This window comes from Thalassospira alkalitolerans (genome assembly GCF_002115745.1).
GTDB lineage: Bacteria > Pseudomonadota > Alphaproteobacteria > Rhodospirillales > Thalassospiraceae > Thalassospira > Thalassospira alkalitolerans.
The window spans coordinates 519,043-576,713 of sequence record NZ_JFKB01000001.1 but is presented as its reverse complement, the minus strand read 5'-3'; the positions used below and the strand labels follow the sequence as shown (position 1 = coordinate 576,713).

At 53.2% G+C, this 57,671-nt stretch carries 54 protein-coding genes (2 of these 54 only partly in view); 25 read left to right on the top strand and 29 right to left on the bottom strand.

What is annotated here, in order from left to right; translation table 11 throughout:
* A protein-coding gene (gene fliW / locus TALK_RS02645; protein WP_085615519.1) for a flagellar assembly protein FliW crosses the window boundary here: on the top strand, positions 1-333 show its 3' portion. Its footprint begins 156 nt before the window's first position; only the last 333 of its 489 coding nucleotides appear in the window; the start codon falls outside the window, past its left edge; it ends in the stop codon at positions 331-333.
* A gap of 145 nt (positions 334-478) precedes the next feature.
* Positions 479-1,954, top strand: coding sequence for a DUF4139 domain-containing protein (locus TALK_RS02640; protein ID WP_085615517.1), 1,476 nt, complete (start codon positions 479-481; stop codon positions 1,952-1,954).
* Positions 1,955-1,968: 14 nt separating this feature from the next.
* On the opposite strand, the gene TALK_RS02635 is transcribed toward TALK_RS02640, so the two are convergent.
* On the bottom strand, positions 1,969-2,577 hold the full coding sequence (locus tag TALK_RS02635) for a tetratricopeptide repeat protein (RefSeq protein ID WP_085615515.1): 609 nt from the start codon (positions 2,575-2,577) through the stop codon (positions 1,969-1,971).
* 161 nt (positions 2,578-2,738) lie between these two features.
* Here TALK_RS02635 and TALK_RS02630 point away from each other — a divergent pair, with 161 nt between their 5' ends.
* Positions 2,739-3,314 carry a hypothetical protein gene (locus TALK_RS02630; protein WP_085615513.1) on the top strand — a complete coding sequence of 192 codons (576 nt, stop codon included), beginning with the start codon at positions 2,739-2,741 and terminating at the stop codon, positions 3,312-3,314.
* 42 nt (positions 3,315-3,356) lie between these two features.
* Positions 3,357-4,313, top strand: a complete 957-nt coding sequence (locus TALK_RS02625; protein WP_085615511.1) for a 2-hydroxyacid dehydrogenase — start codon at positions 3,357-3,359, stop codon at positions 4,311-4,313.
* 56 nt (positions 4,314-4,369) lie between these two features.
* Here TALK_RS02625 and TALK_RS02620 read toward each other — a convergent pair whose 3' ends face one another.
* Entirely contained in the window at positions 4,370-6,880 is a 2,511-nt protein-coding gene (locus TALK_RS02620; protein WP_085615509.1) for a PAS domain-containing sensor histidine kinase, read from the bottom strand.
* Positions 6,881-7,257: 377 nt separating this feature from the next.
* Between TALK_RS02620 and TALK_RS02615 the strand changes: the two genes are divergently transcribed.
* From TALK_RS02615 to TALK_RS02605, 3 genes are all read left to right on the top strand, one after another.
* On the top strand, positions 7,258-8,397 hold the full coding sequence (locus TALK_RS02615) for an HD domain-containing protein (RefSeq protein WP_245829636.1): 1,140 nt from the start codon (positions 7,258-7,260) through the stop codon (positions 8,395-8,397).
* Between the two features lie 79 nt (positions 8,398-8,476).
* A complete protein-coding gene (locus TALK_RS02610; protein ID WP_085615505.1) occupies positions 8,477-9,142 on the top strand; it encodes a potassium channel family protein in 666 nt (221 codons plus the stop codon).
* A 3-nt stretch (positions 9,143-9,145) separates the two neighbouring features.
* Positions 9,146-10,489: a TrkH family potassium uptake protein gene (locus TALK_RS02605; protein WP_211274756.1), complete on the top strand. Its 1,344-nt coding sequence runs from the start codon at positions 9,146-9,148 to the stop codon at positions 10,487-10,489.
* A 19-nt stretch (positions 10,490-10,508) separates the two neighbouring features.
* On the opposite strand, the gene TALK_RS02600 is transcribed toward TALK_RS02605, so the two are convergent.
* Entirely contained in the window at positions 10,509-11,051 is a 543-nt protein-coding gene (locus tag TALK_RS02600; RefSeq protein ID WP_211274755.1) for a TetR-like C-terminal domain-containing protein, read from the bottom strand.
* Between the two features lie 136 nt (positions 11,052-11,187).
* On the opposite strand from TALK_RS02600, the gene TALK_RS02595 reads away from it, so the two are divergent.
* Positions 11,188-12,390 carry an MFS transporter gene (locus TALK_RS02595; protein ID WP_085615501.1) on the top strand — a complete coding sequence of 401 codons (1,203 nt, stop codon included), beginning with the start codon at positions 11,188-11,190 and terminating at the stop codon, positions 12,388-12,390.
* A 53-nt stretch (positions 12,391-12,443) separates the two neighbouring features.
* Here the strand turns inward: TALK_RS02595 and TALK_RS02590 are convergent, their stop codons facing one another.
* The 3 genes from TALK_RS02590 to TALK_RS02580 form a co-directional block, all read right to left on the bottom strand.
* Positions 12,444-12,773, bottom strand: coding sequence for a DHCW motif cupin fold protein (locus TALK_RS02590; RefSeq protein ID WP_085615499.1), 330 nt, complete (start codon positions 12,771-12,773; stop codon positions 12,444-12,446).
* 101 nt (positions 12,774-12,874) lie between these two features.
* Positions 12,875-13,360 carry a GNAT family N-acetyltransferase gene (locus tag TALK_RS02585; RefSeq protein WP_085615497.1) on the bottom strand — a complete coding sequence of 162 codons (486 nt, stop codon included), beginning with the start codon at positions 13,358-13,360 and terminating at the stop codon, positions 12,875-12,877.
* Positions 13,361-13,449: 89 nt separating this feature from the next.
* Positions 13,450-13,953: a hypothetical protein gene (locus TALK_RS02580; RefSeq protein WP_139833694.1), complete on the bottom strand. Its 504-nt coding sequence runs from the start codon at positions 13,951-13,953 to the stop codon at positions 13,450-13,452.
* 296 nt (positions 13,954-14,249) lie between these two features.
* Here TALK_RS02580 and TALK_RS02575 point away from each other — a divergent pair, with 296 nt between their 5' ends.
* Positions 14,250-15,185, top strand: a complete 936-nt coding sequence (locus TALK_RS02575; RefSeq protein WP_085615493.1) for a DUF294 nucleotidyltransferase-like domain-containing protein — start codon at positions 14,250-14,252, stop codon at positions 15,183-15,185.
* Positions 15,186-15,189: 4 nt separating this feature from the next.
* On the opposite strand, the gene TALK_RS02570 is transcribed toward TALK_RS02575, so the two are convergent.
* From TALK_RS02570 to TALK_RS02530, 9 genes are all read right to left on the bottom strand, one after another.
* Positions 15,190-15,561, bottom strand: a complete 372-nt coding sequence (locus tag TALK_RS02570) for a 5-carboxymethyl-2-hydroxymuconate Delta-isomerase (protein WP_085615491.1) — start codon at positions 15,559-15,561, stop codon at positions 15,190-15,192.
* 114 nt (positions 15,562-15,675) lie between these two features.
* Positions 15,676-16,971, bottom strand: a complete 1,296-nt coding sequence (gene ahcY, locus TALK_RS02565; protein WP_085615752.1) for an adenosylhomocysteinase — start codon at positions 16,969-16,971, stop codon at positions 15,676-15,678.
* A 241-nt stretch (positions 16,972-17,212) separates the two neighbouring features.
* A complete protein-coding gene (gene ptsP, locus TALK_RS02560) occupies positions 17,213-19,009 on the bottom strand; it encodes a phosphoenolpyruvate--protein phosphotransferase (RefSeq protein ID WP_085615489.1) in 1,797 nt (598 codons plus the stop codon).
* 54 nt (positions 19,010-19,063) lie between these two features.
* Positions 19,064-19,339: an HPr family phosphocarrier protein gene (locus tag TALK_RS02555; protein WP_085615750.1), complete on the bottom strand. Its 276-nt coding sequence runs from the start codon at positions 19,337-19,339 to the stop codon at positions 19,064-19,066.
* Between the two features lie 69 nt (positions 19,340-19,408).
* Complete coding sequence (locus TALK_RS02550; RefSeq protein ID WP_085615487.1) at positions 19,409-19,813, bottom strand: PTS sugar transporter subunit IIA; 405 nt, start codon at positions 19,811-19,813, stop codon at positions 19,409-19,411.
* Positions 19,814-19,831: 18 nt separating this feature from the next.
* Entirely contained in the window at positions 19,832-20,752 is a 921-nt protein-coding gene (rapZ, locus tag TALK_RS02545) for an RNase adapter RapZ (RefSeq protein WP_085615485.1), read from the bottom strand.
* Positions 20,749-21,189, bottom strand: coding sequence for an HPr kinase/phosphorylase (locus TALK_RS02540; protein WP_085615483.1), 441 nt, complete (start codon positions 21,187-21,189; stop codon positions 20,749-20,751). Before TALK_RS02540 ends, rapZ begins: the two co-directional genes overlap by 4 nt.
* A gap of 94 nt (positions 21,190-21,283) precedes the next feature.
* A complete protein-coding gene (locus tag TALK_RS02535; protein ID WP_085615481.1) occupies positions 21,284-22,942 on the bottom strand; it encodes a stimulus-sensing domain-containing protein in 1,659 nt (552 codons plus the stop codon).
* Positions 22,943-23,003: 61 nt separating this feature from the next.
* Entirely contained in the window at positions 23,004-23,720 is a 717-nt protein-coding gene (locus tag TALK_RS02530; protein ID WP_085615748.1) for a response regulator transcription factor, read from the bottom strand.
* Between the two features lie 326 nt (positions 23,721-24,046).
* Between TALK_RS02530 and TALK_RS02525 the strand changes: the two genes are divergently transcribed.
* The 6 genes from TALK_RS02525 (at position 24,047) to TALK_RS02500 (ending at position 32,743) form a co-directional block, all read left to right on the top strand.
* Positions 24,047-25,819, top strand: coding sequence for a sensor histidine kinase (locus tag TALK_RS02525; RefSeq protein ID WP_085615479.1), 1,773 nt, complete (start codon positions 24,047-24,049; stop codon positions 25,817-25,819).
* Positions 25,816-27,219, top strand: coding sequence for a sigma-54-dependent transcriptional regulator (locus TALK_RS02520; protein ID WP_085615477.1), 1,404 nt, complete (start codon positions 25,816-25,818; stop codon positions 27,217-27,219). Before TALK_RS02525 ends, TALK_RS02520 begins: the two co-directional genes overlap by 4 nt.
* A gap of 561 nt (positions 27,220-27,780) precedes the next feature.
* Complete coding sequence (locus tag TALK_RS02515) at positions 27,781-28,746, top strand: TAXI family TRAP transporter solute-binding subunit (RefSeq protein WP_085615475.1); 966 nt, start codon at positions 27,781-27,783, stop codon at positions 28,744-28,746.
* Entirely contained in the window at positions 28,743-29,252 is a 510-nt protein-coding gene (locus tag TALK_RS02510; protein WP_085615473.1) for a DUF1850 domain-containing protein, read from the top strand. The genes TALK_RS02515 and TALK_RS02510 overlap by 4 nt, the downstream gene beginning before the upstream one ends.
* Before the next feature lie 5 nt (positions 29,253-29,257).
* The gene (locus TALK_RS02505; protein ID WP_085615471.1) at positions 29,258-31,270 is read left to right on the top strand and encodes a TRAP transporter permease; all 2,013 of its coding nucleotides are present in this window, start codon (positions 29,258-29,260) and stop codon (positions 31,268-31,270) included.
* Positions 31,271-31,447: 177 nt separating this feature from the next.
* On the top strand, positions 31,448-32,743 hold the full coding sequence (locus TALK_RS02500; protein WP_085615469.1) for an MFS transporter: 1,296 nt from the start codon (positions 31,448-31,450) through the stop codon (positions 32,741-32,743).
* Positions 32,744-32,907: 164 nt separating this feature from the next.
* Here TALK_RS02500 and TALK_RS02495 read toward each other — a convergent pair whose 3' ends face one another.
* Entirely contained in the window at positions 32,908-33,090 is a 183-nt protein-coding gene (locus TALK_RS02495; protein WP_085615467.1) for a hypothetical protein, read from the bottom strand.
* 141 nt (positions 33,091-33,231) lie between these two features.
* On the opposite strand from TALK_RS02495, the gene TALK_RS02490 reads away from it, so the two are divergent.
* Complete coding sequence (locus TALK_RS02490; protein ID WP_085615465.1) at positions 33,232-34,209, top strand: LysR family transcriptional regulator; 978 nt, start codon at positions 33,232-33,234, stop codon at positions 34,207-34,209.
* Between the two features lie 18 nt (positions 34,210-34,227).
* On the opposite strand, the gene TALK_RS02485 is transcribed toward TALK_RS02490, so the two are convergent.
* The 4 genes from TALK_RS02485 to TALK_RS02470 form a co-directional block, all read right to left on the bottom strand.
* Positions 34,228-34,752 (bottom strand): GNAT family N-acetyltransferase, encoded by a 525-nt coding sequence (locus TALK_RS02485; RefSeq protein WP_085615463.1) that lies wholly within the window; start codon positions 34,750-34,752, stop codon positions 34,228-34,230.
* A 38-nt stretch (positions 34,753-34,790) separates the two neighbouring features.
* On the bottom strand, positions 34,791-35,720 hold the full coding sequence (gene fmt / locus TALK_RS02480) for a methionyl-tRNA formyltransferase (protein ID WP_085615461.1): 930 nt from the start codon (positions 35,718-35,720) through the stop codon (positions 34,791-34,793).
* A gap of 185 nt (positions 35,721-35,905) precedes the next feature.
* Positions 35,906-36,424, bottom strand: coding sequence for a peptide deformylase (def, locus tag TALK_RS02475; protein WP_085615459.1), 519 nt, complete (start codon positions 36,422-36,424; stop codon positions 35,906-35,908).
* A gap of 114 nt (positions 36,425-36,538) precedes the next feature.
* A complete protein-coding gene (locus tag TALK_RS02470) occupies positions 36,539-38,080 on the bottom strand; it encodes a DNA recombination protein RmuC (protein WP_085615457.1) in 1,542 nt (513 codons plus the stop codon).
* Positions 38,081-38,608: 528 nt separating this feature from the next.
* Here TALK_RS02470 and acs point away from each other — a divergent pair.
* From acs to TALK_RS02450, 4 genes are all read left to right on the top strand, one after another.
* Positions 38,609-40,552: an acetate--CoA ligase gene (acs, locus tag TALK_RS02465; protein ID WP_085615455.1), complete on the top strand. Its 1,944-nt coding sequence runs from the start codon at positions 38,609-38,611 to the stop codon at positions 40,550-40,552.
* Positions 40,553-40,912: 360 nt separating this feature from the next.
* On the top strand, positions 40,913-42,403 hold the full coding sequence (locus TALK_RS02460; protein WP_085615453.1) for a SulP family inorganic anion transporter: 1,491 nt from the start codon (positions 40,913-40,915) through the stop codon (positions 42,401-42,403).
* Between the two features lie 17 nt (positions 42,404-42,420).
* Positions 42,421-43,275 (top strand): universal stress protein, encoded by an 855-nt coding sequence (locus tag TALK_RS02455; protein ID WP_085615451.1) that lies wholly within the window; start codon positions 42,421-42,423, stop codon positions 43,273-43,275.
* Positions 43,276-43,429: 154 nt separating this feature from the next.
* On the top strand, positions 43,430-44,485 hold the full coding sequence (locus tag TALK_RS02450) for an alpha/beta hydrolase family protein (RefSeq protein ID WP_085615449.1): 1,056 nt from the start codon (positions 43,430-43,432) through the stop codon (positions 44,483-44,485).
* On the opposite strand, the gene TALK_RS02445 is transcribed toward TALK_RS02450, so the two are convergent.
* The 6 genes from TALK_RS02445 to TALK_RS02420 all read right to left on the bottom strand — a co-directional run bounded on the left by TALK_RS02445 (position 44,445) and on the right by TALK_RS02420 (position 50,634).
* Complete coding sequence (locus tag TALK_RS02445; RefSeq protein ID WP_211274754.1) at positions 44,445-45,584, bottom strand: helix-turn-helix domain-containing protein; 1,140 nt, start codon at positions 45,582-45,584, stop codon at positions 44,445-44,447. The two genes, TALK_RS02450 and TALK_RS02445, sit on opposite strands and share 41 nt — an antisense overlap.
* Before the next feature lie 112 nt (positions 45,585-45,696).
* A complete protein-coding gene (locus TALK_RS02440) occupies positions 45,697-46,293 on the bottom strand; it encodes a hypothetical protein (RefSeq protein ID WP_085615445.1) in 597 nt (198 codons plus the stop codon).
* Between the two features lie 116 nt (positions 46,294-46,409).
* Positions 46,410-47,363 carry an Hsp33 family molecular chaperone HslO gene (hslO, locus tag TALK_RS02435; protein ID WP_085615443.1) on the bottom strand — a complete coding sequence of 318 codons (954 nt, stop codon included), beginning with the start codon at positions 47,361-47,363 and terminating at the stop codon, positions 46,410-46,412.
* Between the two features lie 158 nt (positions 47,364-47,521).
* Positions 47,522-48,439 (bottom strand): ornithine carbamoyltransferase, encoded by a 918-nt coding sequence (gene argF, locus TALK_RS02430; RefSeq protein ID WP_085615441.1) that lies wholly within the window; start codon positions 48,437-48,439, stop codon positions 47,522-47,524.
* 11 nt (positions 48,440-48,450) lie between these two features.
* Positions 48,451-49,608 (bottom strand): aspartate aminotransferase family protein, encoded by a 1,158-nt coding sequence (locus tag TALK_RS02425; RefSeq protein WP_085615439.1) that lies wholly within the window; start codon positions 49,606-49,608, stop codon positions 48,451-48,453.
* A 231-nt stretch (positions 49,609-49,839) separates the two neighbouring features.
* A complete protein-coding gene (locus TALK_RS02420; protein ID WP_169714916.1) occupies positions 49,840-50,634 on the bottom strand; it encodes an ABC transporter permease in 795 nt (264 codons plus the stop codon).
* Positions 50,635-50,728: 94 nt separating this feature from the next.
* On the opposite strand from TALK_RS02420, the gene TALK_RS02415 reads away from it, so the two are divergent.
* The 4 genes from TALK_RS02415 to TALK_RS02400 all read left to right on the top strand — a co-directional run bounded on the left by TALK_RS02415 (position 50,729) and on the right by TALK_RS02400 (position 53,108).
* Complete coding sequence (locus tag TALK_RS02415; RefSeq protein ID WP_085615744.1) at positions 50,729-51,439, top strand: regulatory protein RecX; 711 nt, start codon at positions 50,729-50,731, stop codon at positions 51,437-51,439.
* Between the two features lie 60 nt (positions 51,440-51,499).
* Entirely contained in the window at positions 51,500-51,835 is a 336-nt protein-coding gene (gene arsC, locus TALK_RS02410; protein WP_085615437.1) for an arsenate reductase (glutaredoxin), read from the top strand.
* Positions 51,836-52,005: 170 nt separating this feature from the next.
* Positions 52,006-52,383, top strand: coding sequence for a CidA/LrgA family protein (locus TALK_RS02405; protein ID WP_085615436.1), 378 nt, complete (start codon positions 52,006-52,008; stop codon positions 52,381-52,383).
* A complete protein-coding gene (locus TALK_RS02400; RefSeq protein WP_085615434.1) occupies positions 52,383-53,108 on the top strand; it encodes an LrgB family protein in 726 nt (241 codons plus the stop codon). The genes TALK_RS02405 and TALK_RS02400 overlap by 1 nt, the downstream gene beginning before the upstream one ends.
* Before the next feature lie 26 nt (positions 53,109-53,134).
* On the opposite strand, the gene TALK_RS02395 is transcribed toward TALK_RS02400, so the two are convergent.
* The 3 genes from TALK_RS02395 to TALK_RS02385 form a co-directional block, all read right to left on the bottom strand.
* Complete coding sequence (locus tag TALK_RS02395) at positions 53,135-54,838, bottom strand: methyl-accepting chemotaxis protein (protein WP_085615432.1); 1,704 nt, start codon at positions 54,836-54,838, stop codon at positions 53,135-53,137.
* A 304-nt stretch (positions 54,839-55,142) separates the two neighbouring features.
* A complete protein-coding gene (truA, locus tag TALK_RS02390; protein ID WP_085615430.1) occupies positions 55,143-55,889 on the bottom strand; it encodes a tRNA pseudouridine(38-40) synthase TruA in 747 nt (248 codons plus the stop codon).
* 82 nt (positions 55,890-55,971) lie between these two features.
* Positions 55,972-57,192: an argininosuccinate synthase gene (locus TALK_RS02385; protein ID WP_085615428.1), complete on the bottom strand. Its 1,221-nt coding sequence runs from the start codon at positions 57,190-57,192 to the stop codon at positions 55,972-55,974.
* A gap of 233 nt (positions 57,193-57,425) precedes the next feature.
* Between TALK_RS02385 and TALK_RS02380 the strand changes: the two genes are divergently transcribed.
* A protein-coding gene (locus tag TALK_RS02380; RefSeq protein ID WP_085615426.1) for a M48 family metallopeptidase crosses the window boundary here: on the top strand, positions 57,426-57,671 show its start. 471 nt of this gene lie beyond the right edge of the window; the window shows 246 of its 717 coding nt (coding positions 1-246); it begins with the start codon at positions 57,426-57,428; its stop codon lies beyond the right edge, outside the window.

Genomic DNA, 57,671 nt, shown 5'->3' with positions numbered 1-57,671 from the left:
CTCGCCAACTTTCCCGGCGAAAGCAATGGCTCCTTCATCCTGATGCAGAGCCTGACCGAACCCGAACTCGCCTTTATCGTCGCGCCTTACAATATGGAAAGCAACAGCATCAAGGCTGAACACCTTGCCCAGGCTTTTACCATCCATAGCATTGGCAAGGATGACGGCGCGGTTTTGCTGATCGTGACCTTGCACAAACCCGAAGATGGCGGCGATACCAGCATGTCGGTTAATCTGCGTGCGCCGATCATCATCGATACATCACGCCAGACGGCCTATCAGCATTTGCTGCCGGATGCAGGATATTCCTATCATCAGTCGCTGGCCGATTAATCCCGCGACACGGGCATGTCTGAAAATGGACCGGATATTATAAAATCCGGTCCGGCCATGCGCCTGATATGTCCTTGATCCTGCCACTTTTTCGCGTAAAGGTCGTTTTAGAACAATACGCAACAGGTGGTATAAGGGATCCGAGATGTCTTCAGAATTGCGCAGTCGTTTTGCCGTGGCCACACTTTTGGGCGCGGCTGTTTTTGTTGGCCCGTTCATCGATCCGGCACGGGCCCAGTCAAACGATGAAAAAATCGAAGAAACCATCACACTGACCGGTGAAAACCGCAGCAAGATGCAACTGACCATCTATCCGGGCAACCTTGGCATGATTGCCGAACAGCGAAACGCATCAATCCCCAAAGGCTTGAAAACGCTTCGTATTGAAGACCTGCCGCAAACCATCATGGATGACACATTCCTGATGGGCGCCCAGACCGAGGCCAAACTTGTCTGGCATACATTGCGCAATACGGCCAACGGGCCGACAACCATGTATCGTTTGCTACAAGATCAAATCGGCAAAACCATCACGGTGCGGCGCAAAGAAGACGAACTTGTCGAAGGCACTTTGCTATCGATTGATGGTGGTGCGCTGGTCCGCACATTGGATGGCATCGAACAGGTTCCGATTGAACAGATTATCATATCCGACCTGCCCAATGACTTTGCCACCCGCCCGGCGATCGAGGCCACAATCGGCAGCGATAGCGCACTTGACCACGTTTCACTGGCCTATCTTCTTGGCGGTGTTGCTTGGCAAACGGCCTATGCCGGGCGATATGACAGCGACAAAAACGTCCTGAACCTGTCGGCAATGGCGCGCGTCAGCAACCAAACAGGTGCCGCAATCAACAATGCCCAGTTGCGTTTGATCGCCGGTGATCCCAACCGTGTCACACGTGCCCCAATGGCAAAGGCCGCGCGCGGTGAAATACTGATGTCGGCAATGGCGGACACCGCGCCGGGTGGCGGCGGGCTGGATCGTGAAACCATGGAAGGTCTCCATGTTTACGGCCCGTTCGATGATCTTTCGATGCGTAATGGCGATGTTGTAATGCTGCCATTGTTTGCACCACAGGTCTTGCCTGTCACCCGCAAGGTCACCTTTAACGGCAGTGCCAATCTTTACTATGCCGGTCAAAGCGACATTTCCGAATTCGCCCTTCCTGATCTTGAGATCGAAGTCGAAAATGACGGCGGCACTGATCAAAAAAGCCCCTGGCCAGCAGGCACAATTCGCGTATTTGGCCAATCGCAAAGCGGCGTAACCGGTTTTCTTGGCGAAGATAACCTGTCTTTGACGCCCGTCGGGCGCAAAGCAACCATCCGCCTTGGTCAAGCCAGCGAGATTTCCGGCACCCGCAAGGTCACCTCATTTGATCGTAAATCACGCCCGAACATGCCCGATGAAATCAAGGCCAATATGGAATGGGCGATTTCAAATGGCAGTGCGCGCACCGAAACAGTGACCATCCGCGAAAATGTTCCGGGTGACTGGATTGTCACCGGCGAGGACCACAAACACAGCAAACCGCAGCCCGATCTTCTTGTCTGGACGATAGAGGTTCCGGCAGGCAAGGATGTCAAACTGAGCTGGTCTGTGAAAAGCACCCGCTAAAGCATATTTTCCGATCAGGTCTGGTTGCTGTCATAGAATGCCTTTGCAAGTGGCAGCAACAGGACCGGATCGGGATTTTGACCGGTTTGCTGACAAAGTTCGGTGTAAAGACAAATCAGTTTTGCCAGCAAAATAAAGGCATGCTGATTTTTTTTACCTGCAAACACGCCAAGGTTAACAAGCGCCTCGCCACAGGTTTCGCGCGCGATTTGAAATTGCCCGACCCCGCGAAAGGCCAGAACAAGCGCGCCTTGCGAATAGCCAAGATCAAGGCGGGCGGCTTCGTTCTGCCCCGTTGTCTGGCTGCCCAATCGATCCCGGCGCAATTCAACGGCCTGCTTGGCCGCATCAACGGCATCAGCCCATTGCTGTGCATTGATTTCAAGTGCCGCCCGGTTGTTTAAACTATGGGCCATCCCGGCGCGCGCCGCATCCGGGGCAGTTTGCCAATGGGCGGCAAACAAATGATCGGCTTTGTCAAACAGCGAAAGAGCCGCCAAACGCTCGGAATGATCAAGGACGGTAGCCATTTCAAGATACAGACGTGCCAGCGTTAATGAACCGGGTTCCGTCGCTTCAAGGAATGACACGCGCGGCAGATATCCGGCAATTTTATCCGACATGTCTCTTCCCTGTTTTACCTAAATTCAATCACTTCGCGATGACAGAAGATAGACGGGGAAGCACCCCACCTTGTGAAGCAGGGGCATTCGGGGATAAGCTGCGATCCGATCTAAACGGCTTTGCCCTAATCGCCCTTTTTTGTCTGGAACGACCGCCACCAATGACCATGTCGACTGAAACCCTCCGTGCCCTTTATGGCACTTGGCGCATTGCGCGCGGCGATGCCAAGGGCCTCGCCTTTTTTGAATATTCAATTGATGCATTCTGGCGATCTTTTCTTGCCGCATTCATCGTTTTTCCGGCCTTTGCGCTTTTGCGCTGGCACGACCTTGGAAGCGCGCCGGACGATTTCCCCGTCGGGCGCTATATGATCATCGAAACCATCGCCTATGTGATGAAATGGTTCGCCTTTCCGCTTCTGATGCTTCATGTCGCGCCAATGATCGACCGGGCCAATCGGTATATCGCCTTTATCACGGTCTATAACTGGTCAAGCGTCTTGCAGATGGGGGTCTATCTGATCGCACTGTTCCTTGGTGCGGCTTTCCCCGGATTGGGGGCTGGCGGGTTTGTGCTGGTTGCCGTCATCGCGATGCTGGTTTACGGGGTCTATATTGCAAAACTGACACTTGCCGTCCCGGCCGTGACAGCCGGGGCAATTGTCGCGGCTGATTTCCTGTTGTCACTGGTGATAACGACGATTGGCATTCGCTTGGCCCTTGGTCAGCTATTCTGATAAAAAGTCAAATAAATCAAAAACGTCAGGGAGAATATCAAAATGAAACCGGTCCTCGCCATCACCAGACGCCTGCCGGATGCCGTCGAAAAACGCGCGCGCGAAAGCTATGATTTACGCATGCAAGACGGGGATGAACCGCTATCGCGCGATCAAATTCTTGATCTGTGTAAGGACGCGGATGCCGCCCTTGTTTCCGTTGGTGATCCGATTGATGCAGCGTTTTTTGATGCCCTGCCCAAAAAGGTCGGCATTGTTGCGACCTTCTCAGTCGGAACCGATCACATTGATCTTGGCGCTGCCAAAGCCAAAGGCGTCATCATCGGCAATACACCGGGTGTCCTGACCGATGCAACCGCCGATATTGCCTGGCTTTTGATCCTTGGTGCTGCGCGCCGCGCCAGCGAGGGCGAGGCCGAAGTCCGCAATGCGACTTGGTCAAGCTGGCGCCCGACCCATCTGATGGGCACACAGGTCACAGGTAAAAAGCTTGGCATTATCGGCATGGGCCGCATTGGTCAGGCCGTTGCCAAACGTGCGCGTGGTTTTGACATGGACGTTCATTATTTTAATCGCCGCCAATTACCCAAAGATCAGGAATTCGGCGCGACCTATCATTCATCCATCGATGAATTGCTGCCCCATTGTCAGTTCCTGTCACTGCATTGCCCCTCGACGCCGGAAACGCGTGGCATGGTCAACACCGACTTCATCGCCAAATTGCCCAATGGGGCGATTATCGTAAATACCGCACGCGGTGATGTGGTCAATGATGGTGATCTGATTGCCGCTTTGAAATCGGGGAAACTGACCGCTGCCGGACTGGATGTTTTTGCGGGCGAGCCCAATATCGAACCGGCTTATCGTGACCTTCCCAATACCTTCCTGTTACCGCATCTGGGATCGGCGACCGTGGAAACACGCAATGCCATGGGGTTCCGCGCCCTTGATAACATCGATGCCTTTACCCAGGGCAAGGACGTCCCGTTTTGCGTTTAAACAATCGCTAACCGGCCAAATACAAAAGAACAAGGCGCTGTATCTGGCGCCTTGTTCTATTCCAGATCGCTTTCTTCGCCCGCCGGCAAGATACAGGAAATTTCGTGACCATCACGGCTGACCTTGACCCGGCCACCGTGGATTTCAACCACGGCGCGCACCATCGCCATGCCAAGGGCACGTCGCGCCGATGGGCTTTCGCCTTCTCGCAAACCTTCGAATAACATCGGTTGCGGAGTCTCGTCCGACAACGAGATACTGATATCAATATCCTCGCCACGCCGACGCGCCACCACCGAAACTTCGCTGCCTTCCGGGGCTGTGCGCAGGACGTTGGTGACAAGGATAAACAAGGCCTGTTTCAGGCGGCGTTCATCGGCCACCATCCAACCAATATTGCGCGAACAATAAAGCCGAAGTGACACGTTAAGTTCGGCCAGACGCGCCCGGGTTAAGGCTTCGAGCGACCGTAACAACCGCCGTGGATCAACCGTATCGAGTTCAAGGGCGACCTGCCCCGATCCAAGTGTTGCCAGATCGCGCATATCATCAACAAGGGCCAGCATACTTTGGGCCTCGGCCCGAATGGTTTCGACCGATTGCGCGACATTGCCCTGCAAATGCGGGATCAACCGATCCGATTCGCCATTGATATGATCCAGTGGCCGGGTCAATTCGCGCGACACCGTTGAAATGAAGTCCGACTTCATCTGATCCGCCGTGCGAAGCGCCTCGTTGCGATCGCGAAGGGCGCGTTCAACGCGGATGGTATCGGTCACATCGCTATAAGACATCATCACCGCCCCATCGGGCAGTGGCACAATGGCAAAATCGATAATGCTGTTATCTGCACGTTCCAGACGGCCGCTCATCGGTTCATGATTGGTGATGCGCGCAACCATACGGTTTTTGAATTTTTCCCAATCGTCGCGCTCATGCCAGTAATCTCGGGCTTCCTCGATCACTTCGGCAATATGGGGGGCGCCAGACAAGAAAACGTCTTCCAGCCCCCAGATATCGGCAAATCCGTGGTTATAAAGCCGCAAACGACCATCACCACTGATCACGCCAACCGCTTCGTGCAGATTTTCAAGCGTTTCACGCTGAACCGCAATCAGGGTGTTATAGCTGCTTTCAAGGACCAGCTTGTCGGTGACGTCTTCATAGGCAAACATCAACCCGCCAAAGGGATGGGGCGAAATGAACCGCCGCAATGTCATGCCATTGGGCAGATGCATCAGATCTTCTTCAGGTTTCAAAAGATCGGTAAATCGCTGATTTTCGATGCTGCGGAACTGATTAAAATCGGTGACTTCGGGCAACTTGCGTTCATCGCGCATCCGGCGCAGAACATCGTCAAGCGATGGCTCGGCCCATAACCAATCCTCGTCCAGATCCCAAAGTTTGGTAAAGGCGGTATTAAAGAAGATAAGCCGTTTGTCGCCGCCATAAATGGCAATCGCAGTACCAAGGTTTTCCAGTACTTCGGCATGGGCCCGGATGTGGCGCGACAGATCAGATTGCAATTCCTCGGTCGCGGTACAGTCAATGGCAAAGCCGATCAAACCATCCAGATCTTCGGGGGTTTGCGACGGACATTCGGTAATGCGCAAAAGCTTCCGGTCGCCCTTGACCACAATATGATAATCGCGCGTCATGGTTTCGCCGTTGCGCAGCGCTGCTGCGGCAAGTGACTTGCCATGATCGGGGATAACCCCGCTTCCCAGTTCCGCCTGTCGGGAAATGGCATCATCCCTGTCTTCAAGTTCAAGGGCACGCGCATAGGCGACATTGCAATCAATCAAACGCAAATCGCCATCACGGCGCCAAACCGGAAATGGTAAGCTATCGATCAAAAGACGCAGGCCACTGACCTCGTGCTTAAGCAAGGTGAAATCGCCAAACTGGCTTTCACGTTCACGGGTATGACGGGTTTCATCCCGAAACCAAAGGGCATGCGCCAGAACCGGTGAATTTCGATCCTTGCGTGCCATCGTGCCGGTCACATGGAATTTGCGGCCATCAACGGCCATGATCCAAAGTTCAAAGCGTTCATGCGTGGATTTAAGGTTCCGCACACGATCCTTAAGGGCCTTGGCATCATCGTCGCGCAACTGATCGAGTATATCGGGAAACCGCCCGTCTTTTCCCAAAAGGAATGCGCGCTTAAGCGACGGGCTTGCACCCTCGGCAAAGCCTGTCTGGCTCCAATAATAAACCGGGTCGGGTCCGGCATATAACAGATGGGTAAATTGTTCGGTACTGTCGGCCAGCTCGGATTCGTGATCTTCCGCCTCTTCCAAATGGCGACGCATCCGCAACGATAACCGCCATCCAATCCCCCCGGCAATCGCCGCCCCGCCAAGGGCGGCCAGCCCAACCACCAACCAGTCCCGGTTGCTCAGATCGACCAGATTTCCCAAAATGGAATGATCCACAATCGGCGGAACCAGGTCGGGCACGGCTTCGCGCACCGGGGAAAGCTGGAACTTTTCCTGTGCATGCACATCGGCCGCGATGAAAAACGATGTCAGGCCATAGCATCCCACCTGCCACAATCTGGACAAGGAAAATTGGCTTGGCCCCCCCTTTTGGGAACCAATTGGTCCTTTTCCCCTGTGATGATCGGATGCAGGCCGTGTCACGTGTTGTTAACCGTTTGTGTTTATGAGCTATTATTATGGTGAAAACGTCTGCCTTTTACCACTGTTTCACGACGTTTTCCCGATACCCTTACGAATGCCCGTCATCGCGGGAAAATCCGCGATGACATATACCTCAAATCGGGCTATGTCTGCGCTATTGTCGAAACAACATTTACAATGATCTCGTCATTCCAAAAATGAGTCCCAAACCGCAGCTAGACCTTTTTGCACCCCGCGTGGCATCGAAACCAGCCACGCCGCAAAAGGAATCTGCCGCCTCCAAACCGGCGGGACCGGAAATGCGCGACCTTTTCGATACCAGTTTCAGTGCCGATGACATCGCCGAATGGGAATTGCTGTTTCGCGATGCCCCGCAATACAACTATCATTTCAAACGCGCCCAGATCGCATCGGCCTTTGACCGGCCCTTGCATAAAAAGCTGATTGCGTCGCATGCGTTTGAACGCCTGCGCGAAATATCCTTTCTTGGCGCGATTGATTACCTGTTCCATCCCAATGGACGCCCGGCCAATATCCGCCATTCCCGATATGATCACACCATTGGCGTTGCCCTGCTGTCACAGCAATATTGCCGCCTGATGGGGCTTTCGGATGCCGATCGCGACCTTTTGGGGGCCGCGGCCCTGTTGCATGATATTGGCCATGGGCCGTTTTCCCATACGCTGGAACCGGAATTTGCCCGCCGCTTTGACTTAAACCATCATCAACTGACCGAAAAAATCATCACCGGCGAAGTCGAACTTGATCTGTCGGTCAATCATCTTCTGGTCAAACATGGTGTCGATCCGGCCGAAGTCATTGCCCTTCTGTCAAAAAAATCGACCCATCCCCATGCCAGCCTTCTGTCCGGTCCGGTCAATATCGACACACTCGAAGGCATCAGCCGCACCAAAACCTATGTTCATTCGCATTATGTCCATTGCCATCCACGTCTTTTGCTTGAGGCCGCGGTAAAACTTGATGACGAATCGCTTAAACGGCTGGATAAATTCTGGCAGCTTAAAGAAGACATCTATCGCAACTTCATTTTCGGACCGATGTGTTTCGCCACCGATCATCTGTGCCGCGAATTCGTTGTTGAAAACGCCCCGGACTTTGCCGCCAATGATTTCCTGCTGACCGAAAAAGCGTTTTTGCTGCGTCATCCGACCTTCAAGAAATTCCTGTTCAGCCTGAAAAGCCGGATTGAACTTGACGGTGTTGCCGAGGTTATTGATCCAAAAATCAGCGCCGCCCTTATGGATCCCCATGCCACCAAAGTGCCCAAGCGCGAATTCCACATCAATGCCGATGCCGATGTCAAAAGCTTTGCCGATCTTGGCAACCGCTATTACGAGGAAAAAAACTCGTTCCTGCGCCGTGTCGGCAATCTGACCGACCTAGCACAACAGGCTGCTGCGGCAAGCCTGTTTGACTGATATGCTTGCCCGTCGGTCAAGGCAGTAGTCGCCAAAAGTTGCCCCATTCGGTCATCCATCTCAATCAGGAGCCGCCAATATGCCCAAGAAACGTAACCGGACATTCGTCATCATCGGACTTGGAACTGTTGGCAGCACCGTCGCAACCGACCTTGCGCGCAATGGCAATCATGTCATGGGCATCGACATTGATGAAAAACCTGTCGCCGCCCTTTCCGATATCCTGTCCGAAGCCATCATTGCCGACGGCCGGGACGAAGAAGTCCTGCGCGAGGTAGGGGTCGACAAATATGACGTTGCCCTGATCGCGATTGGCGACAATCTGGAAGCCAATCTTCTGTGCACCATGAATGTCAAAATGCTCGGCGTGAAAACCGTCTGGGTCAAGGCGATCAACAAAACCCACCACCGTATCCTGACCAAGCTTGAACCCGACCGGATCATCCTTCCCGAACAGGAAATCGGTCAGCATATTGCCCAAAAACTGCATAACCCAGCCGTGCGCGACTATCTTAGTCTGGGCAACGGCATGCATGTTATCAATATGCTGGTGCCCGATGATTTGGCGGGGAAAACTGTCGAATCACTTGATCTTGCAGCATCCCATGACCTGCGCTGTCTTGGCATTTTGCGCGGAACCGATTTCATTGATTGTCAAACCGGATCGGTCACAATGGCCGAAAATGATAAAATCCTGATCCTGGGTCGCCGCGAAAATCTGCGTGACTTTAGCGACGGCGTCTGACGCATGCAGTTCTATTTTCCAAACCGGCTTGGCAAACCGATCAGGATCCCGCCGCCCCTTTTGCTGGCGATCCTGTATCTGGCCCTGATCATGATCGGGGCGGCAATCCTTTTCCTGCCGGTTTCGGTCACCAAATCCATCACCTTTTCCGATGCCCTGTTCACGGCAACCTCGGCCGTCACGGTCACCGGGCTGGCCGTGGTTGATACCGGATCAAGTTTTACCCTGTTTGGTCAAATTATCATCCTGATCCTGATCCAGCTTGGCGGGCTGGGCCTGATGACCTTTGCCGCCCTTGTCCTATCCGTTCTTGGCCTGCCGATCGGGCTGCGTCATCACAATATCCTGCGCGAAGACCTTAACCAGACATCAATCCATCTGCTTGTTGGCCTGATCAAAACCATCCTGTCGGTTGTGCTGGTCTGCGAACTGATCGGCGGCATCCTGTTATTAACCGTGTTTGTGCCTGATTTCGGCTGGGCAAAGGGAATATGGTTTTCGGTGTTTCATTCAGTATCGGCCTTTAACAACGCAGGCTTTGCCCTGATGCCCGATAGTCTGAGCCGCTGGGCGACCAACCCGATAATCAACTTTACAATCCCGGCACTTCTTCTGATCGGCGGCATCGGGTTCAGTGTCATTTCCGATCTGTCGATCCATCGCGGCTGGCGCCATCTATCCCTGCACAGTAAAATAATGCTGACCGGTACTGCCATTCTGATCGTCTGGTCGGTGACGCTGTTTGCCGCCCTTGAATGGTCCAATCCCGAAACGCTTGGTGCCTTTGACAATCCCTGGGACAAGCTGCAAATCAGCTGGTTTCAAGGTCTGACCACCCGTACCGCCGGATTTAACACCGTCAATATCGCTGCCATCCACGACTCCACCGCATTGATGTTCATTTTGATGATGGTTATCGGGGCCGGCAGCACATCGACCGGCGGCGGGATCAAGGTCACCACATTCATCGTGCTGGTTCTCGCAACCATTGCCTTTTTCAAACGCCATAACCAGTTACGCGCCTTTGGTCGCAGCATCAAACTCGAAGAAATCATGAAGGTACTTGCCCTGACGATGATGTCGATCTTCGTCATCATGAGCAGCATATTCCTGATCACCATTTCCCACGATGGCGATTTTCTCGACCTCGTGTTTGAAGTGACCTCCGCCTTTGGCACGGTTGGGCTTTCACGTGGCACGACCGGGGAACTCGATACCTTGGGCCAGATTGTCATCGGGGTAACGATGTTTATCGGCCGGGTTGGCCCGCTTACACTTGGCTTCTTTCTGGCCCGGCGCATTTCGCCACGGATTTCCTATCCAGCCAGCCAGATCTATCTGGGCTGACCATTCGCGGCAAAGCAGATTACCCCTGCCCAGCTTCGCTGATGCCGGTGGTATGGCGCAACAGGCACCGGTCAACCATGGCGAAAAGCGCATCCGTGGTTGGCGGCTGCCGATCAAACAAAATGCGATAGGTCATCGGCGCAATGATGCCATCAACCAGTTGATCAACCGTGGGGGCTGGTTGCCCGCGTTCTTTTGCACGTTCAACAATTACCGCCAGACGACACCGCGCGATATCTGCACAGCGCATCGTCGTCCCATTATCGCCAGATGCGACAACATCACGCAACATTGCCGTCCCCAGTTCAGAACCGGTTTCATCCAGATAGGCTTCGGCAAACTGTTTAAGATCGGAATCAAGCGACCCCGTATCCACCGGGTCTTCATCGGGTCGCATGCGATCCAGTGCCACATCCGCCAACAAGGACGGCAAATCACCCCAGCGACGGTAAATCGTTGATGGGGTTACACCCGACATCTGGGCGACCATTGGAACTGTAAGGCTGTCGCGGTCATGGGTCGACAAAAGCGCATGAACAGCTTCATGGACTGCTTTTTGCACGCGCGCACTTCGACCGCCGGTTCTTATGCCTTTGTGGACTTTCATAAAACGGACCTTAACACAAATTATTTGCGTTAAGCGAGTTCTTCGCGCAAACTGCATTAAACGCAAATTATTCGCTTTAAGGAGCGCTCCCATGCACGCGCCTTCGCCCCCCGCAACAAACACCCCCGCCAGATGGTTTCTGGCTCTTGTCATTGTCATCTTTACTGCCGCCGCATCCGCCCCGACACCCATGTATCAGCTATATCAGCAAAGCTGGCATTTCTCGGCCTCGATGCTGACGGCTGTCTTTGCGGTCTATGTTCTGACCCTGTTGATTTCTCTGCTTATATTCGGGTCGGCATCTGATTATATCGGCCGCAAACCGGTTATTTTTACGGCCCTTGTGTTTGAAATCGTCGCGATGGTTTTCTTCCTGATCGCCAAAGACGTTCAAACCTTGCTGATCGCCAGAGCCATTCAGGGATTTGCCACCGGCATTGCAACCGCTGTCCTTGGTGCTGCGTTATTTGACAACGATCACCACAAAGGCCCGATCACCAATGCCATCGCCCCACTGCTTGGCTTGGCCAGTGGTGCCGTGATCACAGGCATTCTGGTCGAATACGGGCCATCTCCCCTGCATCTAAGCTATCTCGCCATGCTGTTGGTGATGGTGGTTCTCGCCCTTTTACTTTGGGGATTGCCCGAAACGGCCACACGCCGCCCCGGCATTCTGAAATCGCTGACACCACGGGTCTTCGTCCCCGAAACCGCGCGCGCAACCATGCTCGAAATTGCACCAGCCAATGGCAGCGCATGGGCACTTGGCGGGTTTTATCTGTCCCTTGCGCCATCCGTAATCGCACGCGCAACCGATGCACCATCTTCGCTTGCAGGCGGTTTTGCGGTTGCCTGTCTGATGTTATCCGGGGCGGTTTCCGTTCTGATTGCCCAAAAACGCCAACCGGCTGAAACACTGCTTGCGGGAACTTTCATCCAAACGCTTGGCATTATTGTTTTGGTGCTCGGCATTGGGCTCGGCATGCTTTGGGTCTTTTTGGCGGGGTCAATCTTGGCGGGATTCGGGTTTGGCGCGACCTTTCTTGGATCGATCCGAACTCTTCTGCCACGCGCAGAACCGCACGAGCGCGGCGGCCTGATGGCGGCATTCTATGTGATGTCCTATCTGTCGTTCTGCATTCCGGCCCTTCTGGCGGGCAAACTGGTATCCATCTGGGGCCTTATCAGAACAGCCGAAGGATATGGCATCGCCCTTGTGGCTTTAACCTTTCTGGCGCTGGTTCTGCAAATCCGCAAACGGCAGCAACGAGTCGCCGCCACAGGCAAAGTCTAGCCAAAAGGTATCGGGCGGTCTGGTACAAACCCGAACCGCCCGATAGGCCGTTTTCAGTCGACGACAAACAATGTCGCACCCGGATCGGTCGATGACCGATGCGCCTCGGCGTTATCTGCAACCTGATAACTCATACCGGGTTTAAGGGTAAACACCCGGCCATCTTCAAGTTCCGTCACCAGCTCGCCTTCCAGGCACAACAGGATATGACCCTTTTTGCACCAGTGATCGGCAAGATAGCCCGGCGTATAAGTCACCATACGCACCCGGATCGGCCCGAATTGTTGCGTGCGCCACAACGCCTTTCCGCGATCACCTGAATGCTCGGTCTGGGCAATCGACGACCAGTCGGTTGTCCCGAACGGAAGATTGGAAATTTCCATGGGAAATCTTTCTATGGATATGTGGGGCAGTACCACCCGGAACCGGGCAGCATCGCCCCGACGCTATCGCGTTCACAGACATAGCGTCAATATCGCTGCCATCAAACAACATTGGCCGAACAGGCGAACAAGGCAACCTCTGCTCCGCGCAATTCTGTGGTTCGCTCGAAACGCAGCCCCGCCCGGCAAAGGACTCTTTGTGAAGCGGGATTTGAAGGATGCGCCAAACCAATGACCCGTTGGGCACCCAATGTATCAAAGGCGGCACCCGCAACTTCGGTCGCATAACCGGCCCCCCAGAATGCCGGGTGAACGTGATAGGACAAGTTCAATCCGGTAAAATGTTCAGACACAGTGACACCACCAAATCCAATCAACTCACTATCATTCTCCACAGCCCACCGCCCGAAACCGTGCTGTTCCCAATGCCCGATATCGCGCAGCAGCCGGTTGGTGCATGTCTCCCGATCCTCGGGTGTCGGATCTGGGCGGTGCGCCACCATTTGCGCACGGCCAAACAGGTCGCAAACGAATTCAAGATCAGACAGGTGTGGTTGCCGAAGCAACAGGCGAGCGGTTCTGATCATTATGCGCCCTAACTGAGACTTGAATTTCAAGAAATTCAATCAATAATTGCATATCGATCACCTGTCATCCATTTTCCATGGAATTTGCCTTAACGATTTTCCAAACCGTTTTCTGCGCGTTGCTTGCGAATTTCATCTGCCTTCTCGGTGATCATATTTCGCAACTCGCCCAGTCCGGCACGTTCGGCCGTGATGGTTTGTTCACATTCGGACTTTGCAACATATCCGTTGGGATGTTCGCCATCCCATTCCAGAACGCCCCCGATCATGCCGCCAAGCGCATTGACGTCACCAAAGGCATAACTATTTAACGGCCGACCGACCGTTTCATTCAGGGATGCGAACAATGCCGGGTCCCGATCCGGGGCAAGATCGGGCTTACAGCCCAAAAGCGTGCGAAACCGCAACTGCCCGGTATAGAACCAGAACACGGCATCATCACGTTTGCCATCGTTAAACAGCTTGGCTGCCAGAATATAATAGGCCGATGGATGACGATTTTCGATCCCGTCGCGCAAAACATCCGGGGCCATATCCTTCATTTCCTCGGGCGAGGTCTGATCCGGGGACTGGGCAAGAACAGGTGTCGCCATCAGGCCAAGCAGCGGAATGGCAAGCAGGGTGCGATGAAAATTTTTGATCGGACTTCTCCGTCATCTGGCGTGATTTCCAAACGGGGACATTTTGTGGCAAATGGCCCCGATATTCGATGATTGGCCAAGCCTTGCCCGCTTTTAAGGCCGTTTTACTGGCAACTCATGGCAATTATGTGCCAATTGACCGATCCCGTGCCGATCTATGCATGTTTCGCTTATAAACCCGGTTTTAATCTTTGGGCTTTAGGCCGATACTGGAAACCTTGGGGAATCCAGACGGAACCGGACCAATCTTGTTACCAGCAACCATCACAACCAATCAGAACTATACCGCTGCCCGGCTGGCTGAAATGCGGAACGCACTTTCCGATCAGTTGCATGGCAGCGCCTTTTGCGTGGTTGTGACCGGGTCGTTTGGCCGTCACGAGGCATCGGAACAATCCGATCTGGATTATTTCATCATCGGGCGCGAGGTCGATCGCGATCTGGCCCCGCATCAGGCCGTTTCCGAAATTCTAGAGGGCATGGTCACCAAAAAGGCCGCAATCGATGGTCCGTTTTCGTCTTATGTCCCGGCCGAAGAACTGGTCAACCGCATCGGGCTTGATGGCGATACCAATTCGATTACCACGCGTCGCCTGCTGTTTTTGCTGGAATGCGAATGGCTTTATAATGAAACCGGCAAACGGGCCTTTTTTGACGAATTGATCGCCAACTACGTGACCGAAACCGTCACACGGGAATCGATTGCGCGTTTTCTGGTCAATGACGTCATCCGTTATTACCGCACCATCAGCGTCGATTTCGAAATCAAAACCCGCGAAGGCGATGCCCGCAAGGCATGGGCCCCCCGGCGGCTTAAGCTCGTCTTTTCGCGAAAAATGCTTTATTTTGGCGGTATAATCGCGGCGGCTGAAACCGCTGACCGTGATTACGTTGGGAAACGGGCAAAATTATCGGAACTTTTACAGCTTCCGCCAATTATCCGCGTTCAAACCGTCTTTGGCGATAAAAGCCTGCCCGCACTTGAACTATATGACCGGTTCCTGCGTGAACTCAGCGATCCGGACGTTCGCAAACGGCTTGAAAAGGTCGGCCCGAATGACCGCACCGACAAAGAACTAAGGTCGTTACTTGATGCGGGCAAACAATTCTCGCGCGAGTTGATCAAACTGATGAATGATCGTTACGGCCCCGATCACCCGATCCATGAAGCACTTTTGATGTAATTGATTATCCGCGCGTGGTGACATGCTTGTGATAATTCGCCCGGTCAAGGTCGTGGACTTCGACGGAAAACTGAACCGCATAGTCACCGACCAGATTTTCCAAATGCACCCGCAATGTTTCAAGCGCAATACGCCCAACTTCGTATTTCACATCATCAGAACGCCCGGATAGCAACCGCACATCCAAATGCACCATGCCATGATGCGGCCCGCCATCGGCAATCACGACATTTTCAAGCGGCGACAGACGGGTTTTAAAGCTGGCCGGTTCGGCATCGGCTGCGACAGCAATTTCGCGGTGCAAACTGATTGCCAGTGCCCGCAACTGTTCGACAATCGGCAGATTGGCGGAATATTCGATTTCAATCTGGGGCATGATATTTGTCCTTGTTCCGGATGACGGCCTTTTTAACCTGAACTCGCAAGGCCCCAAACACAAAAAAGCCGGCCCGAACAAACGGACCGGCTTTGATGCAAAGCTCAATACAGCTTAGTAGCGATAGTGATCCGGCTTGAACGGACCAACCTGCGGCACGCTGATGTAATCAGCCTGCTCTTTGCTAAGCTTGGTCAGTTTCACGCCAAGACGGTCAAGATGCAAAGCGGCAACTTTCTCATCAAGGTGTTTCGGCAGGACATAAACCTTGTTTTCGTAGTTCGCAAAGTTCTTCCAAAGCTCGATCTGGGCCAGCACCTGATTGGTAAAGGAAGCCGACATCACAAAGCTCGGATGACCGGTGGCACAACCAAGATTGACCAGACGGCCTTCGGCCAGAACGATCAGACGTTTGCCATCCGGGAAGACAACTTCGTCAACCTGCGGCTTGACGTTTTCCCATTTGAAATTCTTCAGCGAACCGATTTGAATTTCGGAATCGAAGTGACCGATGTTGCACACAATTGCCCGGTCTTTCATCGCACGCATATGGTCGATGGTGATGATGTCGATATTGCCCGTGGTGGTAACAAAGATATCGCCAACCGGTGCGGCGTCTTCCATCGTGGTGACTTCGTAACCTTCCATCGCGGCCTGAAGCGCACAAATCGGATCGATTTCAGTCACAAGAACGCGGGCACCCTGGCTGCGCAGCGATGCAGCCGACCCTTTGCCAACATCCCCAAAACCGGCAACAACACCGATTTTACCGGCAACCATCACGTCGGTTGCGCGTTTGATGCCATCGACCAAGCTTTCGCGGCAACCATAAAGGTTGTCGAATTTCGATTTGGTGACCGAGTCATTGACGTTAATCGCCGGAACCTTAAGCGTGCCTTTTTTCGCCATTTCGTAAAGGCGGTGCACACCGGTGGTGGTTTCTTCGGAAAGACCTTTGATGTCTTCAAGAAGTTCCGGGTATTTTTCGTGGATCAACTGGGTGACGTCACCGCCATCATCAAGAATAAGGTTCGGTTTCCAGCCATTCGGGCCGGTAATGGTCTGTTCGATGCACCACCAGAATTCTTCCTCGGTCTCGCCTTTCCAGGCAAAGACAGGAACGCCGGTAACAGCAATCGCCGCAGCAGCCTGATCCTGGGTCGAGAAGATGTTGCATGACGACCAGCGAACTTCTGCGCCAAGTGCGGTCAGGGTTTCAATCAGAACGGCGGTCTGAATGGTCATGTGCAGGCAACCGATGATACGCGCGCCAGCAAGCGGCTTGGTCGCGCCATATTCTTCGCGCAGCGCCATCAGGCCCGGCATTTCAGTTTCAGCAATCGCGATTTCCTTGCGGCCCCAAGCGGCCAACGAGGTGTCTGCGACCTTGCAATCGGTAAAGTTGGACATGTCGTCTCCAATCAAACAAAAACAGCGCAAGTGCAGACCCATCGATCTTGCAGATACGCCAAAGAATTCTGGTGCGACGGTTTCCCCATCGCGTTGGAAGACATATAAAGATTTCTTTATATGGATTTCAAGTCTTTTCTTCGATGAATTTTCAATACACCAAGGGCCACGCGCAGCATTTCACAGCCGACCTTGACCAAGCGCGTCCGTATTCGATGATTTTGGGTCTATACGTCCGAATTCAAGCAAGATCGTTGAAATCGTCCAGCATCATGGCGATACGCGCCGAATCCCATTGTTCCATCACGCGCGCGGCCTGTTGTTCGGAATTGCGGGTATCAAGGCGGCGCAGACGTTGTTTGACCGGAAGCAAACTGACCGATGACATTGATAAATTGCGCAGGCCAAAGCCAATGAAAAGTGGTGTATAGCGCGGATCACCGGCCATCTCGCCACAGACGCTAATCGGGATATTGCGTTCGCATGACGTTTTGATCACATCGCGGATCAGGCGCAAAACCGATGGATGCAGCGGATCGTAAAGCCCCGCCACCTGATCGTCGGTCCGGTCAATCGCCAATGTATATTGCGTCAGATCGTTGGTCCCGATGGCAAAGAAATCGCTTTCGCGCGCCAAGGCATCAATGGTCAGCGCGGCGGCGGGAATTTCAATCATTGCGCCCAAAGGCGGCAATTCATCGGGAATGGCATGACCTTGCTCACGCAGACGCTTGGCAACAGATTGGTAAATCTGGCGCGCCCGGCTCATTTCATGGACGCTGACCACCATCGGGATCAGAACCCGGACCGGCCCCAGCAAAGATACGCGCAGGATTGCCGCCATTTGGGCTTCAAGCAATTCCGGTTTGCGTAACGACAACCGAATACCGCGCAACCCCAGCGCCGGATTTGGACCAGACCCCATTTCTGCCTGTAGCGCCACCGCAAGCTTTTCCCCGCCAATATCAAGGGTGCGGATCGTCACCGGCTTGCCCTCCATCCGGGTAACGATATCGGCCAATTCGGCGTATTGTTCGTCTTCGTCTGGCAGATAGTCCTTGTTCATAAACATGAACTCGCTGCGCAAAAGCCCGATGCCGGTCGCGCCATTTTCCAATGCCGCCGCCAATTCGATGGGCAATTCGATATTGGCATGCAGATCAATTTCAACGCCATCGCGCGTGGCCGAGGGCACATCGCGCAAACTTGCCAGCTTGGCCCGGGCTGCCAGCCAGTCTTCGCGACGTTGCGTATAATGGGCAAGGTCATCATCGGTCGGGCGCAAGATGGCTTCACCACGCCCCCCGTCGACAATGATCACATCACCGCCCGAAATCCCGCGAATAATATCCGCAGCCCCCAGAATGGCCGGAATACCCAACGAGCGGGCCATAATCGCAGTATGGCCTTCGGCCCCGCCAAGGGCGGTGACAAAGGCAGACACCTGTCCGGGCTGGAACCGGGCCATATCGGCCGGGCTGACTTCTTCGGCAATCAAAATGGTGCCCTTGGCCGCCGTTTCAAATGCGCGGTCGGTTTCACCCAGCAGGCAGCGCATCAGACGCAGGCCAACCTCGCGGATGTCGGATGCGCGCGCGGCAATATATCGATCATCAATACCGGAAAACTGATTGGCGATTTCGTCGATGACTTCACTGACCGCGTGAACCGCATTCATGTTCCGCGTTTTGATCAGTTCCTCGGCCCCGCGCACAAGCCGCGATTGCGTCAGCATATGCACATAGGCATCCATCAGAAAACCAAGTTCTTCTGACGCCGCCCCACCAACATTCGCCGATTGCGATTTCAACCGTTTAAGTTGTTCAATACTTTCGGCAACGCCTTTATGCAGGCGTTCGGTTTCATCAGGGATATTGGCAGGCTGAATTTGTTTGCGACTAACATCAATATATTGCCGGTCCAAAACAAAGGCCCGGCCAATCACAATCCCGCCCGAGGCCCCAAGCCCGGTAATGACCCGGCGGCCGTTTGGCGATTGATCATCGGTTGGAGTCTGATCTTTTGATATAACTTGCAAACCTATTCCGCAGTCGCAGGTATTTCATGCGTGATTGTCTTGGACGTTATGTCTTCATTCTTCGTGGAACTTGGCATCGACAAGTTCGTTCAAGGCATTAATTGCCTTTTTGGCGTCAGATCCGGATGCTTCGATCTCGATTTCCGTGCCGGTCGATGCGGCAAGCATCATCAAACCCATAATCGACACACCCGATACTTCTGTACCGCGATTGCGCACCATGATGCGCGATTCGAATTCGCCCGCCAGTTTAACAAATTTTGCCGCCGCCCGCGCGTGCAATCCACGCTGATTGCTGATGGTGACGATCCGCTTTTCCGTTTGCGCCATTTCTGTCCCCGCCGGTCCGCTTTCAAAGGCCCGGGCCATCCCCGGACCACCCGGCCTTCTATTTTTGTTTTATTCCTCGCCGCTTAACAAGCGCGAGGCCACGTTGATATATTTCCGGCCCGCTTCCTGTGCCGCATTGACCGTTTCGGCCAACGAGCCATCGATGCGCACCGAAGCCAGTTTGATCAACAAAGGTAAATTAACCCCTGCGATAACTTCAACATTGGCCTGTTCCATAATGGAAATGGCCAGATTTGACGGCGTACCGCCAAACATGTCGGTCAAAAGCACAACGCCCTTGCCATCATCAACAGCTTCGACACTGGCGAGGATATCGGCACGGCGTTGTTCCATGTCGTCGTCCGGCCCGATGCAAACGGCGGCGATATTTTCCTGTTCGCCGACAACGTGTTGCAAAGCCGATACGAATTCCTTCGCGAGATCGCCATGGGTGACGAGCACCATCCCGATCATGCAGTCTTCTCCATCAAATCACTCCCCCGATTTCGGTTCATCTGGCTTGTCGCGATGGCTGAGATGAACATCATATCCCAGATCGGCAATCCAGTCGTTTAGCATGCGTGCGATATAAACGGAACGATGCTGACCGCCCGTACAACCGACCGCGATGGTCAGATAACTTTTCCCTTCCTGCGCATAACGCGGCAGGACCGGGCCAATCAGGGCTTTTAACCGATCAAAGAAACCGGCGAAATCCTGATCTTTTTTTATGTAGTCGCCAACCCGGTCATCAAGCCCGGTCAGCAAACGAAGCTCGGGATCATAATGCGGGTTGCGCAGAAAACGAACGTCAAAAACAAGGTCGGCTTCACCAGGCAGCCCCTGACGGAACGAAAAGCTTTTAACAAACACCGCCATGGCATCTTTTTCGCCGATGGCAAATTGATCCTGAAGGATCTTGCGAAGCTCGGTCGCTTTCAAACGCGACGTATCGATAATCATATCTGCTGTCGCGGCAATCGGCGCCATCAGGCGTTTTTCATGTTCAATCGCATCCACCAGCGGCCGATCATGGGTAAGCGGATGCGGGCGGCGCGTTTCGGTAAAACGGCGCTGCAAAATACCGGTTTCGGCATCCACAAAAACCACCATCGGATTAACACCCGGCTGCTTGCGCAATTCGGTGACGAACCCGACAAACTGATCCACGCCAAAATCGCGCGTGCGAATATCAAGCCCGATCGCCAAGGGCTGATCAAGGTCCGTTCCACCAGTTAACAATGCCGGAAGCAACCGAAGCGGCAGGTTATCCACCGCATCAAAGCCGAAATCTTCAAAGATTTTCAACGACGTCGTCCGCCCGGCACCCGATACACCGGTCACCAGCACAAGCCGTGTATTGCCCGATGTATCATCAGGCTGCTTTTGAGCTATTGCATCTGCATCAGTCATGTTTCAAGCTGCATCTCACCTGTTGCCAAGGCCAAGGCTGTTTCAATCTTGGCCTTGATCGCCATATCAAATGGCCAGATTTTCCAGGATGGAATCGAAATACCACAAAACGCTTCTGATTGCGGATCAGGCATCCGTTCTATTTCGGCTGGATCGGCCACCAGATCAAATATAACACGCACATCACCCGCCCCCTGATAGGCAAGCCCGCGGACGATACCAATCCCGCGAACTTCACACAATCGGGCAATCATTGCCGGCGATGTTGCAATCAGTTTTCCGTCCTGAGCCGAAAGATCGGTCCGGTCATCAGAAACCAATCGCCCACCAGCACGGATAAGCCGCAGTGCAAGGTTGGATTTGCCGCTGCCGGATGGCCCGCGCAACAAGATGGCATGCGGGCCAAGCGCGACACAATTTGCATGAATTTGTGTCATATCGGGCCAAACGATGCGCGGCTGTTCCCGCCTTGTCAAACGTGAAACATTCTTATCTATCCTCATGGATATATAATCCCGCTGATTAAGCGCCTTACACCCCGTCTTCAAGCGGCAGCCGAAGGGTAAACATCGCCCCTTTAACCTCATCATCGAGGATTCGGTTCGATGCAGTCAGGTCCCCATTATGGGCCGATGCAATGCGTTTTGAAATCGACAGACCAAGCCCCGAATGCTGGCCAAATTTCTCGCCGGATGGGCGTTCGGTATAGAAACGATTGAAAATGGCTTCTTCTTTGCCCGGCGGAATTCCCGGCCCGTCATCCTCGACAGTAACCACCGCCTCGTCCCGATCACGCCATGCCCGAACACGCACAGTCCCGCCATCCGGGGTAAAGGTAATCGCATTCGAAATCAAATTGCGGAAAACCTGCGCCAGCCGACTTTCAAGGGCTGGCACAATCAGGTTTTCAGGCACGGAAACCTTGATCCTTGGCCCGCTCGCATCGGCGTTATAAAGCTCGCACAGAGTTTGCAATAAGGCGCGCAGATCGACTTCTTCGGTCTCTGCACGTGATAATTCGGCATCCATGCGCGAATAATCGGAAATATCGCTGATCAAACGATCCATGCGCTGAACATCTTCGGCAATGATTTCCATCAGGCGGCGCTGACGTTCGGGGTCTTTCAGGCGGGTCGCGGTTTCAACCGCACTGCGAAGCGAGGTCAGCGGATTTTTAATTTCATGCGCAACATCGGCGGCAAAACGTTCAATCGCATCCATACGGTCCCACAGCGTTTCGGTCATATCCCGCAATGTGGTCGACAAATCACCGATTTCATCGTGGCGGTCTGATAAATCGGGGATGGTAAATTGGCGGTTTTTGCTACGCCGCACCCGCTCGGCGGCACGCGCCAGCCGGTTCAGGGGCCGGGTAATCACCCCCGCCAGATAGATCGACAAAAGAACCGTGATCCCAAAGGCAAAAACAAAGATTTTAAGGATATCAAGCCGCACAGCATGCAGGGCACTTTCAATCGCGTCACCGTTTTTGGTTAACATGATCGATGCCAGAACTTGCTTGAAACGCTGCACCGGGACTGAAACCGATAAAACCCGCCGTCCCTGACTGTCAATGCGCACCACACCACGGGAATACCCGGCAAGTGCGGCCCGAACTTCGGGATAATCGGCTGCGCTGGCAACCGGCGGATCAATATAAAGCGGTAACGGCTGTTCACCTTCAAACAGCGACAAGACGCCCTCGGTCAGGCTGCGCATGATTTCGGCAAGCTCGTCATCATCACCCGGCGCCGGAAGTTCTTCGGCCTGAACCGCGCCAGCACCAAAGGATCGGATATTGCGACTATCGGCGATCAATTGACCATTGGCGCCAAACAACCGCGCCCGTGCGCCCGTGATACCAACCAAACGGCGGACCATTTCACGCGCCACTTCCAACTTAACCCGGTTGGTCGCGTCATCGCCCTGTCCGACCGCCGATGTCGACAGGGCGGCGGCATACATTTCTGCCTGCACAGCCATGGCTTCAAGTTCGGAATGGATCAATTCCTGCTTATAACGGCCAAGATAAAGAATCCCCGCCACAAGCACAAAAAGTGCTAGCGCATTCACCGCCAGAATGCGCCAGGTCAAAGGGGAAAACAGCCCGTGACGTTCCTCGATCCGGGCCACACGGGTTTCATGCTGTGGCGCGGATTGCTGTTTGGCCGAGGCAGGTAAATCGCTCATTCAGACCCGCAATTCAGGCCGGGCCAAATGGCCCGGCACTGCGACAAAAGTATTCTTGGTTTCAACTCGCGACAGTTGCCGTATCGCGATAACGATAACCGACACCATACAGGGTTTCGATTTCCTTGAATTCCTTGTCGGTTTCGCGGAATTTTTTGCGCAACCGTTTGATATGGCTGTCGATTGTACGGTCATCGACATAGATATGTTCGCCATATGCCGCATCAATCAACTGATCACGGTTTTTAACATGCCCCGGATGTTTCGCCAGAGCCTGAATCAAAAGGAACTCGGTCACCGTCAGGTTAACATGCAAACCTTTCCAGCTGCACATATGACGCGACGGATCCAGAACCAGATCACCACGCTGAACAACGTCTTCGGAACCGTTTGGACGAATACCACCGGCGCGCATAATTTCAGCCCGGCGAAGCAAGGCGCGAATACGTTCAATCAGCAAACGCTGTGAAAACGGCTTTTTGATATAATCATCCGCCCCAAGGCGCAAACCGGTCAGTTCATCAACCTCGTCATCCTTGGACGTCAGGAAAATGACCGGCATCTGGGTTTTCTTGCGCAGGTGGGTCAGAAGTTCCAAACCATCCATGCGCGGCATCTTGATATCAAGAACCGCAAGATCAGGTTCTTCCTTGGTCAGCGCATGCAACGCTTCCGACCCGTCGGAATATGTCTGGACCTCATAGCCTTCTTCTTCAAGCGCCATCGAAACCGATGTCAGGATATTACGGTCGTCATCAACAAGTGCAATCTTACTCACCTGAACCTCATCAGTTGGACAGATTAAAATTCGAAACAAGCGTAACAAAATACACTCCATTGTGGCGAAAAAATAACCACTTGAGGCATATTTGCGGCTTTGTTCATGTACGACACGAAACCCGTGACCGGATCTCAACCATTCTGCCCTGTCTAAAATCGGAATGTAATTCCGGTATTGGAATGCGTCTTTATTGACTAATTGTGCCCAAGCCACATAACTATCCGAAATCCGATTGGCAAATCGGCGGCCCGATCACCGGACTGGTTATTATAGTAACCCACCTGGCCAAACAGGCATAACCATTCAACGCGCAGGAGGCAGGATTGTTCTACTGGCTAAGCACTTATAGCCGCGCCTCGCTGAGCTTGGCGGGAATCGCCATTGCCGGGCTGGCGGTTTGGCTTGCGGTGACTTCGACAGGCAATATTGCCATTGACCAGTTGCAACAAACCGCACAGGCACGCCTTGCCCTTTATGAAAGCACACTGCGCGCTGCCGTTGATCGGTATCGCTATCTGCCCTATGTCGTGTCGCGAAACCACGATATCGCCGATATCGTATCGGGCAATGGCAATGCCGATATCACCAATCGGTATCTGGAAAAGGTCAATGAACGATCCGGGGCGGCGGCTCTTTATGTTATGGATCACACTGGAACCACGGTCGCGGCAAGCAATTGGAATACCCCTGATAACTATCTGGGCAAGAACTACGGCTTCCGCCCCTATTTCAAGGAATCACTTGCCGGGCAGGATGGTTTCTTCTACGGAATTGGTGTCACAACGGGACGATCCGGGCTTTTCATCTCGCATCCGATTTCAAAGGATGGTGAAATCATCGGGGTGGTTGCGGTTAAGCTCGAACTCGACGAATTGGAACAGAACTGGCAGGGCGGCGGCGAAACGGTTTTCGTCTCGGATGCGGATAGCGTCATCATCCTGACCAGTCGCAGTGACTGGAAATATCGCACCATCCGCCCCCTGACCGTTACCGAACGGGATCGCATTTTGCGCAACCGGCAATATTCCGGTCAGGAACTTTTGCCGTTGCATATGGATGAAAAACCATCTGGCGACGATGACATTGTAAAAATCGGCAATGAACAGTTCCTGTTTGATGTCAAACCGATCAGCGGCAGTGACTGGAACCTGTTTTACCTAACACCGATGGATTATGTCGCCGAACGCCGGACCAGTGCGCTTTTGATCACCATCATCGGATCGGGTTTGATCTTGTTGACTGTCCTGTTCCTGCGCGAACGCGAATTAAAACTGGCATCACAGCGCAAATCGCTCGAATTCGCCCGTATTCAGGCACTTAATGCCCGCCTTGAACAGGAAATCGGCGAACGACGCAAAACCGAGGCCGAATTACGCGGCACCCAGGATGAATTGGTTCAGGCAGGCAAGCTTGCGGCACTGGGCCAGATGTCGGCTGCGATTGCCCATGAAATCAATCAACCGATTGCCGCCATCCGAACCTTCTGTGCCAGCGCGAAACTGCTGCTTGAACGCGGCAAGCCCGAAAAGCTTGGCCCGAATATCTCGCAAATTTCGGCACTGACCGAACGCATGGGTGCGATTACCGGGCAACTTAAAACCTTTTCGCGCAAATCAACCGGCGTACTTGAACCGGTCAATATCAAATCCGCACTCGATAACGTCATACAATTTCTGTCATCACAGCTTCATAACGAAGGCTGTGTCTTGGAACAGAAAGAATTCGACGGCAAACTGATCGTTCATGCCGATTTGGTGCGGATCGAACAGGTTTTCCTCAATATCATCCGCAATGCACTTGATGCGATGGATGGTGATCTTGAAAAACGCATTGTTGTTGAACTTTCCAATGCACGCGATCAGGCAACAATCCGCATTTCCGATACCGGGCCGGGCATCGACAAAGCCAGCCTGGGATTGCTATTTGACCCGTTCTTTACAACAAAGGACCCCGGCCAGGGGGTGGGGCTTGGCCTGTCGGTCACATACGGGATTGTTCGCGACTTTGGCGGCACGATCCGCGCCTATAACCGGGCAGACGGCGGCGCCTGTTTTGAAATACAATTGCCGCTGATGCGGGGGGACCAGACGTCATGACCGACACAGATATCGCAAACGCAACCACACCATTGCCACAGGTGATCATCGTTGATGACGAAGAAGCCCTTCGGGTATCGCTGTCGCAATGGCTGGATCTGTCGGGATATACAGTCCGCGTTCATGCCGATGCGGTTACCGCCCTTGAAACCATTACCCCCGATTTCACCGGGGTGATCCTGACCGATGTCAAAATGCCAAAACTTGACGGCATTGCCTTTACCAAATCCGTGCTGGGCATTGACCGTGATATTCCGGTAATTCTGATGACCGGGCACGGGGATGTTCCGATGGCAGTCGAGGCGATGAAAAGCGGCGCCTATGATTTCGTCGAAAAGCCGTTTGAACCGACCGACATCCTCGAAAGCCTTCAACGCGCCATCGAAAAACGCAAACTGGTTATCGAAAACCGCACTTTGCGCCAACAAATTGCCCAACAGGGCACGCTGGACAGCCGCCTGATCGGCAACAGCCCGCCCATGCGATTGTTAAAAGCAGAAATTGCCAATATTGCGTCCACAGAAGTCCCGGTTTTGGTATCGGGCGAAACCGGCACGGGCAAGGAACTGGTGGCACGCGCCATTCATGATCTTAGCACACGAAGTGATCGGCGGTTTGTTGCCGTAAATTGCGCCGCAATCCCCGAAAGCACCGCCGAAAGCGAATTGTTTGGCCATGAAAAAGGCGCCTTTACCGGTGCGGCGGGCCGTCGGATCGGCTGGGTCGAACATGCCGATAACGGCACCTTGTTTCTCGACGAAATTTCAAGCATGCCGCTTGCCCTTCAGGCAAAGCTTCTGCGCGTTATCGAAGAACGCGAAATCGTGCGCCTTGGCTCCAACACCCCGGTCAAGGTCAACTTCCGGCTGATCTGCGCGACCAACGAAGACCTGCCGACGGCGGTTGCCGACAAACAGTTTCGCGAAGACCTTCTGTTTCGGATCAACACATTCGAACTGCAAATCACACCGCTTCGTCAACGCAAAGGGGACCTGCCGCTGTTATTTGATATCTTTGCCGAACGGGCGGGCGAAACATTTGACCGGCCCTATGAAAAACCCGCGGCAAGCCTGTGGACCAGCCTGTCAAGCCATGATTGGCCGGGCAATGTGCGCGAACTTAAAAATCTGGCGGAACGCTATGTCCTTCTCACCGGCAACCCGGATGAAAGATGGGCACGCCTGTTTGGCACAGGCGCCAATACCGGCACGCCTTCCGAAAGCGATAAATCCGGATCACTGGCAGAACAACTGCGTCATTTTGAACAACACGTCATCCGCGATGCGCTGATACGACATGATGGTAATATCAAACCGGTCATGGACGAACTCGACATTCCACGGCGCACCCTGAACGAAAAAATGAAAAAGCTCGATATCCGTCGGGCCGAACTTGAATAGCAACAATTTATCATGTGGCCATAAAATGTTAGACTGTCTGCAACTGGTCATTTCGGCGAAATCTTGCCTATCGCAATCAGCAAACAGGCAGAATTTCGCCTAAAATCGCAGGAAGATTTATATATCTATTTGATATATAAAGATAAAAATTACGGCTAAGGTTGGCGCAGAATTTGCTAGTCAGAAACCCAAAACAATAAAACAATAGTCGACAGGGAGGATAACCAATGTCTGTTACGGCATGTTTTCAACACGTGAAAGCTGATCGGCATTTTGCCCGACCAGCCGCCAAGTGCCGCAATCGCAAATTTTCAGGTTTTTAAAGCCGCCTTTGGGAACATTGTTCCCTGGGGATTTTTTGCATGCGAATTTTGCATTCCGGCCGCAGACAGGCATTATAAATCCAGCCCATCGGTTACACGCCTTAACAACACATTATTTCATTAGATAATAAGTCGACCAACAACTGCGGAGATACCAAAAGATAACTGCCAATGTTCCTTTATTGACCGTTTCTGATGTTATCAATGCAGTAATCATAGATCCTAGGGAGGACTAAATATGAAATTGCGGAACCTGCTTTCTGCAGCCGCCGCGCTGATGATGGTCAGCGCACCGGCATTTGCCCAGACCCAGCTTTCAATTGCGACCGGCGGTACCGGCGGCGTTTATTACCCCTATGGCGGCGGTCTTGCTGAACTGATCAGCAAATATATTGACGGGGCGACCGCGGTTGCCGAAGTCACCGGCGCATCTGTTGAAAACATGGGCCTGATTTCCCGTGGTGACAGTGACATTGCAATCGGTCTGGCTGACACTGTTTATGCCGGCTTCACCGGCACAGGCAAATTTGAAGGCCGCAAACTTGATAATGTTCGCGCCTTGGCATCGATCTATCCGAATGCCGTTCAGATCGTGACGATGGCAGACAGCGGCATCAACAGCCTTGCTGACCTTAAAGGCAAACGCATTTCTGTTGGCGCACCGGGTTCAGGCACCGAAGTTTCAGCCAAAACCCTGCTCGAAGCCAATGGCATCTCCTATGATGACATCGAAGAACAACGCCTGAACTTCAACGAAACGGCTGATGCCCTTCGTGATGGTGACATCGATGCCGGTTTCTGGAGCGTCGGCCCCCCGACCAGCTCGATCCTCAACCTCGCAACCACCCGCGAGATCAAGCTGATCGGCTTGACCGACGAGGAAATCGTTGCTGCCCTTGATGCAGAACCGACCTTCGCACCCTATGCCCTGCGCAAAGGCCTCTATGATGGCGTGACTGCACCGGTAAACACCGTTTCGACCCCGAACGTTCTGTTCGTGAACGCAGAAATGGACGAAGAGCTCGCCTATCAGATCACCAAAACCCTGTTTGACAAGGTTGATGAACTGATCGCGATCCATCCGGCAGCCAACGACACCACCGTTAACTTTGCTCTGAACTCGACCCCGATTCCGATGCATCCGGGTGCGCTTCGTTACTACGAAGAAACCGGTTCACCGATTCCGCCTAAGCTTTATCCATGATCTTGCTAAATTGGGGGCGGCCAGCATTGGCCGCCCTTGCCCTTCTGATATCAGCATGTGCCGGACCAACCCGGCATGCTGAAACCATGCCGGGTACGGTCACTGACCATCTTGAAGTCACTGCATCTGACGGATCGGTTCTAGCCAGAACACGCATTCCACGCCAATCTGGCTGGTGCCTTTACTGGAACCATTCGGTCACTGGTGATGGGGTTATCGATTGTTATATCGATGATCTTGGCAAGATGGTTCTGCATCGTACATACCAACCCGATTTTGCTGCAGGTCTTGGCCATTATCCGGGTCGTGGAATCCTGACCAGCGCCGAAGGCGGCGGATACTGGATCGAGGATATCGACGAACCTGTGCCGGGCAATGCCTATGCCCTGCGCGTCGGAAGTCTTGCTGTTGACCATCGTATCGTCACGACTGATGGTGACGAAATCTATCTTTCAAAGATGGCTGAACACACCCGTGTCACCATCCGCCTTGATACCGGGGAATAAGTTTTATGTCTGAACCGGCACCGTTTCCGTCCTTAAGGGACAAACTGCCACAGCCAAAACTGGTTGTGGTGGCAATTTCTGTTGTTGCCGTTGCACTTTCCTTGTTCCAAATGTACGGCGCGGGTATCGAACCGCTTGGCCTGTTCTATCAGCGCAGCATCCATCTTGCCTTTATCATGTTTATGACCTTCTTGATGTTTCCTGTCTTTGGCAGCAACAAGAAGCGCGGCGCGATGGGCTGGATCATTGATATCGCTTTTCTCGCCGGTGCCTTTACCACAGGTTTCTATCTGTCATTTTATCTCGATGAAATTTTCAACCGCGCCGGTTTCTGGAGCGACACCGACCTGATCATCGGTGTAATTGCAACCGTTACCGTGCTTGAAGCAAGCCGCCGTGCCGTTGGCCTTGGCATGACGGTCATCGGGATTGTCGCGATTATTTATGCCCTGTCAGGACCAAGGGGCGCCTTGCCCTGGATCGGGGAATGGCTACCCGGTATTTTGGCGCACAGGGGGGCCGATGTCGACCGTCTGGTTGGTCAGCTTTACCTTGGCCAGGAAGGCATCTATGGCCTGCCGATGGGGGTTGCTGCGACCTATATCTTCATGTTCGTACTGTTTGGTGCGTTTCTTGAAGTCACCGGTGCGGGCAAATTCTTTATCGATATGGCCTATGCCGCGACGGGTAAAAAACCCGGCGGCCCTGCAAAGGCTGCTGTTCTGGCATCGGCAGGTATGGGATCGATCAGCGGATCGGCCATTGCCAATGTCGTGACCACGGGTGCCTTTACCATCCCTTTGATGAAACGCCTTGGATACCGCCCGGCACAGGCTGGCGGCATTGAAGCCGCGGCATCAACCGGCGGGCAGATCACCCCGCCACTGATGGGCGCCGGTGCCTTCCTGATTTCCGAATATACCCAGGTGCCTTATCTCGACATCGTCATGGTGTCGATCTTCCCGGCGATCCTGTATCTCGGCACGGTGTATCTGTTTGTCCATATCGTTGCCCTTAAAAACGGTATGCGCGGCATGCCCGTCGAAGAACTTCCCGATTGGAAACAGGTTCTCAAAGAAGGCTGGCAATTCATCTTGCCGCTTGGGGTTCTGATTTACCTTCTGGTGCTCAACATTTCGCCAATGCGTGTCGGGTTCTGGGCGATCATTTCTGTGATGGCCGTTGCCGCCCTGCGCTATACGATCTGGTTCTTCTTTGTCGCCCCCCAGAACGGTGAAAAGCCAAGTCACGACCGGCTCAAAGCAGCTCTGGCCAATGGTATGAGGATTACAATCGCCGCCCTTGAACTCGGGGCAAAAAACGCGGTTGCCGTCAGCATGGCCTGTGCGGTTGCCGGGATTATCGTTGGCGTTGTTGGCCTGACCGGTCTTGGGCTTAAATTCTCGTCGATGATGATCGCGTTTTCAGGTGGCCACATTGTTCTGGCACTGATTCTTGTTCTGATCGCCAGCCTGATCCTTGGTATGGGGCTTCCGGTAACGGCATCCTATATCGTTCTGATCGTTCTGGTCGGTCCGGCATTGTCGAACGAATTTGGCATTCCGCTTTTGATCGCCCATCTGGTGGTGTTCTGGTATTCGCAGGATAGTAACGTCACGCCGCCGATTGCATTGGCGGGGTTTGCCGGGGCCGCGATTGCCGGGGCCAGTCCCATGGAAACAAGTTTTCAGGCCTGGAAATTTGCCAAGGGCCTGTATCTGATCCCGGCATTCATGGTCTTCAATCCGGAAATCATTTTGGGTGGCCCCTTGCCGCTCGTGTTGTGGACCGGCTTTACCGCCATCTTGTGTCTGGCGGCCTTTGCTGCCGCGCTTGAAGGCTTCATGTTTGCCAAACTGGACCTGATTTCGCGAATTCTGATTGTTCCGGCCACCATCGGGATCTTCTATCCTGATCTTAAGGCTGAAATCGTCGGGACCATCGTCATTCTGGCCGTGCTTGGCTTTAACTGGTGGAAAAGCCGCACGACAAACGGACCAACCGCACAAGCGGCATAATCCTGATCAAATCAAACTCAATCCAAACACTAAAAAAAACACCTGCAAGACACTCTTTCTTGCAGGTGTTTTTTCGTATTATGTCTGCACATAATGCCTATGCGTGCGGGCAGTAGACGGCATGGAGTTGAATCGATACAATTGGCAAAATATTCCTCATACCATTGATTGAACCCTATGCAATTCCTCACTCTTTTGCGTCAGGCACCGCGCCCGCTTGCCTTTGGCGCGCTTCACAGCTTCGGATCGTCCTTTGGTCAAACGTTTCTAATTGCGCTGTTTGTGCCCTTTATTGGCGCTAATTTGGCAATAAATGAGACCGAATTTGCCAATATTTATGCCGGAATAACCATAGGTAGCGCGCTGTGCCTGCCGTTTATCGGGCGATTGATCGACCGGATTGATATGCTGCGATACAGCCTTGCCACCATGGCGTTGCTGACGATTGGCTGCTTTATCATGGCCTCCGCACAATCGATCTGGATGCTGATTGGCGCTCTGTTCATCCTGCGTTTGGCGGGACAGGGGCTTATGACCCATGTCAGCATGACCGGTATTGCGCGTTATTTTAATCGCAACCGCGGTCGGGCACTGGCAATCGCCAGTTTCGGATTTCCCGTTGCCGAAGCCATCATGCCGGTTACCCTTTTGGCACTGATTGCGACATTTGGCTGGCGCAATACCTATGCCGGGGCCGGAGTCTTTATTGTTTTCATTCTGATGCCGCTGGCGATCCTGCTTATTCGCAGGAATATGGAATTCCGCGCCGCACCGGGCCGCCCAAAACAAGATAACCCCATACCGACAACCGGTACAAAAAGCGCAACAGCCGAAGCAACCACCCCCCAGAACGAGGCGCAAGACAGCCGCCACCCACACCTGTTTCGGTCACGCTATATCTGGTTCTGCACCCCGATGCTGGCCGCACCGCCATTGGTGATGACCGCATTGTTCTTTCATCAGGGAACCATTTCCACGGCCAAGGGAATTGACCTGACATGGTTTGCCGCCGGGTTCACGGTTTTTGCCATCACATCGGTTATCGGCGCCTTTGGCAGTGGTCCGTTAATTGACAGTCATAGTGCGCGCCGACTGTTTCCCTATCACCTGATCCCGGCAATTGCTGCGGTGGCATGCCTGGCATTTGCAGAAAGCCCGGTCATGATCCCGATCTATATGGGATTGCTGGGGGTGACCACCGGTTTTGCCACGACTTTGCGGACCGCGATCATTGCGGAATTGGTACCCCTTGATGAAATCGGTTCGGCACGAAGCACGTTAACCGCCGTGATGGTTCTGGCATCGGCCATCGGACCGGCAATCTTTGGCTGGATGTTTGCCGCCAACATCGCCATCGGCGCGACCCTTTGGATCACCATTCTGGCGATGGTGATTATATCTGTTCTGTCCTGGATGTCAGAACGGCCGGGCTTTTACATCCCGCCCGGTGTCACTCGCCAGGCCAGCGACTAGGATTTGCCGGATCGGACAAAAAAATGGCCCGGAGCTCAAAAGAGCCCGGGCCAGTCGGGAAAACAGCGTCGTCTAGGGAGGAAGACGCTAGAAAAAAACTTGGCAGATCACGGGAGCGCCGTTTGGGGAGGAAAGATCAAACGTCGCTCAACCGCAGGACCCGATCAGGCAGCACCACCAACGGTGCCAGCCGGATGCTTGATATCAGCAGATTTGTCAGAGCCTTTGAACAGGCTACGGAACATGCTGCCGATGTATTCAGCACGAAGCTGTTGGCCTTTGCGCACGCCAGCTTCAATCTCGCTGGTTTTGATATTCAGCTCGGTGATGTCAGCATAAACGGTCATGGCAGACCTCCTTCAGATTTGGTTCGGTGCGACAACATGTCGCGTTTGATGAACCCAATCTAATTTGCTTTACGGATGAAGAGAATTACCTCAATATGCACATTACTTGTGAATTACAGTCATAAATAGGACATATCGCCGATGGATCGCGCCGCAGAAATGGAAATCTTTGTCCATGCCGTTGAAGAGGGCAGCTTTTCGGCTGCTGCACGGACCATGCGTCTGTCACCTTCGGCCGTGTCAAAATACATTTCACGGTTAGAAGATCGGCTTGGCGCCCGTCTTTTGATGCGCACCACCCGCCAGCTTAGCCTGACCGAAGAAGGTCGCGCCTTTTACGAGCGGGCGCGAACGATCCTGGCCGAAATCGAAGAAGCCGAAGAAGTCGTCACCCAGCTTTATGCCGCCCCGCGCGGCACACTTCGCATCAATGCATCGGTCGCCTTTACCAAATACCAAGTCGTGCCCCTGATCCCGGAATTTCTGGCGCGCTATCCCGATGTGCGCATTGAACTGACACTGGATGATAAATTCACCGATCTGGTCAACGATGGCTATGATCTGGCAATTCGCCTGTCAGCCCTTGAAGATTCGTCCCTGATCGCGCGCAAATATGCGGTCAACCGCCGCGTCATCGTCGCATCGCCGGAATATCTGGAAAAGAACGGCATCCCGCGCAGACCACAGGACTTGGACAATCACGACTGTCTGCACCTGTCGTCACGCGAAAGCTTTAACGACTGGCATTTCGACACCCCCGAAGGCCATGTATCCTTCCGTGCACAGGGAAGTTTTTCCGCCAATGATGGCGATGCCCTGCACGAAGCCGTCGTTGCCGGGCTTGGCATGGCACGATTGGCGGAATATCTGGTTCATGAAGATATCCGGGCCGGTCGCCTGACCCCGCTTTTGACCGAATATGTCCACGATCTGGCATGGATTTCCGCCGTTTATCCGCATAAACGCCATCTATCGCCCAAAGTCCGGGCCTTTGTTGATTTTCTGGCCGAAAAATTCACCCCGGTCCCGCCATGGGAACTGGGCCTGCGCGATGCCCGTTCCGTACGCAAACCCACAGACAAGACATCAGATGCCAAACCCGCAACAACATCAGCCTAAAACTGATTAATCATACAATTACGATTGGCGGATGCGGGCACGAATATCAGCCGGGTTTGCGGCAAACCGGTATTCCGACGAGACGCTGAGATCATCAAGATCACGGGTTTCGCCGGTGCGGGTAAATCCGCATTTCTCGTAAAATCGGTGCCCGGCTTCAAACCGGATATCGGTCCAAAGCACAATGTCGGTGCAATCGACATGTGTTTGCCCCAACCAGTTCAGGGCCGTGGTCAACATGCGTTGGGCAATACCCTGTCCCCGGGTTGCACGATCCAGATAGACCTTGTGCAATTCGGCTTTGCCAATGGCGGGTGAATAGGTGACACCAAGGCAACCCAGTATCCGGCTTTGCGCATCCTCGACAACCCAGATATGGCCGTGATCCGCCGCAAAGCTGCTGGCGATGGCATCCCGTTCGGGAAATTCACCATGCCGGTCAAATACACACCCCGGATAGTCGGAAAACACCGCCTTGATCAAGTTCCCGATTGCATCGCCATCATGATCGGTGGCCGGGCGGATTGTCAGTGCAGAAACCATTTTTCGGACCGTTCAATAACAGGGTTTATTATGATCGGTTACTGATCCAGAACGACGCCGCACACCAGTTTGTGATAGCCGCGCAGCACTTCCTTGGTATCCATCACCGATTTTCCCGGTCGTTGAATACGTGTCGGGCGCAAGGCCCCCTTGCCACACGCAATCGTCAGATCATCGTCAAGAATGGTGCCAACTGAGCCGGATTGATCAATCACATCAGCGGCCTGAACCTTGATACGTTCTTTGCCAAATTCGAAATAGGCACCGGGCCAAGGCGTAAAGGCACGAATTTTACGTTCGAGTGCCACCGCATCATCGGCAAAATCAAGCTTGGCCTCGGCGCGTTCAAGTTTGGCGGCATAAGTAACCCCGTCTTCGGGTTGTTTGACCGCCACCAATTGACCGACAGGCAATTTTTCAAGTGCCTCAACGATCATATCACCACCACGATCGGCCAGATCATCATGCAGGGCATTGGCATAGGTTTCCGACGTGATCGGAATATCGCGGATCAGCAACATATCGCCGGTATCAAGCCCGACATCCATCTGCATGATGGTGACACCCGTGCGGGTATCCCCGGCCAAAATTGCCCGCTGGATCGGGGCGGCCCCGCGCCAGCGCGGCAAAAGCGAGGCATGGATATTTAAACAGCCGTATTTCGGCGCATCCAAAATAGCCTTGGGCAGGATCAGGCCATAGGCCGCAACCACCGCGACATCCAGATCAAGATCGGCAAATGTCTGCTTTTCCGTATCAGATTTCAGCGAAACCGGCGTTCTAACCTCGATCCCCTGTTCGGCGGCCCAGCCATGAACCGGACTTGGCGTTTCCTTTTGCCCGCGACCCGCCGGGCGGGGTGGCTGCGAATAAACACAAACCACGTCATGACCGGCACCGACCAATTGCTTAAGCGCCACAAGGGCAAAATCCGGGGTTCCCATAAAGGCAATGCGCAGTTTGGTCATCGGTTGCGTCCAATCATCATCAATTTAGGGGTCTGGCGGCAATTTGGCGTTATCTGTGCCAAATGACAAGCCAAGCCTGCACAGCCCTGACAATCAAACGACACCATGACATGCAGACAACATAAAAGGGCCGGAAAATCCGGCCCCTGAATACGATGCTGCGGTAATGCTGAATGCGTTGCCGATCAGGCAGACTTTTTCGTCTTTTGCAGCTTTTGCACCTTTTTCAGGATCATGTTGCGCTTAAGCGCGCTGAGATAATCCGTGAACAAAATGCCATCAAGGTGGTCCAGTTCGTGCTGGATACAGGTCGCCAACAGGCCATCGGCTTCGATTTCCTGTTCCTTGCCGTTTTCGTCGAGATACCGCATGCCAACTTCGCACGGGCGTTCGACATCGGCATATTGATCGGGAATCGACAGGCAGCCTTCCTGATAGACCTCTGTATCCTCGGACTCCCAGATGATTTCCGGGTTCACAAGTTTCAGGGGCTGGCGTTTTTCCGCCTCGTCAGACACATCCATGACCACAACGCGCTTCATCACGCCGATCTGCGGTGCGGCCAAACCAATCCCCGGTGCTGCATACATGGTTTCAAGCATGTCGTTGAGCAACTCACGGATTTCGTCATTCACCTCGGCCACCTCTTCGCATTCCTGCTTAAGGCGGGGATCGGGAACAATGAGAATTTCGCGCAGGGCCATGTGTCTTTTGTCCGATTTAAAACGAGAGCATATGTTTAATGATAGCAAATTTCGGGCTTCGAAATAAGGTGTCCCTGCATCCGAGTCAAGTAAACCACCCTTATAATGAATAGATCAGGCGTTATCCGGGTTGATATTTTGACCTTCTATGACATCCGATCCTTCTTCCACGTTCGGTCCCGCCAACAGTTCCGTTTTGGTCAATTCACGAACATGAGTTTCCGAATGAGCCGGCTCCTCGATCACGCGATCATCGGCAACGATATGCTTTTCCTTAAGCTTGCGCGCAGAAACAAGCACCGATCCTTCTAGCGAGCCCAGCGTCTTATTATAATGTTTAACCGTGCTTTCAAGCGACCGGCCCATTGATGAGAAATGCTTGGCAAGGGCGCCCAGACGATCATACAGGGTCAAACCGATTTCACTGATATCGCGCGCGTTTTCAGCCAAGGCTTCTTGTCGCCAGCCATAGGAAACGGCTTTCAGCAATCCCAAAAGGGTCGTTGGCGTTGCCAGAATGACGCCATCGCGGAAACTGTCCTCGATCAAACGCGGATCGCGTTCAAGGGCGGCTGAGAAGAAGCTTTCACCGGGCAGGAACAGCACAACAAATTCCGGGCTATCGACCGATTTCCAATAGGATTTCTTCGACAGTTCGGAAATCACCTTGCGCACATTGGTGACATAAGTCCCCATCAGGGCTTCACGGCGTTCATCATCATATTTTTCATCAATTGCTTCGAGATAGGCAGAAGTCGGGGCCTTGGCATCCACAACAATGTTTTTACCACCCGGCAGATGGATCACCATGTCAGGTTTCTGAACACCTTCATCGGTGTTGAAATGAACCTGTTCGTCAAAGTCGCAATGTTTGAGCATCCCTGACAGTTCAACAATGCGCTTAAGCTGCAATTCGCCCCATTTACCGGAAACTGACGAACTTGATCGCAATGCCGAACTCAGCGTTTGCGTTTCCTTGGCCAATTTAGTCTGTGACAGCACCAGATTCCCAACCTGGCTTTTTAGCTCGCCGTAGGCTTCTTTACGCGAATTTTCAAGTTCATTAACCTTGGTATCAAATGCCTCTAGCCGCTCTTTGATGGGCTTTACAAGCCCATCAATTGCCTGCTGGCGTTTTTCAAGATCCCCCTGTGCGCCTTCTTGAAGGCGTGAAAAGTTTTCCCGCGCCAGCTTCATGAACTCGTCATTATTGACCTTGAGCGCATCAGACGACAATGCCTTGAAACTATCGAGAAGCTTGGTTTTGGCATCTTCAAGCATGGCGAGTTTTTCAGCCGCGGCCTCGCGTTCTTTTTCAAGCGCGGTTTCAAGTTCCGATCCCTTTTCACGCCAATGATCAAGGGCAACACGCATTTCGCGGATATCGGCTTCAAGAATGGGAACCCGATTGGCAGTGGTTTCGGCAATTGCGCGTTTTTCGGATGCCTCGGCCAATTTATCACGGGTAACGGCAAGTTCCGTGGCCAATTCACGGCGGGTGGAATCGGCCTGATCAAGCTGGGCAACCAAAACACTGGACCGCGACTCTGCCTCGGCCATCGTGGCTTCTTTGGTGCGTTTTACCATCAGCACACTGAAAACGAGTGCGACGACAAATGCCGCAATTGCGCCCGCTGCAAGAGAAATCGGATCCATATTCCCACCGTTCGATTAAAGACTGATCCCTTTGTATCTGTTTTGTTCCATCAAATCCAGAGCTCAACCACATTGTTGTCCCACATGAAAACACCATAAATCGCCAGATCGTGACTGGCGAAATTGCGATAATATGATTATGTTTCAATTACCTATTCAGGGATTGCGCTGATCTGGTCAATTAATCAGGCTGCCGGGTGGCTTTGGTTTTACCAAACAACCGGCTTGATCATCGGGCAGGGAAAACAAGGTGCGTCCGTGATTAACCCGCGCCCTTTTGCCCCCCGCCTTAAGTTGTATTCCCTGAAATCCAACAGCGCACTAGCATAGGGACAAGCGACAGGAACCGATTTCCAGATGCCATCTGGTCGATCAAACATCGTCCGTTTGTGCATTTCGCAATCATATTGCGGCCGTGAGAATCGGCACCTGACACGCACAAGAATATCGCACCGGTCCAAAGACCTTTTAGCGGGCAAATGGCCGGTGCGAACGTACAGACCACAGGAAACGAACAAGAGGCCAAATATGTCTGCGAACGTTTATCCCGTCTCCGACGACATCGCAAAAGGCGCGCTGATCGACAAGGCAAAATACGACGCCATGTACAAGCAGTCCGTCGAAGACCCGGAAGGTTTCTGGGGCGAACACGGCAAACGCATTGACTGGATCAAACCGTTTACCAAGGTCAAAAATGTCAGCTTTGATACCAAGGATGTTTATATCAAATGGTATGAAGACGGTACGCTGAACGTTGCGGCCAATTGCCTGGACCGTCATCTGGCGACGCGCGGCGATCAGACTGCGATCATTTTCGAAGGCGATGATCCGTCGGTTTCCGAAAACATCACTTATAAAGATCTGCACGAACGTGTTTGTCGTTTTGCCAATGCGCTAAAATCAATGGGCGTTGGCAAGGGTGATCGCGTTGTCATCTATATGCCGATGATCCCGGCAGCAGCCGTTTCGATGCTGGCCTGTGCACGTATCGGTGCGATCCATTCCATCGTGTTTGGCGGTTTCTCGCCCGAGGCGCTTGCCGGCCGGGTTGAAGATTGCGGCGCCAAGGTTGTTATTACTTCGGACGAAGGTTTGCGCGGGGGCCGTGGTGTTCCGTTAAAACGCAATGCCGACGAAGCCCTGTCCCATCCCGGTGTTAAATCCGTCGAGAAGCTGGTGGTCGTCAAGCATACCGGCAAGGACATTGCCTGGAACGATGCGCGCGATGTCTGGTACCATGAAGTTTGTGATGCGGCGTCACCCGATTGCCCGCCGACCGAGGTCAATGCCGAAGATCCGCTTTTCGTACTTTATACATCGGGTTCGACCGGAAAACCGAAGGGCGTTTTGCATACGTCTGGCGGCTATCTTGTTTATGCGTCGATGACCCATAAATACGTCTTTGATTATCATGATGGCGATGTTTACTGGTGTACAGCCGATGTTGGCTGGGTCACCGGGCACAGCTATATCGTGTATGGCCCGCTTGCCAATGGTGCGACGACCCTGATGTTCGAAGGGGTGCCAAGCTATCCGGATGCATCGCGTTTCTGGCAGGTTTGCGACAAACACAAGGTCAATATCTTCTATACCGCACCGACCGCGATCCGCGCTTTAATGCGCGAAGGCGAGCAGTGGGTGAACAAGGCCGATCTTTCGTCCTTGCGTATCCTTGGTTCGGTTGGTGAACCGATCAACCCGGAAGCCTGGGAATGGTATCACGAGCATGTCGGCAAACGAAAATGTCCGATTGTTGATACCTGGTGGCAAACCGAAACCGGCGGCATCCTGCTGACACCGCTGCCCGGTGCGACCGCTCTGAAACCGGGCTCGGCCACCCTGCCATTCTTTGGCATTGTACCGGCCTTGTTCGATAACGAGGGCAAGGAACTGACCGGCGCCACCGATGGCAACCTTGTGATCAAGGATAGCTGGCCGGGCCAAATGCGCACGGTTTACGGCGATCATGAACGCTTTATCCAGACCTATTTCAGCACCTTCCCCAATGTCTATACCACCGGCGACGGCGCACGCCGCGACGAGGATGGATATTACTGGATCACCGGCCGCGTTGATGATGTGATCAACGTATCGGGGCACCGCATGGGAACGGCCGAGGTCGAAAGCGCATTGGTTGCCCATCCCAAAGTGGCCGAGGCCGCCGTGGTTGGCGTTCCCCACGACATCAAGGGTCAGGGCATCTATGCCTATGTCACCCTTAATGCTGACGAGGAACCAACCGAAGAACTGCGCCTTGAACTGGTCAAATGGGTCCGTAAGGAAATCGGCCCGATTGCCAGCCCGGATTACCTGCAATGGTCGCCGAGCCTTCCGAAAACCCGTTCGGGCAAAATCATGCGCCGTATCCTGCGCAAGATCGCGGCCAACGAATTCGATCAACTTGGCGATACATCAACCCTTGCCGATCCGGCTGTGGTTGATGACCTGATCGACAACCGTCAGAACCGGTAATAACATCTCAGAATTACCCATTACTAGGAAGAACCCCGTTGTTATCGCAACGGGGTTCTTTCCGTTGGATCACAAGACTTTTCCAAGTGCGCTCGAATATTGCCAGTTGTGCAAATTATAGAATTCCTATAGACAATCAGCGCTGCGATGCGGCAAATAACAATTTATCCTTTGACGGACATGTGGCCGATGTAAGAACTGTTTCGATAATTCCTGCTTACGACCGGACTGTATTTGCAGCGCCGAAGATGACGTATTGCAGTGACGAAACAGCCTTCCGCCCCGCTTTTTATTCCTTGATTACATAAACAGAAATCCGTCAGTCTGATTACTGACGGACTGTGATACTGGAGAGAGTCTGTGAATACCAATTTCCTTCCGCAATTGCGGACCGAGTGGTTTGGCAATATTCGAGGTGATGTGCTTTCCGGCCTCGTCGTGGCACTTGCACTCATCCCAGAGGCAATTGCTTTTTCCATTATTGCCGGTGTCGACCCGAAGGTCGGGCTTTATGCATCCTTCTCGATTGCGGTGATCACGGCGATCTTTGGCGGACGACCGGGCATGATTTCGGCAGCAACGGCGGCAACGGCGGTTCTGATGGGATCGTTGGTGCGTGAACATGGCCTTGATTATCTGCTGGCCGCGACCATTCTTGCCGGTGTCATTCAGATGATCGCCGGGGCGCTTCGTCTGGGCAGCCTGATGCGGTTTGTGTCAAAATCGGTCATGACCGGTTTTGTCAACGCGCTGGCCATCCTGATCTTTATGGCGCAGCTTCCTGAACTGACCAATGTCAGCATGATGACCTATGTGATGGTTGCTGGTGGTCTTGGCATCATTTACCTGTTTCCGCGTATTACAAAAGTCGTCCCCTCGCCGCTGGTTTGTATTGTTGTGCTGACGGGACTGTCGCTGTTTATCAATGCCGATCTGCGCACGGTTGGCGATATGGGTGCCCTGCCCGATGCCTTCCCGGCAATCTATCTGCCGAATATACCGCTAAACCTTGATACCTTCCTGATCATCCTGCCCTATTCGGCAGCGGTGGCAGCCGTTGGCCTTTTGGAAAGTCTGATGACGGCCCAGATCGTTGATGAACTGACCGATACACCGTCAAACAGAACGCGTGAATGCTATGGTCAGGGGATCGCCAACTTCTTTACCGGTTTCATTGGTGGCATGGCCGGTTGTGCGATGATCGGCCAATCGGTGATCAACGTGAAATCGGGCGGGCGTGGCCGACTTTCGACCTTCCTTGCCGGTATTTACCTTTTGATCCTGATTGTGGTTCTGGGTGATCTGGTTGCGATCATTCCGATGGCGGCCCTTGTTGCCATCATGATCATGGTATCAATCGGGACATTTAGCTGGTCATCGATCAAGAACCTGAAAGACCATCCGCGCAGTTCTTCCATCGTCATGCTGGCAACGGTGATTACCGTCGTTGGCTCGCATAACCTTGCGATTGGGGTTTTGGTTGGCGTTTTGTTGTCAGGTATTTTCTTTGCCTGGAAAATCTCGCAGATTTTCCGCATCACCAGCACGCTTTCAAATGACAACACGCATCGCACCTATGAAGTACGCGGCCAGATTTTCTTTGCCTCAGTCGAGGATTTCACCAAGGCATTTGATTTCCGCGAAGCATTGGACAAAGTCACGATTGATGTCAGCCACGCCCATATCTGGGACATATCAAGTGTTGCGGCACTTGACATGGTCGTGCTGAAATTCCGCCGTGAAGGAGCCGAGGTCGAATTGATCGGTCTCAACGAAGCCAGCGAGACAATCGTTGATAAGCTGGCCATCCATGACAAGCCCGGCGCACTTGAACGCCTGATGGGCCACTAGGGACAAGGGGACGATCAATGACACATCTGATCGCACTGATCGACGGATCGGGCTATTCGCAAAGTGTTTGCGACCTGACACGCTGGGCGGCGGAACGCACCGCTGCGTCGGTTGAGCTGATGCATATTCTGGGCCGTCGGAGTGCTGGTTCTGAACCGGCCGATCTAAGTGGCAATCTGAAACTTGGCGCGCGAACCGCCCTGCTTCAGGAATTGGCCGATCTTGATGAACAAAAGGCCAAGCTTGACCTTAAGCGCGGCCGTTTGCTGCTTGAAGAAGCCAAAGCGGCCCTTGAAGACGGTAAAATTTCGACCGTGACGACCAAATTGCGTCATGGCGATCTGATCGAAAGCATTGCCGAATTCGAAGGAACTGCGGATCTTATTTTGATCGGCAAACGTGGCGAGGCATCTGATTTTGCCAAACTGCATCTGGGATCGAACCTTGAACGGGTTGTCCGTTCGGCAACCAAACCGGTGCTTGTCGCATCACGTGCCTTCAAGCCGATCAATAAATTCCTGATCGCATTTGACGGCGGCGAAAGCGTGATGAAGGCCGTGCGCCATATCGCGTCTGGCAAGCTGTTTACCGGGCTTGCCTGTGTGCTTCTTTGCGTTGGCAAACCAAACAACGACCTTCAGGAAAAGCTTGACGATGCGGCTGCCCTTTTGCGCAAGGTCGGCTATGACGTCGATGCCAGTTTTGAAACCGGCGACCCCGAAGACGTGATCAAAAACCGTATTGAAACCGATGGTATCGATCTTCTCGTTATGGGAGCCTATGGCCATTCACGCATTCGCAATCTGATCATTGGCAGCACCACGACCGAAATGGTCCGGTCCTGCCATGTGCCGGTGATGATGTTCCGCTAAAACATCTTTCATGCCGCAATCAAATACCAAGCCCCGGTCAACTGGCCGGGGTTTTCTTTTGCCCAAAAGGTCCTTGATCGTGATTAAGGACGCCAGAAAACCTGCAACAGGCCAAGCTCATCACATGACTTCATCCTGATCAAAGGAACCGATCATGTTTCGTGTTGTGTTTGCCTTTCTGGCCCTGATGGCCACATTTGTTATTTCCCCTCCCTTAAAAGCATCGCCAAACGCCGTTGGTTTTCAGGAAATCACCATCGCAGCGGCAAACGGGAACCGCGCTTTGGCCGGTGTAATCTGGTACCCGACAGGGGATAAAACCCCGCCCGTATCCGTTGGGGAAAATCCGGTTCTTATCGGTCAGATGGTTCAACCCAATGCCCGCGCTTTAACCGGCGCATATCCATTGGTGGTCATGTCACATGGGTATGGTGGCAACTGGCGCAATCAGGGGTGGCTTGCCACCGCCTTGGCCCAATCGGGTTATGTCGTTGCCGCAATTAATCACCCCGGCACCACCAGCCGCGACGTCACCGCAAAAATCGGATCCGCCTTGTGGTTACGTCCGCGCGATATCAGCCACCTGATCACATCGCTTCTCGAAAACCCGGCATGGTCAGCACATATCGACACAACCAACATCACAGTCATCGGTCATTCACTGGGCGGTTGGACCGCACTTGAACTTGCCGGGGCGCGAATGGATATGGATCGTATAGATGCGGATTGCAAACTACACCCCGAATTCGCGGCCTGTGATGGTATCGCTGCTCTTGAAGTCGGTCACAAAACCGCAGACCGCAAAAAGCTGGCCGCAAACCTGAAAGACGAACGCATCCGTGCAGCCATCTCACTTGATATTGGGCTTGCCCGCAGTTTCACCCCCGAAAGCCTGGCCGCTATCGACATCCCCGTTCTGGTGATTGCCGCCGGTGCGCCCAATCCACAGATTCCAAAGGAACTTGAATCCGGGTATCTGATCGATCACCTTCCAACGGCATTACAACAATATTATGCCTTGCCCGGTGCAGCACATTTCAGCTTCCTACCGGAATGCAAACCAAATGCGGTGGCACTCCTTGAAGAGGACGTCCCCGGCGATGGCATTATCTGTCTGGATGGCGATACAGAAAGTGATCGATCTGCCCTGCATCAACAGACCATCACCATCATTCGCGACTTTCTGCATCAGCTAAAAACAGCTTCCTGATGGGACCAAACGGTTGACCGGGATCCCGGTCTGAGTCCTCAGCGCGATAGGCCCGTGGACTCGTACCGGTAATGCGCCCAAATTCGCGGTTAAAGTTCGATTTGGTTTGAAACCCGCAATCGAACATGATCTCGGTCACCGGTTTTTCGGTGCTGTGCAGCAGGATTTTGGCCTCGGCAATGCGATATTCATTGACGATCTGTGACACATTGCGCCCGAAACGGCGATTGATCGCCCCGGAAATCTGCCGTGCCGGGATCACCACGCGACGGGCCAATCGATCCAATGTCAGATCAGGATCGCGATATAAATGCTGCCCGGTCATCACCGCATCAATCGCGGACAGGATTGCATCATCATCCCCACCGATATCGTTATCAGGTTCAAGATCCATTTTTTGCATCGCCGCCACGGTTTCTGGCACCGTGTCACCCGATATCGCCCTGGCCGGGCTTAACCGCCCCAACCACGCCATCAGCACGGCCAGTAACAACAAGACAATTAAATTGGCATAACTGACAATCTCGGGGGCATTTGCGCCACTTGTGATACTAAAATCAAGGGCAATCAACCCGTCAACCACCGCCGATAAAATCAGCATCCCCCCAACCACTGCCACGATGCCACGTGCCGATCCGACATCCCCCAGACGCGCCTGTGCAAACCGTTCCTCGCCGCGAGAAGCCAGAAATAACAGGCCCAATCCATATCCGGCAAATTGCCCCATCAACAGGAAATCAACAACAAAAGGCCATTCTTTACAGGTTAAATACCCGATCAAAATGGCTATTACAGGAATAATATGCAGCCACCCTGATCTGGGTCGCGATGTATCCTGTGTTCCAAGTGCGGCAAAACATTTCCAGGCAATTGGTGGCAGCATCGCGGCGAATACTGGCCGCAAAACCCGAATTAAGAGCAAATCAAACTGCCAACGCAGACCGACAATGATGACAAGCGCCAGACAGGCCCCGACAAAAACCCGCATCGCCCGCCCCATCTGGCCACCCGGCCCACGCAGGATCAAGCGCGCCAAAAGGACCGCCAAGAACAGGGCAACAACGAATGGCAATGGAATTTCAATCATGTCACGCGGCAATATTCCTGCGGATATAGCGGGCTCATTATTTGTCCCGCGAATTAAACTTGCAGACAACAAAAAACCCCGATGGATGCATCGGGGTTTTTCATGAAAATTGATCCAGTGTTAGTTAACGCAACAGAAAACGTCCGAGATTGGCATTGATCTGGCGTTCAAGTTCGCGATCAAGATCCATCAGAAGCGTTGCCGTTTCGTCGTAAACGGCCTTTTCACGTTCTGCGACGGACATCGATTCTGACAGGGTCCTTGTGCGTACCGCCGTTGCCATTACTTCACCTTTCTGGGTGCCGTTGGCATTGAGGACTTCAAGCTTGGCGGATACCTTCATCTCGACCTTTTCGGACTGATCATCGGTAAAGACACCCTTGATACCCTTGGTGGTTTTAAGCGCGTTCGAATTGATCGAAGCCTCGGTCACGCTGTAGCGCAAAATGTCGCTGGTGCCAGCCGTCTGGACGCGATCATCGACCCAATTCATCGCCATCTTGCCAAGGCTAAAGGGCAGATAGCCTTCAAGATTGTTGTCCCCGCCCGCCGGATAGGCTGCCACTTTTTCGACCGGACCGGCTGCAAAGACAATCGGGTCAAGATGGCGCCAGGTCACATCGGGATAGGTTTGCACCGGTGCGCTGGTACATGCCGCCAGAAGGGCAACAACTGCACCCGCCAGGGCCACGCGCACTCCATGGATGGACAATGCCTTCATCAAGTCTTTCTCCTGCCGCAAATAAAAACGCCACCAAACCTTTGAATTGGCATGGTGACGTTGCTTGACGATTAAGGCAAGGCTGTGACGATTAAAAACCGACAGAACGTTGCAATCTATTCATTTTCAGCCGCTTTAAGCGCCCGCAGATCGGCCTCGTTAAAACCATATCGCGTATTGCAGAACTGACAAGACACGCCGACTTCATGGGTATCGGCTTCGCGCATGTCCAAAAGCTCTTCCAGCGGATAGGACACAAGTGCGCCTTCGATCTTTTGACGCGAACACCGGCATTTAAACTGTAACGGCGTTTGATCAAACACACGCGGTTCTTCATCATGGAACAAACGCCAAATCAGGTCATGTGCTGACAGCGAAATATCAACCAGTTCGTTTTCAGTCGCACTTGCCATCAGGATTTTTGATCGGTTCCAGTCCTCGGTAATTTTTTCGGCTTCTTCCGGGGTTGGTGCATCGCCCGATGCGCTGGCCGGAAGACGTTGCAAGAACATCCCGCCAACCCACCAGTCATCGGCCTGTTCGCCCTGATGGACTTCAAGCTTGACCGAGGCTTCGATCTGTTCGGACTGACGGAAATAGGCCTCGGCACATTGTGACAGCGTATCACCTTCAAGCGAGACAATCCCCTGATAGCGATCGTGATCGCCACCCTGATCGACGGTAAAAGCAATATGGCCATGCCCCATCAACTTATGCACCTGACCGCGCAAAGCGTCTTCACCGCCTTCTTCGCCCGCGATCATGGTTTTCAGGCGATCTTCGTCCACACGCAGACAGGCGCGAATGTTGCCGTCGCTATCGACATCGACAACCATCATACTAATCGGCCCATCCGATGACGTCTGAAGGGTAAACAGGCCTTCGTATTTCAGGGCCGATGACAGCAACACTGCCAACCCGATAATCTCGCCCAGCAAATGATTTGCCAAAGGCGGATAGCTGTGCTGACCAACGATGGTTTGCACCGTCGGGCCAAGCCGTGCGAAACGGCCGCGGATATTGGAATGATCCAACGTGAAGGGCTGACAAAAATCGACGGCGATCTGCATGTTCGGGTTCCGCGTTTTGACGTGATCCGGGCGTATAACAATAGCCAGACAACATTGTCCAGCCATGTTCAAGCCGTATCAGGACATATCAGTCCAAAGCAAAGGGGCGAACACTGCTGTCCGCCCCGAAATTCTGATGCCTTATGTAGTCCGCATCCCTAGGATGGCAAGCCATTAAAGCAGTATAGCAGAACCCCTTTCTGCGCATGCAGACGGTTTTCGGCTTCGTCAAAGACAACCGATTGCGGCCCATCAATCACCTCGTCGGTGACTTCTTCGTTACGGTGCGCCGGCAGGCAATGCATGAAAATCGCATCCGGCTTTGCCTTGGCCATGGTCGATGCATTGATCTGATAGGGGGTCAGGGCTTCCATACGGGCATCGGCGTCCTTGTCCCCCATCGACACCCAGCAATCGGTAACGATGACGTCCGCACCATCCAATGCACTGTCCATATCCGTCAGTCGAACTTTGCCACCTTCGGCATTCGCGGTTTCAATCAAGCCCTGATTGGGGCGATAGCCCACCGGACATGCCAGATCGAGCGCAAAACCAAATTTCGGCGCGGCATGGATAAAGGATGTCGAAACATTGTTGCCATCCCCGACCCAGGCGAATTTCAGCCCGTCAAGGCGGCCTTTATGTTCCTTGATCGTCATAAGATCAGCCATGATCTGGCACGGGTGACTTTGATCGGTCAGACCATTGATCACCGGAACCGTCGCATATTGTGCCAGTTCCAAAAGTTTGGATTCGTCCGTCGTACGGATCATGATCGCATCGACAAAGCGTGACAGAACACGCGCCGTATCCGCAATCGATTCGCCCCGGCCAATCTGCGAGCTTTCCGCATCAAGGGTCACCACATCACCGCCAAGCTGGCGCATGCCGACTTCGAACGAAACACGTGTGCGCGTCGATGGTTTTTCAAAAATCAGGGCAAGTGTCTTGCCCGCCAGCGGCTTGTCACCAAAGGGTGCCTTGCCGGCCTTTTCCACGGATCCAAGATCAAGAATATCGCTTAGTGTTTCCGCCGACATTTTGTCGAGATCGAGAAAGTGCCTGATATCAGTCATATTTGTATTCCTTATTGCGCCAAGGCTGCAGCGGCGGCATCGATTGCGGCCAGCGCCTCGTCGACATGGGTTTTGGTGATGTTAAGCGGCGGGATAAGACGCACCACGTTATCGCCTGCCGGAACGGTCAAAAGACCCAGTTCACGCAGTTTGGCGACAACATCAACATTAGTCGGCACAGTTTTCATGCCCAAAAGAAGGCCCATGCCACGAACTTCCACAATAAAGCCCGGATGCTTTCGGGTAATGGTCGCAAGGCCATCACGGATCAATTGGCTCATGGCGAGAACATTGTCCATGAAACCCGGTTTGAGCACTTCATCAAGCACCGCATTGGCCGCTGCCATGGCAAGCGCGTTACCGCCAAAGGTCGTGCCATGCATACCTGCCGTCAAAGCCGCCGCTGCCTTTTCATTGGCCAGCAACGCCCCGACCGGGAAACCACCGCCAAGGCCCTTGGCCGAGGAAATGATATCGGGGACCATGTCCGACCATTCATAGGCATAAAGTTTGCCGGTTCGGCCAACACCGGTCTGCACTTCGTCAAACATCACCAGCAGACCGAACTCGTCAGCCGCCTTGCGAAGACCTTCAAGATAGCCTTCGGGTGCGGCACAAATGCCACCTTCACCCTGGATAGGTTCAACCAGAATACCGGCGGTCTGCGGGGTGATCGCATCGCGCAATTCATTCAAATTGCCAAATGCCACGCGGTCAAAACCGTCGGGCATCGGCCCGAAACCTTCGCGATACTTGTCACTGTACCCGGCAGTCAAGGTGCCAAGTGTCCTGCCATGAAACGCATTGCTTGCGACCAGAATCCGATTCTTTTCCGCATGGCCACTGACATATTGGTAACGGCGCAGCATCTTGATCCCGGCTTCATTGGCCTCAGCCCCGGAATTACAGAAAAACACGGTATCGGCAAAACTATTGGCGACCAGCCGTTCGGCCAGTTTTTCCTGTCCCGGAATGCGATACAGGTTCGAGGTATGCCAGACCTTGTTGGCCTGTTCAGTGATCGCCTTGACCATATGCGGATGTGCATGGCCAAGCGTATTGACCGCTATGCCAGACCCGAAATCAAGGAATCGTCGGCCGTCCTGCGCATAGAGATAAGGTCCTTCACCTTTCTCAAAGGCCAAATTGGCCCGTGCGTAGGTCGGCATGACGGGAGTAATCACTTTTGCATTCCTCAATCAGGGGTAAAATCCAATTCCTGACCAACGGGTCAGTTCCGGCAGAATACCGGCAAGCCGCGGAGTATCAAGAGATTCCTGACCCCTGTCAACGACACAAAACCCTGTATTCGAACAGAGCAGACATGAAAAAAGGCAGCATCCCGTGCGGAATGCTGCCCCCAAACGGCATTTAATACTGAAAACCGTGTTTTGCAGCGATCAGGCCTTTAGCTTGTAGCCGCTTTTGATCATGCGATAGCACAACATCCAAAGCACAAGATTGACCACCGCCAGAACCACAACACCGGTCATGACCGTGCCATCGGAAACACCGGTAAAGCCATAGCGGAACCCGTCAATCATGTAGAAGAACGGATTATAGTGCACCAAAATCTGGCCGACTTCGGGCAGGTTTTTTGCACTATAGAAAGTGCCTGACAAGAACGACAACGGTGTGATGATAAAGTTGGTCACCACCGCAATATGGTCGAATTTCTCGGACCAGACGCCACCGGCAATCCCAAGCAGCGCCAGCATCAGCGATGCCGAAATGCCGAAATACAGGATCGCCCAGATATTATGGATGCTGACGTCGACAAAAAACGCCATGACGACTGTCGTCGCAAAACCAACCATCACACCACGGGTTACCGCACCCAAGGCAAAACCGGCAACCATTTCACCGGCCGACAGCGGCGGCATCAGAACATCGACAATGTTGCCCTGTACCTTCGAAATAAGGATCGAACTCGACGTATTGGCAAAGGCGTTTTGGGCCATGGTCATCATGACCAGACCAGGGGCCAGGAAAGTGGCGAAAGGCACGCCATTGACCGTCTCGACCGTGCGCCCAAGTGCCAAAAGAAAGACCGCCATGAACAGCAAACTGGTGACCACCGGCGCACCGATGGTTTGCAGATGCACGTTCAGAAACCGACGAACTTCCTTGGCATAAAGCGTCCACAGACCGAGCCAGTTGATCGCGCCCATTTGACGCGGTGCAAGCTCTTTCATAAATTACCCTTCGGAAAAATGCAGACAATTGCGCGTAAAATAGGGAGAGTTAGGCATCAAGTGCAAGGGTGCGTATCGATTGGCCGCAAATGACATGAAAGAATCACACAGAAAAGACAGTGATTTGGCCGCAGACAGCGCGTCGGAAAAATTTGGCGGCAACGCCCGTTTTACCGAAAAAGCAAAGGGCCGCGCGAAAGATCGCGACCCGCGCGAGCCGCAAAAGCCGCGCCGGGTGACACGCGACTATCTGATGAATTATGCCACTTGGTATCTGGAACGCTTTGCGGCTTCACGGGCCCGGCTTGAAAAACTGATCCACGGAAAAATCCGGCTTTCAGTCGCGGAATACGGCACCGACCCGCAAGAAGCCGAAGAATGGATGAAAAACGTTCTATCGGTTTGCGAGAATGCCGGTTTCATCGATGACACCGCCTATGCCAAGGGCCGCGCCAGATCGCTTTTACGCAAGGGCAAGGCAATACGTGTGATTGCGGCGGATCTGAACGCACGTGGCATCGCATCGGATTTGATTGATGATACGATTACCGATCTTAAACACGAAGCCAATCAGGCGGCCTATGAAGAAGTACGCGGCACGGATCCCAATATCGCGGCGGCGGCGGCCTATGCCCGGCGACGGCGATTGGGCCCGTTTCGCAGACCCGATCAGCGCGATGAAAAACGCGACAAGGATCTGGCCGCCCTTGCCCGCCAAGGGTTTGGCTATGATACCGCCACGCGGATCATCAACGGCGAGATTGATGACCTCAACGATCTGCTATCGATGATTGACGGCATTTGATTGCAACCGCAAAGGCGGCTATCACATTGCACATTGTTCTTTTGATACGGAGACCCCGACATGATGGTCCGCATCTATCACAATCCACGCTGTTCGAAATCACGTCAGACCCTTGCCCTGATCGAGGAAAAGGGCATTACGCCTGATGTGATCCACTATCTGGATACCCCACCCACGCCACAGGAATTAAAAGAAATCCTTGGCATGCTGGGCATGGCCCCCGAAGATATCCTGCGCAAAAAAGAAGCCCGCGAAGAAGGCATTGCCGATCTTCGTGGCGATGATCTGATCGAGGCACTTTGTGCCCATCCGCGCGCCATTGAACGCCCGATCGTCATCAATGGCAAAAAGGCCGCGCTCGGCCGACCACCCGAAAGCGTTCTGGAAATCCTTTAGAACCATCTGAAAGACCAAAGAACTTCAAACGCCTGTGCCAATATCGCACGGGCGTTTTTCGTTATTAATAAAAGTCGATTACCCTCAAAGGCATTATGTCAGGGAAATAGAAACATAACCGGATGGTCCAACCACAAGGTCAGGATCAAACCCCCATCGGGAGGTCGCCTATGATTGCCGCCTTTGCGCTTATCCTCGTCTGCCAGCTTCTTGGCGAAGTCATGTCGGAATTATTCGATCTGCCCGTACCCGGCCCGGTTATCGGCCTGGGGTTGATGTTTGTTGGCCTGATCATCAAACGCCGCCCGCCAAAAGTTTTGACCGATGCAGCAGATAACCTTCTGATCCATTTTTCGCTTTTGTTCGTGCCCGCCGGGGTCGGTGTTGTCACCCAGTTGGATCGTTTGCGCGGTGATTGGTTGCCGATTACAGCGGCCCTGATCGTATCAACCCTGCTTGCCATTGTTTCAACGGCATTTTTAATGTCGAAACTGCTGCCAAAGCCAAAATCCAGTGATGAAACCATACCAAAAGCGGAGGCAAACTGATGGGTGAGACCGATATCACACAGCTTTGGGTTTACCTTTCAACCAAACCGCTGACCGGACTTACAATCACGCTTGTCGCCTATTCCATTGGCTTCTGGCTGTATCAAAAAACCGACCGCAATCCGGTTTGCAATCCGGTGGTGATCGCAATTGCCCTGATCGCAATGTTGCTTAAAATCACCGGCACCCCCTATGCGACCTATTTCGAAGGTGCCCAGTTTGTTCACTTCCTGCTGGGTCCGGCAACGGTTGCGCTTGCCGTTCCACTATTTCGTCAGTTGGAAACCCTCAAACGTGCTCTGCCGATTATTATTTTCGGGGTTTTGTTTGGTTCACTAGTCGCAAGTGCCAGCACTGTTGCCCTTGCCTGGTTGCTTGGCGCCAGCCCGGAAACCTTGGCATCCCTCGCGCCGAAATCGGTGACCACACCGGTCGCAATGGGGATCGCCGAAGAAATCGGTGGGGTTCCGGCCTTAACAGCGGTTTGCGTGATTGCCACCGGCATTGTCGGAGCAACGCTTGGCCCGATGGTGATGAATTTGGCCGGGTTAAAAGACTGGCGCGCACGTGGTTTTGCCATGGGCGTCGCGGCGCATGGCATCGGCACAGCACGAGCGTTTCAGGTCAATGAAACCGCCGGTGCCTTTTCCGGCTTGGCGATGGGCCTTAACACCATTGCCACCGCGCTGACCATTCCGTTCCTGTGGCATTGGTTTTTCGGGTGAGCACAAACCCACCCGAAAGACTGACCCTAGTTCTGACGCAACTGCTTAAGGAAGCTGGAAACCGTTGTTTGCAGGGTTTCAATCTGTCCTGACAGGGCCCCGACATTTGCATCAAGTTCGCTAGCCGCAGCACCACTGCTGCTGGCTGCGTGATGGATATCCTCGATATTATTAACCACCTCGGTTGATCCGCCCGAGGCGGTCGAGGCACTGTTGGCAATCTCGCTAACGGCGGTATTCTGTTCGGAAACCGATGCCGAAATGCCGTTGGTGATATCGTTGATGGTCGCAATCGTGTGTGTCACCTTTTCAATCGCTTCGACCGTCAGTTTGGTTTCACTTTGAATGGCCCCAATCTGCTGGGCGATTTCATCGGTGGCCTTGGCTGTTTGATTAGCCAGGTTTTTAACTTCCTGGGCCACAACGGCAAAGCCTTTGCCCGCTTCACCGGCACGGGCGGCTTCAATCGTCGCATTTAGTGCCAGCAAATTGGTTTGTGCCGCAATATCGTTAATCAGGCTGACGACCTCGCCAATCCGTTCGGCGGCATCGGCAAGACCGCTAACCATTTCATTGGCACGCGACGCTTCGCCCACTGCCGTATCGGCAATTGATGTCGATTCGTCGACCTGGCTTCCGATGACGCTGATCGATGCCGAAAGTTCCTCGGTTGCAGCGGCAACAGTCTGAACACTGCGGGCCGACTCGTTGGCCGCTTCGCTGACATGGCTGCTTTGGCGAATCGAATTATCCGCCGATTCACGCATTTGTTTGGTCGAACGCATCATGCCTTCGGTCGATTGCCGTACCGATGCAACAATCTGGCCGATGCTTTCTTCAAGCTCGGTCGCAAGACGATTGCGCTGTTGCATGCTTTCCTGCTTGCCGCGTTCTTCGGCGGAAATACGGGCTTCTTCGGCCTCTTTGATCTTGCTTGCGGTATCTTTCCAACGGACAAGTCCATCGGCAATTACACCAATTTCATCTGCCCGCGTGGTATAGGCAACCTCGCCTGAAAAATCACGATCCACGAAACGGGCAATCGTATTACCCAAAACGTGTAGCGGCCCCAATTGCCACCGCAGCAGCAAAACAAGCAAGATCGCGGCAACCACTGCAACGATAATACCGGAAATCAGAATGCGCAGCTCGATGGCCGTTGCCACTTCGGCGACTTCAACCTTTTTGATCCCGACATAAAGAATACCGATTGTTTCACCGGCGGGATTAAAGATTGGCGTGTATTGGGTGACGTATTCAGTGCCAAGGATAAGCGCCTCGCCGCGGAAAGTTTTGCCCGAGGTGGTCGGCCCATAGGCCGCACTGCCATTGCCCAGCATTGTCCCAACGGCACGTTTACCGTCCGGTTTGATAATATTGGTTGAAACGCGGATAAAATCTTTTTCGCCGGGCACCCAGGAAAAGACCGTCGCTGTCTGTCCGGTTGCTGTTCCAATGCGGTCAATCAGGATATGCGATGACAAATCCGGTATTTCAGGAATGGTCAAATTCGTCGTTTCACCATCGTCGTCGATGGTCACCTTCATATCCGGATAGGCATCCTGAAGCAAAAGTGCCGCAACACGCAGGTTAAGTTTTTGCGATTGAAGACTGGAGTCACTGACCTGTTGATCAACACGCTGCATGATGACAGCCCCCAGCAGCAAAATGCCACCGATCAGAATAATCACAGCGGCCAAAGCAACTTTTAAAACAATACTTTTGGACATGGCGTTTTGTCCCCAACCCCATCGTCGGCACCATATGGCGCACAAGCAAACGAACGCCCTTTGATCTGCCCGCAATCACCTGATTGGCAATAGCGTGTCCGCAAATCAGAACGAACAAAACTGGCAGTTAAATGCCTGCCTATATGTTGTTGGAGCCTTGGCCTATTTGGCCGCAATATCAAGAATTAATGATTGATATTGCATCGCAATATATTCAACCAATAGAAAAATTATTACAGAATCCTTGTATCTTACGACTTTTCTAATGTAATTTTTTATTCAGTGGACCCCGGGGGAAATCGCCCTAATAGTCGACTTTTACGAAATAAAGCCCATCGGCCGGTGACGTTGGTCCCCCGGCTTTGCGATCACATGCATCAAGCGCCTTTTTGACATCAATGGGTTTCCAGCTTCCCTTGCCGACCAGAACAAGTGTCCCGACCATATTGCGAACCTGATGATGCAGAAAGGACCGACTTTCGGTGAAAATACGGATTTCAAGCGGGTCATGATCACACCGCTTGACCATCAGCTTTTCCAACGTCTTGATCGGGCTGTTGGCTTGACATTCACTGGCACGGAAAGTCGTAAAATCAAAAGTGCCGATCAAGTGCTGTGCGGCTTCATTCATCGCATCAATATCAAGTGGCTTATAAATGCCCCATGCCAGCCCGGACTCGAACGTCAGTGGTGCCCGGCGATTGATGATGCGATACATGTAATAGCGTTTTTTCGATGAAAAACGCGCATGGAAATCTTCGTCAACTTCACGGCAATCCATCACCGCAACCGGATCGGGTTTCAGGTGATGATTGATCGCATTCATCACCGCTTCGGCCGGATAATAACGCGGTAGATCGAAATGCACGACCTGCCCCATGGCATGAACCCCGGCATCGGTGCGACCCGAAACATAAACGCGCACAAATTCACCGATGAACTTTTCCAGTGCGGTTTCAAAAACCTTCTGTACCGAGATCACCTCGTCCTGATACTGCCAACCGTGATACGGGCGGCCATCATATTCGACTGTGCATTTATAGCGTTGCATCGCGCATTTATATCCGGGCTTCCAAAAGAAAACGAGGGGCGAAATTCACCCCTCGTTCCATATATCGTCGCAAAGGCGAAGCTTACTTAACGCTGTCGCGATCAAAACCAAGGCGCAGGCGAAGGGCATTCAATTTGATGAAACCTTCGGCGTCACGCTGGTTGTAAACAGTGTCGGCTTCAAACGTCACATGTTCTTCGGAATAGATCGAATTTGGCGATTTACGACCGGTAACCGTGACATTCCCTTTGTAAAGGTCAAGGCGAACCACACCGTTGACCGTGCGCTGGGTATCATCGATCAAACGCTGAAGCGCCTGACGTTCCGGTGACCACCAGTAACCGTTATAGATCATCTCGGCGTAGCGCGGCATCAGCTCGTCTTTAAGATGACCGGCGTTACGGTCAAGAGTGATGCTTTCCATCGCACGATGCGCAACCGACAGAATGGTTCCGCCCGGGGTTTCGTAAACACCGCGCGATTTCATGCCGACATAACGGTTTTCGACCAGATCAAGACGACCGATACCGTTTTTACCGGCAACATCGTTTAGTTTGGCCAAAAGGGTTGCCGGGCTCAGACGTTCGCCGTTAACCGCAACCGGATTGCCCTGTTCGAATTCGACTTCAATCGTGGTGATTGCATCGGGTGCATTCTGCGGGGACACAGTCCGTTCGAACATTTTTTCGTCCGGTTTGGCCCACGGATCTTCCAGTGCCTTGCCTTCATAGGAAATATGCAGAAGGTTGGCATCGGTTGAATAGGGGGGCTCATCGCCGCCGAGCTTGTCGGCCGAAATCGGAATCTGGTGTTCGCGGGCAAAATTCAAAAGTGCTGTCCGCGAATTCAGCTTCCATTCACGCCAGGGCGCAATAACCTTTACATTCGGCTTCAGGCCGTAATAGCCGAGCTCGAAACGAACCTGATCATTGCCTTTGCCGGTCGCGCCATGCGAAACGGCATCGGCGCCGACTTCTTCGGCAATTTCGATCTGGCGTTTGGCAATAAGCGGACGCGCGATCGAAGTCCCGAGCAGATAGACGCCTTCATAAAGCGCGTTCGCACGGAACATCGGAAAGACATAGTCGCGAACGAATTCTTCGCGCAAATCCTCGATGAAGATCTGTTTGACGCCAAACATCTCGGCTTTTTTGCGGGCAGGTTCAAGTTCCTCGCCTTGGCCGAGGTCGGCGGTGAAAGTCACGACTTCGCAATTATATTCTTCGCGCAGCCATTTCAGGATGATGGAGGTATCAAGCCCGCCCGAATAGGCAAGCACCACCTTTTTGACCTGATCGCTCATTGGAGTGACGCCTTTCTTCTTCCGATGTAAACCGGGGCGCGGCACATTCAGGCCAACGTCCCTTATGGGGGGCGCAACAAATGCATTGCAAAAGTCCCCTAGACCTTGAGCGCGGAGTATAGGAAAACACTAGTGCCGGGCAAGGGCCAAGATGACCTTCTGGTGAAAAAGGCGCAAAAAGTGCAAAAATTCCACCCTGCTTTTGGAAAAATCCGCCCAAAGAGCGACCATTGATGCTGCGAGATATCGAAGAAACCGAAATCGACCTGCCGCAAATTGGCCCCCTGCCAGTCCGGTTACGGCCAAGTGCGCGTGCGACGCGGCTCAAATTGCGGATCGATCCGGCATTTGACGGGGTCGAAATTGTCGTTCCGAACGGTGTTTCGCGCAAAACAGCAATTTCGATGCTGCATCAGCACAGCGACTGGGTCACCGCCCATATGCGCCGCCTGCCGGAACGGGTGAAATTCGTTCCCGGC

Excerpts from the sequence above, each read along its gene's own strand:
- TALK_RS02640 (WP_085615517.1), top strand. The coding sequence starts at position 479 with ATGTCTTCAGAATTGCGCAGTCGTTTTGCCGTGGCCACACTTTTGGGC.
- TALK_RS02635 (WP_085615515.1), bottom strand. The coding sequence starts at position 2,577 with ATGTCGGATAAAATTGCCGGATATCTGCCGCGCGTGTCATTCCTTGAA.
- TALK_RS02630 (WP_085615513.1), top strand. The coding sequence starts at position 2,739 with ATGACCATGTCGACTGAAACCCTCCGTGCCCTTTATGGCACTTGGCGC.
- TALK_RS02625 (WP_085615511.1), top strand. The coding sequence starts at position 3,357 with ATGAAACCGGTCCTCGCCATCACCAGACGCCTGCCGGATGCCGTCGAA.
- TALK_RS02615 (WP_245829636.1), top strand. The coding sequence starts at position 7,258 with ATGCGCGACCTTTTCGATACCAGTTTCAGTGCCGATGACATCGCCGAA.
- TALK_RS02610 (WP_085615505.1), top strand. The coding sequence starts at position 8,477 with ATGCCCAAGAAACGTAACCGGACATTCGTCATCATCGGACTTGGAACT.
- TALK_RS02605 (WP_211274756.1), top strand. The coding sequence starts at position 9,146 with ATGCAGTTCTATTTTCCAAACCGGCTTGGCAAACCGATCAGGATCCCG.
- TALK_RS02595 (WP_085615501.1), top strand. The coding sequence starts at position 11,188 with ATGCACGCGCCTTCGCCCCCCGCAACAAACACCCCCGCCAGATGGTTT.
- TALK_RS02590 (WP_085615499.1), bottom strand. The coding sequence starts at position 12,773 with ATGGAAATTTCCAATCTTCCGTTCGGGACAACCGACTGGTCGTCGATT.
- TALK_RS02585 (WP_085615497.1), bottom strand. The coding sequence starts at position 13,360 with ATGATCAGAACCGCTCGCCTGTTGCTTCGGCAACCACACCTGTCTGAT.
- TALK_RS02580 (WP_139833694.1), bottom strand. The coding sequence starts at position 13,953 with ATGGCGACACCTGTTCTTGCCCAGTCCCCGGATCAGACCTCGCCCGAG.
- TALK_RS02570 (WP_085615491.1), bottom strand. The coding sequence starts at position 15,561 with ATGCCCCAGATTGAAATCGAATATTCCGCCAATCTGCCGATTGTCGAA.
- ahcY (WP_085615752.1), bottom strand. The coding sequence starts at position 16,971 with ATGTCCAACTTTACCGATTGCAAGGTCGCAGACACCTCGTTGGCCGCT.
- TALK_RS02555 (WP_085615750.1), bottom strand. The coding sequence starts at position 19,339 with ATGGCGCAAACGGAAAAGCGGATCGTCACCATCAGCAATCAGCGTGGA.
- TALK_RS02550 (WP_085615487.1), bottom strand. The coding sequence starts at position 19,813 with ATGATCGGGATGGTGCTCGTCACCCATGGCGATCTCGCGAAGGAATTC.
- rapZ (WP_085615485.1), bottom strand. The coding sequence starts at position 20,752 with ATGACTGATGCAGATGCAATAGCTCAAAAGCAGCCTGATGATACATCG.
- TALK_RS02540 (WP_085615483.1), bottom strand. The coding sequence starts at position 21,189 with ATGACACAAATTCATGCAAATTGTGTCGCGCTTGGCCCGCATGCCATC.
- TALK_RS02535 (WP_085615481.1), bottom strand. The coding sequence starts at position 22,942 with ATGAGCGATTTACCTGCCTCGGCCAAACAGCAATCCGCGCCACAGCAT.
- TALK_RS02520 (WP_085615477.1), top strand. The coding sequence starts at position 25,816 with ATGACCGACACAGATATCGCAAACGCAACCACACCATTGCCACAGGTG.
- TALK_RS02515 (WP_085615475.1), top strand. The coding sequence starts at position 27,781 with ATGAAATTGCGGAACCTGCTTTCTGCAGCCGCCGCGCTGATGATGGTC.
- TALK_RS02510 (WP_085615473.1), top strand. The coding sequence starts at position 28,743 with ATGATCTTGCTAAATTGGGGGCGGCCAGCATTGGCCGCCCTTGCCCTT.
- TALK_RS02505 (WP_085615471.1), top strand. The coding sequence starts at position 29,258 with ATGTCTGAACCGGCACCGTTTCCGTCCTTAAGGGACAAACTGCCACAG.
- TALK_RS02500 (WP_085615469.1), top strand. The coding sequence starts at position 31,448 with ATGCAATTCCTCACTCTTTTGCGTCAGGCACCGCGCCCGCTTGCCTTT.
- TALK_RS02495 (WP_085615467.1), bottom strand. The coding sequence starts at position 33,090 with ATGACCGTTTATGCTGACATCACCGAGCTGAATATCAAAACCAGCGAG.
- TALK_RS02490 (WP_085615465.1), top strand. The coding sequence starts at position 33,232 with ATGGATCGCGCCGCAGAAATGGAAATCTTTGTCCATGCCGTTGAAGAG.
- TALK_RS02485 (WP_085615463.1), bottom strand. The coding sequence starts at position 34,752 with ATGGTTTCTGCACTGACAATCCGCCCGGCCACCGATCATGATGGCGAT.
- fmt (WP_085615461.1), bottom strand. The coding sequence starts at position 35,720 with ATGACCAAACTGCGCATTGCCTTTATGGGAACCCCGGATTTTGCCCTT.
- def (WP_085615459.1), bottom strand. The coding sequence starts at position 36,424 with ATGGCCCTGCGCGAAATTCTCATTGTTCCCGATCCCCGCCTTAAGCAG.
- TALK_RS02470 (WP_085615457.1), bottom strand. The coding sequence starts at position 38,080 with ATGGATCCGATTTCTCTTGCAGCGGGCGCAATTGCGGCATTTGTCGTC.
- acs (WP_085615455.1), top strand. The coding sequence starts at position 38,609 with ATGTCTGCGAACGTTTATCCCGTCTCCGACGACATCGCAAAAGGCGCG.
- TALK_RS02455 (WP_085615451.1), top strand. The coding sequence starts at position 42,421 with ATGACACATCTGATCGCACTGATCGACGGATCGGGCTATTCGCAAAGT.
- TALK_RS02450 (WP_085615449.1), top strand. The coding sequence starts at position 43,430 with ATGTTTCGTGTTGTGTTTGCCTTTCTGGCCCTGATGGCCACATTTGTT.
- TALK_RS02440 (WP_085615445.1), bottom strand. The coding sequence starts at position 46,293 with ATGAAGGCATTGTCCATCCATGGAGTGCGCGTGGCCCTGGCGGGTGCA.
- hslO (WP_085615443.1), bottom strand. The coding sequence starts at position 47,363 with ATGCAGATCGCCGTCGATTTTTGTCAGCCCTTCACGTTGGATCATTCC.
- argF (WP_085615441.1), bottom strand. The coding sequence starts at position 48,439 with ATGACTGATATCAGGCACTTTCTCGATCTCGACAAAATGTCGGCGGAA.
- TALK_RS02425 (WP_085615439.1), bottom strand. The coding sequence starts at position 49,608 with ATGCCGACCTACGCACGGGCCAATTTGGCCTTTGAGAAAGGTGAAGGA.
- TALK_RS02420 (WP_169714916.1), bottom strand. The coding sequence starts at position 50,634 with ATGAAAGAGCTTGCACCGCGTCAAATGGGCGCGATCAACTGGCTCGGT.
- TALK_RS02415 (WP_085615744.1), top strand. The coding sequence starts at position 50,729 with ATGAAAGAATCACACAGAAAAGACAGTGATTTGGCCGCAGACAGCGCG.
- arsC (WP_085615437.1), top strand. The coding sequence starts at position 51,500 with ATGATGGTCCGCATCTATCACAATCCACGCTGTTCGAAATCACGTCAG.
- TALK_RS02405 (WP_085615436.1), top strand. The coding sequence starts at position 52,006 with ATGATTGCCGCCTTTGCGCTTATCCTCGTCTGCCAGCTTCTTGGCGAA.
- TALK_RS02400 (WP_085615434.1), top strand. The coding sequence starts at position 52,383 with ATGGGTGAGACCGATATCACACAGCTTTGGGTTTACCTTTCAACCAAA.
- TALK_RS02395 (WP_085615432.1), bottom strand. The coding sequence starts at position 54,838 with ATGTCCAAAAGTATTGTTTTAAAAGTTGCTTTGGCCGCTGTGATTATT.
- truA (WP_085615430.1), bottom strand. The coding sequence starts at position 55,889 with ATGCAACGCTATAAATGCACAGTCGAATATGATGGCCGCCCGTATCAC.
- TALK_RS02385 (WP_085615428.1), bottom strand. The coding sequence starts at position 57,192 with ATGAGCGATCAGGTCAAAAAGGTGGTGCTTGCCTATTCGGGCGGGCTT.